Below are 57,671 nucleotides of genomic sequence, written 5' to 3' on the forward strand. Positions count from 1 at the left end.
GACAATACTCGGGTAAGCCGGTGCTCGGGCGCCATTGCGGGTAAATTCATAAATCAGTTCTGCCTCTAGTGCATACTCCATCATACCGGGCACACAAGCTTGCATGGCTCGACAATGCCCCGCCGCCGATATCTCACAAGCGGTTTTTAGCAATCGAATTTCGGCTGCACTTTTATATAGACGCATGTCGTGCAGCAGGTGATCTAAGTCTAAAAATTCGCCCGGCGGCACAGCGCCGCTACCGACGTTTTCGCGAATGACATTGATCCAGTTCATCACCCGGCGATCAAATAATGGGTCGCGACCCATGGCGTAATAAACCCTATCCCGGCCTTCAATTAAGCCCGGTAAAATATCGTCGATGTCATCGATGGGAAAGGCATCGTCGGCACTGTGGCTGGCCAATACACCCTCTGGACCGGCGCGAAGGCCATCCCAAATTTCTCGCTCGGGATTGCGCTCCCGGCAAAACAAAACAAACTGGCCATGGCTGCGACCGGGGAGTAAAACCAAAACGGCTTCCGGCTCAACAAAGCCCGTGAGGTACAAAAAATTGCTGTCCGGTCGAAACGGGTACTCGATATCTCGGCTGCGAGTTTTCACGCTAGCGGTGGGCACAATAGCGATGCTATTGGGCTCCATCATCGCCATCAGCTTATCGCGACGCCGAGCAAATTCCGTTTTATTGATAGCCATACTCGACCAAGGCAACCTCAATGAAGTTTGTGCTTGGCAGCGAACTCGATATACAAGGTCAACACCGCCACGCGCAGGTATTCTACAACTTCCAGGTAATTAGCTTCCGCCTCCTCTGGGCTAGATTCGGCATCGACCTCGATTTGCGCCAGCGCCGCAATATCGCGCAAGGCCTCTGCCGCCTCGGCAGAAAACGTCTGATTGCCCTTGATGCCAGCGCCGCCGAAGCCATGCAGAAAGCTGCTGCACCAGCCGGCCAGAGATTGCACGCGCATGTCCAGATCAATGTGATCGCTCGGCAGGAGTAGATCTAAACTAAAACCGTCGCCTTTCAACTCGTCTTTGCTGGCACTTAATAAGGCATCCAGCGCCTCGGTGGTTAAAGGGTCGAGATTTTCCACATCCATTAATTGCTTTGCCAGCTCATACCATTGCGGCTGCTCCAAGGGCGCGCCGGCACTTAGGCGCCCGCACACCACACCTTGCAAATCCGTGGGACTAGCGAGGGAGTTACACTGCAACAAAAGATCGGCAAAGTCGTCGAAATCGGGCAGGGCGGAGCTGTTTTGGGACGGGTCTTGAGGGTTCATGAAAGCTTCCTAATTCTAACTGGCGCCAATGCTATCACGATTGCTCGCAAGGCTTTATTCACTGCCCACAAAGAACCGCCCCAATCTGCAACTTTTTAACTAAAAACTTGTTTGTTTACCGCAACCTAGCTCACATCAACTAGAATTTACTTCAACAATGATTGACCCTCGCCCATCCCGTGCATATAGTGGTCGATTATTACACTGCCCAAACTGCAAGAGTTACCCATGGCCGCATCACAGTTAGCCCAATTGGAAGCCAAGCTGAACCAGCTCATCGAGCTGTGTCAGCGCTTAGATCGGGAAAATACAGGGCTGAAAGCCCGTGAAGCCACTTGGCAACAAGAAAAGCTACGCCTAGTCGAGAAAAACGAACTGGCGCGCACGCGGGTCGAGGCCATGATCAAGCGCTTGAAAAGTTTGGAAGCTGAGGGCTAAGCCATGAGTAAACCATCCGGCAACGCCGTGCTTGTACGTATCTTAGACCGCGAGTATCAGGTGGCCTGCCCACCCGAAGAGCGCGCGGCGCTGCAGGATGCCGCCAAGCAGCTCGATGAGCGCATGCGCGACATTCGCTCGTCTGGGCATGTGATTGGGCTGGAGCGTATCGCGGTGATGGCGGCACTCAACCTCAGCCACGAACTTATCCAATCTAGCAAGTCAGGCGCCGCTAATGCCGCTCCCGATTTGACCCCGCTATTGAGCCGACTCGATAAAACCTTGGCGCAATTCGAATAAATCCTATTTCTAACCGTTGGTTTTACGTTAAACTTCACATCTCCCTGAGATGTTCGTTTGTTCGGTAAGTCCTCGAGCCGATAAATTTGCAACCGGCGGAGTCTTGCTGGTGTTGGTGTGCATGTCCGCGCGTCGGAAAGCCTAATGCGCCACAGATTCCGCCACCTTGAACCGTCGGGTTCAAGGCCGAACCGGCTACGGCATTCTCGGGGTCCTTTTTATTGCATTAGTTATAAGCCTCGCATTGGTTGCAGCCAGTTTATAACCATTTCATTGACAGCGATTTCATTTGCAGCGATTTCATAGAAGGTTGGCCAATTTAGCCTGGACCTCTTTCCCATGACTATCAACCCAGCCACCGGCACCGATCAAAAAAAACAGTTGCGCCTAAGGTTGCGCCAATTGAGGCGTTCGCTTACGCCGGCTCAACAACAACGCGCCGCTGCCTCACTCGCTCAACACCTAAGCCAACACCTCTGGTTCCGGCAAGCAAAACACATTGCTTTCTACCTGCCCAACGATGGTGAAATAGACCCAACTCCCTTGTTAGAACTGGCGCTAGCCCAGGGTAAACACTGCTATTTACCCGTGGTCATGAGCGGGGGAAAACTGCAATTTCGGGCTCTTGAGGTGGGCACGCGCCTGACGATAAATAAATACAATATTATCGAGCCTGACCTCGGTGCGCGGGTAAGACCCGTCTGGCTACTGAACCTAATTCTATTACCCCTCGTGGGCTTTGATCTGCACGGCAATAGGCTCGGCATGGGCGGCGGCTACTATGACCGCACGCTTGCCGCGGTAAAGGGCCGGCCAACACCGAGCCGGCGCCGCGTTGGCCTAGCCCATCAGTGCCAGCGGCTGGCATCGCTCGACGGCGACTGCTGGGATATTCCACTCGCCGCTATCGCCACCGACAAAGCCTTTCGTTTAATCGGCAACTGAGCTAGGCCCTGCCTATACTCACATTCGGCGTATTAAGTTATCGCCGGTGCAGCCGATATAACTTAAACCCGCTATTTACCCCACATTGCGAGAGGGAGCCCCATGAGCTGGTTTCAAAACCTGTCATTTCGCTGGAAAATTAGTCTACCGGTCATTCTATTGCTTAGCTTGTTGGTACTGGTGAGCATCAACGGCGTGGTAATTCAAAATACCCTCGCGGACGATACCAAACAACTCAGTCAGAACTATATTTCTGCTCTTGATTTGTTGCTCCAGTCCGATCGAGACATGTATCAGGCCCAAGCCGCCGAACGCGGGCTGATTTTCTTGGATGCCAGCCACAGTGGCTACAGCGATTTGCGCGATGCCTTCGACGAAAATCAACAACAAGCGCTAGAGCGGGCACTGCGGGCGGCAAGCCTATCGCCGGCCATCGCCAACATTGCTCCGCCAGAAAAGCTCAAAGCCTTGCACGAAGACTGGGTTGAGTCCGCCAGCGCGAATTTGAGGCAGCGCTCCCTTACCGAAGCCGGCGACACAACCATTCTACGCGCCAGCTTCGGCGATACAGCTAACAAATTTAGCGAATTGAGATCGCTGCTGGATAGAGCCGGCGAAGCCCACCAAAACGCCATAGACGCTTTTGTGAAGCAAGCCGATACCGACGTAGCCAACGCGCAATTTCGCACCAGTATTTTAGTGGTCGGTGGCGGCCTCGTTGGCCTGGCCATACTGATCATTCTGCCGCCCCTATTAACTCAGGCGCTGGTGCAGATTAACGCCACCATGGCCGATATAGCCGATGGCGACGGCGACCTCACCAGTCGAACACGCCTTACCAGCCACGATGAGCTAGGCAGCCTTTCACGTAGTTTTAACCGCTTTATGGATAAGCTGCAGCACACCATTGGCACCGCCAAAACGGATTCCGCCAAAGTGTTTACCGCGGCCAATGAAATGAGCGAGTTAGGCGAGGCCAATCGCATTGCCATGTCGGCTCAAAATAACGCCATTCGCGCGGTGGTGAGTGCCGTGGGCGAACTGTCCAAAACCGTGGCCGAGATTGCAGAAAATACCAATATGACCGCCGATCAAGCCAGAACAGCCAACGAACTTACGGTTAAGGGCTCCAGTATCGTCAACACCACTAAAGAGCAGATTGCCACCCTAGCCAAACAAGTTGACGCCACCTCAGCCCTGATCACCACCGTACAACAGCAGGCCAGCGATGCGAACTCCGTATTAGATGTGATCAGAGGCATTGCCGAACAAACCAACCTACTCGCACTTAACGCCGCTATTGAGGCTGCTCGCGCGGGCGAGCAAGGTCGAGGCTTCGCCGTGGTGGCCGATGAAGTACGCACCCTGGCCAGCAAGACCCAAGACTCCACTCAGCACATTCAACAAATGCTGGGTGCGCTGCAAAATGGTGTGACCAGTGCTGTGAATGCCATGCAAACGGCATCTAAAGATGCTCTTTCAACCGTCGATTCGGCGCGCGATGCCAATCAGGCTCTAGACGCGATCAACAACGCGGTGGAGAAAATCACCCAAATGTCGATTCAAATCGCCACTGCAGCGGAAGAGCAAAGCGCCGTGATCAATGAGGTGAACGACAATATGGGCAGCATCGACACCCAGTCGATGGAGACGACGGGCCGCATCGGGCAAGCCGCCAATGCCAGCAGGGGCCTAAACGAGCTAACCACCAACTTACAAAAACTCTTAGCCGGCTTTAAATGCTAGCGCAGCACTAGCGAACCTAAAGTAAGCGCACACACGAAAAAGGCGAGCCAAATTTTGGCTCGCCTTTTTCGTACATCTATTTTTCTACACCTTTACCACACCAGCGTATGGGGCTGGGGTGCTATCCTTAGCGAGTCGCGACACCTTGCATCAGCGCGGTGGGCGTCTCTGGCTCTTGCTCAAACAAACTGCTGTTGGTGAGACCCGTAACCAATACCCCGAGGGCAAACACTAATGCGGTGATTGTCAGCACGTCGGCTTTCATGACATCACCTTTCTTTTTAATAGTTAACACTGTTAGCACAAAACAAACTGACCATAAAACAGTCAGAGGTCGTCTTTATACCGTAAACATCTAAAAACCCCAAGACCTTACTGCAAGATCTGTGAATTTTTATACTACACCGAGTGTTTCTCACACTAAAGTGGCAATACACCTAAGTGTGAATGCGGTCACAGGTGAGTTAGCACTTACTTAAAGACCATTTGAGCCAAGAAAAAACGTATAAGCGGGATTTTGGGTTTCATCCCAGTAGGGATAGCCCAGCTCATCTAAAAACCCCCTCATGGCCGAGAACTCGGCCGGCGGTATCTCCATGCCAACCAGCACCCGCCCGTAGGCAGCGCCGTGATTGCGATAGTGAAACAGTGTGATATTCCAGCGCCCCGCCACCTTGGTCAGGAAGTTATACAGCGCCCCAGGCCGCTCCGGGAACTCGAAGCGCAGCACCCGCTCGTGCTCCACGTGCGGCGCCTTGCCCCCCACCATATGGCGAATATGCAGCTTAGCCATCTCGTTATCGGTCATATCGGCCACGGGATAACCCAGCTTGCTAAGATCCTCCACCAAATCTATGCGGTCCTGCGGGTCGGTACTCACGGCCACGCCAACAAAAATACGCGCCGCGCTTTTGTCGCCATAGCGATAGTTAAATTCAGTGATATTGCGCTTGCCGATGGCTTTGCAAAACTGCTTGTAGGCGCCGGGCTTTTCGGGAATGGTCACCGCTAAAATCGCCTCGCGCTTTTCACCAATTTCGGTGCGCTCGGAGATATAGCGCAGGCGATCGAAATTGGTGTTGGCGCCACTCACGATGGCCACCAGCGTATTGTCCTTCAACCCTTGCTCGGCCACGTATTTTTTCATGCCCGCCAGCGCTAAGGCGCCGGCCGGCTCGGCAATAGAGCGGGTATCTTCAAAGATATCCTTGATCGCGGCACAGATTTCATCGGTGCTAACAGTCATGCAGCTGTCTACGGTTTTGCGCAATATCCGAAACGGCTCTTTGCCTATTTGCGCCACCGCCACGCCATCGGCAAACAGCCCCACTTGCGGTAGCACCACGCGCTTGCCCTTCTCCATAGCGGCTTTAAGGCAGGCGGCATCCTCGGGCTCCACGGCGATGATCTTAATATCTGGGCGCACATATTTAATGTAAGCCGCCACCCCGGCACACAAACCGCCTCCGCCTACGGGCAGGAAAATGGCGTCTATCGGCCCCGTGCACTGGCGTAAAATTTCTAAGCCAATGGTGCCCTGCCCGGCGATAACATCTGGGTCGTCGTAGGGCGGCACATAGGTCATGCCCTTTTCTTGCACCAATTTCTGCGCGAAAGCCGATGCCTCGTCGAAGGCGTCGCCATGCAAAACCACTTTCGCACCGCGCGCGCGCACCGCATCCACTTTAATCGCCGGCGTGGTGCGCGGCATCACAATAGTGGCCTTAATCCCCATTTTTTGGGCACCCAAGGCGAGGCCCTGTGCATGATTACCGGCCGAGGCAGCCACCACACCCGCATCTCTTTCCGCTTGTGAAAGCTGTAGCAGCTTGTTGTAGGCGCCACGAATTTTAAAAGAGAAAACCGGCTGAAGATCTTCGCGCTTGAATAACACACGATTTCCCAGCCGCGTGCTCATACCACGCGCATCATCCAAGGGCGTTTCAACAGCCACATCGTAGATGCGAGCATTCAATATGCGTTTTATATAGGTTTCGGGCATGGTAAAAAGTCGTTCTCGGAAATATTTGGCGTATTTTGAGGAAGCCACGCAATAAAATCTGGCAATGCGCCATGGTAAACAATTTCGGAGGCGCCATCACCCCTTAACCACGTTATAATCCACCCATTCGACATGGGAAGCCCGTATGAACCAAGATCAACTCAAACAAGCCGTAGCGCGTGCTGCGGTGGATTACATCAAACCCAAGCTGGAAAGCAACAGTATCGTCGGCGTAGGCACTGGCTCTACCGCTAACTTTTTCATCGATTATTTGGCCGAAATCAAAGGCCTGTTCGATGGCGCGGTTGCCAGTTCAGAGGCTTCAGCCGAGCGGTTGCGGCAAAAGGGTGTTGTGGTTTACGACCTCAACGCGGTCGATCATATCTGCGTTTACGTCGACGGCGCCGATGAAACCAACCCGCAACTGCACTTAATCAAAGGCGGCGGCGCCGCTTTAACCCGGGAAAAAATCGTCGCCGCGGTGGCCGATGAGTTTGTCTGTATCGCCGATGGCTCCAAGTGGGTGGAAACCCTCGGCGCCTTCCCGCTACCGGTAGAAGTAATTCCCATGTCGCGCTCGCACGTTGCCCGCGAACTGGTAAAGCTCGGCGGCGATCCGGTCTATCGCAAAGGCGTGATTACCGACAATGGCAATGAAATTTTGGATGTGCACAACCTGCACATTGCCGATGCCCTAAGCGTCGAGCTGGCTATCAACCAAATTGTCGGGGTTGTCACCAATGGCTTGTTTGCGCATCGCCCAGCGGATCTATTATTGCTCGGTACCGAGTCCGGCGTTAAAACGCTTCGCGCCCATGTTGAATCCGGTATCTAACCAAAGGTTAAACGCCGGATAATATAGGCGATAGAGCGGTGAGGACATGCAAAACACGACCCGCTTCTCATCGCCCCAGTTTAAAATCCAGCAAACTGACATCGGCAAACGATATAAACACAGTTAGATCTTCACACAGCCACTAGGTATTCACACAGCTAAAAGGTTCACTATGAAAAAAGTTGCGCGCCTCATTGCCCTCGCTCTCGCCATAAACCTCAGCGCTTGCGGGTATTTTTTATACCCAGAGCGAGTCGGCCAAAACAGCGGTGACGTAGACCCAACCGTTGTTATTCTCGATGCCGCTGGCTTGCTGTTCGGTATCTTACCCGGTGTTGTGGCCTTTGCGGTTGACATCACCACCGGCGCCATTTATTTGCCGCCAGGCGGTACTTCTGCGGTTGAAAAGCACACGAAAAAATTAACCCAGCTCGACCTGGAAACAACAGATAAGCAAGTGTCCGCCAAACAACGCGCACGCATTGCAAAGGAGCTCAGTGCGCTTACCCATCAACCCATCGCGCCGGAAGACTTGGTGTTTTACCAAAGCCAACCCGCCAAGGTGGTACTCGCACAAGCAAATTTAAGCGCGCAATTGTAGGCGTCAACACCCTCACACTCAAAAGCCCAACAGCCTGGGCTTTTGAGTGATTTTTATTAAACCCCCGCCTGCTGCGCTTGCCATAACCGCGCATACTGCCCGCCCAAGGCAAGCAGCGTTAAATGGTCGCCCTGCTCAACCACCGCGCCCTTATCCAGCACGATGATTTTATCGGCGTTGACCACTGTCGATAAGCGATGCGCAATCACCAGCGCCGTATGATCGGTGGATACCCTATCGATTGCGGATAATATGGACTTTTCCGCGTGGCTATCTAAGGAAGAAGTCGCTTCATCAAAAATCCAAATAGGCGGCCGCTTTAATAACGTGCGCGCAATGGCCACACGCTGCTTTTCGCCACCCGAGAGCTTTAAGCCTCGCTCGCCAACAAGCGTATCCCAGCCCTGGGGCAACTGTTCGATGAAGGGTTGCAGATGGGATAACGCTATCGCCTCTTGTATGTCCTGGTCTGACGCACCGATGCGCCCATAGCGAATATTGTCCACGATGGAGCCATTGAATAGCACCGTATCCTGCGGCACCACACCCAATGCCGCACGCAGGGAGGCTTGGGTCACCGTTGCAATATCTTGACCGTCGATGCTGATCAAGCCCGAGTTGCGTTCGTAGAAACGGAATAATAATTTAAACAGCGTCGATTTACCGGCACCGCTGGCGCCGACAATGGCGACCTTTTGTTTCGGCTCCACCACGAAACTTAAATCTCGCAGAATGGGTCTTTCGGGGCTGTAAGAAAAGCACACCTTGTCAAAGACAAGGCGGCCGGCAGCCACTGTCAAGGGCTGCGCATCCTCCGCATCAATCACTTTTGGTTTCAGCTTCAAAAGTTCAAACATATGCTCGATGCTGGCAAAAGCACCCTTCATCTCGCGATAGACGAAACCCAAAAAATTGAGCGGCATAAATATTTGCATCATGAAGGCATTCACCAAGACAAAATCACCAATGGTCATCGCCCCCGCTCTCACATTAACCGCGGCTAACACCATCATCGCCGTCATGGCGCCAGCCACAATAAACGCCTGACCACCATTGAGTGCAAACAAACTTAATCGATTACTGCGTCGCGCCTGCTCCCACGCGGCTAGCTCTGTGTCGTAGCACTTAGCTTCATAGCGCTCATTGCCAAAGTACTTAACGGTTTCAAAATTCAACAAGCTATCCACGGCCCGCGCACTGCTTGCAGACTCCGCCTTGTTCGCCTGGCGGATAAAACCGGTTCGCCACTCGGTGGCCCAAATGGAGTAGGCGACATAAGCGACAATAGAAACCAAGGTGATCAAGGCGAAGCCGACATCGTAGTTGATCAAGAGAATGACAATAACCATGCCCACTTCCAATAGGGTAGGCACAATGTTGAACACCATAAAACGAAGCAGAAAGCTAATGCCCGCATTGCCGCGCTCGATATCGCGCGACAAACCACCGGTGCGCCTATCGAGGTGAAACGCCAAATCTAAATGATGTAAGTGCTCGAACACTTGCAAACCAATGCGGCGCATCGCTCGCTCGGTGACCCGGCCAAACAAGGTGTCGCGCAGTTCGCCGAATAACACATTTGCCAAACGCACAGCGCCATAGGCCAACAATAGGCCTAAGGGCAAAGCTAAAACCGAGGCGGCATCGCCGGCCGCGGATAAATCATCAACCAGATATTTTAAGATAAAGGGCAAGCCCACACTGGCTAATTTGGCGCCGATGAGAAATGCCAAGGCCAAGCCAATACGCAATCGATGCTCCAACAAATAAGGCACCAGCGTCTTTAAGGTTGTCCAACTGATCTGGCCCGGTTCGACATCGTGCTTAGAGTGACGCATATTCATTTCTCATTGGTTGACGCCGTAAATGGCATCGCTGAAGGCGAACATAGTTAAAGGCGCTCATTATAAATGCCCGGTTTTAACCCAAATCACGGTGTCTAGATCCACAAAAGGTGTGTGACTGCTGAGGTGGGGGCTGCGTATCCAGGTGCCGGTAGGATAACTGCCGTGCTCATCGCGAAAAATGCCCGAAAGCACCAATATTTCTTCGCCACCGAAATGCGTATGAGGTTGAAACACTTCACCGGCGGGCCATTTAACCAGGGCTACATTTTCTGTTCCACATTGGTGTAAGGGCATGACTTCCAAATTACCGTAACCTTGGCGCCAGCTTTGTTGATGGGTATTCAGCACCAAAGGGGTTAGATCATCCGGTTGAAACTGGTGTAGCTTTACAAACAACAGGCAGCCGTCTTTGCTAAACGGTGCGTGTCGTGTGTTAGGTGGATTGCGTAAATAAGTGCCGGCAGGATAGTCACCGTTTTCATCGGAAAAGGTGCCTTCGAGCACAAAAATTTCTTCACCGCCCGGATGATTGTGGGCCGGAAAGCTCGCGCCGGCCCGATACTGCACAATACTCGTGGCATGACCGCCCTCTCGCCCCTGCCGCGCTAAGGGCTTGCGCCGCACCTCTGGTTGGGCGCTGGCAATCCAAGGCTGTGCTTGGCTATCTATAACAACCTTAACCGACAAATCCATATGGAGATTGGTCGGTGTAAGGGCGTTAGAAGGCATAATTCAAGCCGGTTGCAAACACCGAACCGGTTTCATCAAAAAAGCCAATGTTACTATCGCGCTGGTGACGGCTGGCAATCACGCTAAATGCGGTATCCTGCCAACCAAAGGGTGTGGCAAAGAAATAGCCAACGAATAATTTCACCCGATCATCGGCTTGCGCCTGACCAAAAATAGGGTTGGCTGTTTGATGATCATATTGCTCAAAACCAATATTGCCGACAAAAGTATGCCGCCCCCTGCGATGGGTCGCATTGACTTCAAAACCAATAGCACCGTAACTGTTGGCGTCGCCATCGGCGTCGCGATCAAAATAATAAAGCGACGGCGTGATAAACGTCGCTCGAGATAAGGGCAAGAAAAATTCCAGTGCTGAATAAGTATAAGTGGCGTTGCGGCGCAATAACGCTTGTTGCTCGGCTGAAACACTCGAGCCGCTGCGCTCATCATCCACGTCCAGCTGGCCATAGCCTAGCTCTATACCAAAACCGGTGCCGCCAATGCGTTCCAATTTGCCGCGCACAGCGTTTAACGTCTGCTTGGTCTTGCGCCTATCTGCACCCACAAGGTAGGGGTCGCGCCAAATATCTTCGGGGATAAGGCTGGGAATATAAGCGAGTATCAATGTCGATTGATTGTCAAAAAAATGTTTGTAGCCAAGCTCACCGCTGAACCGGCCTTGGGCGGCGTTGGAGCGGCTGACACCGGCGTAAACTTGATCGCTCAATCCATCAAAGGTGTAGGTAACATTGCCCATAAGCGCGGGCATGACACGTTGGGTCGACTCTGCCTTGTCGTTTAAGCTGGTGAGTTTCGCCTCACTATTGTCATTGGCCGACACCAAAGACTGCTGCCCCAACACCGCCACCCCTAACAGCATGTCGCCCGCCAAACCCGACGCTTTCGGCGCAAAAGATTGAGCCAAGGCAAAACACGGTAATGCCAATAAACAAACGATAGAAAAGTATTTCACAACTGCATCCCAATAAAAAAACGATAGTTAAAGTTCAATTTGATCGTGAAACGCAAAAAACGCATCCAGCACACGTTGCGGCGCTTCCAGCTGCGGGTAGTGGCCAACGTCCGCTAATTCCGATAAAAAGTCTAATCGACAGGCCAAATATTTATAGCGCTGTACTAAATGCGCACCTGACACGGGATCGACCGAGCCATTAATAAGTGCCAAGGGTATCGGCGAGTGCTGCAAGGGCGCCAACCAGCGCTGGCGATTCACTCTGCGGTCGGTAATATAACGCATCAACCGGTACAGCTGGGATTGCCCACCGCCATAGCACAGGTTGTTCCAAAATTGATCCAATACCTCATCACTTGGTCTTGTGGCATGGGCAAATACTTTGACGAAACTGCGCTTAAACTGGCCTCTCCCGCTGCAGCGATTTACTAACCAGCCGAACGGGCCGAGCAATAGTTTTTGAATCAATAAGGTACGATGAGTCTCGGGAAATAGACCACCGTTGAGAAAACAAGCCGAGCGATAAACAACCTTTGCCTGTTGAAGTTGCTGACGGGCTAAAAGCTCCTGAACCACCGAATCGCCATAATCGTGGGCGAGTAAGTGGCACTCGTTAATATCCAAGTGCTTTAACAATGCCTCGACAATGCTGGCTTGCTCGAGCAAGGCGTATTGATGCTGGCGCGGCTTATCGCTGTGGCCAAAGCCCAATAGATCCAAGGCAATTAGATGATAGCGCTGTTCCAATGCCGGCCATAAGCTCGCCCAATCCCAACTAGAGGTTGGAAAACCATGAATAAGCACTAAACTCGGTGTCCTACTATTGCCGCTCTGGCGATAGAAAATCTGATGGCCAAGCAACTGTACTTGCTCACCACTGGCATACCACTGATCGCTGTCCATCGTATTGTCTATTGGCAAATGAGCGCCTAGGATGCACTTATCATCCAAGCAACTCAACAATAAGACTCGCCATGACGCAGCACTGGGATTTACTCATACGTAACGCCAAATTCTTCGACGGCTCGGGCCAGGCCGGCTACATCACCGACCTCGCCATTGAAGCGGGCAGGGTTGCTGCCATAGGCTCAAACCTAGACAGACAATCGGCAAGCAGCGTGATAGACGCCGACGGTCAATGGCTCATGCCCGGCCTACTCGATATCCACACCCACTATGATTTGGAAGTCGAGCTAGCGCCGGGCTTACCTGAATCTGTCCGCCACGGCACCACCACCGTGGTGGTGGCCAATTGCAGCCTAGGCCTCGCCTTCGGTGCTCAGCGACGCGATGGCAAAGACCCTATCGTCGATTGCTTTGCCCGGGTTGAAAACATTCCCAAACCTGTACTGTCCGCTTGCGCCGATAAAGCCACTTGGCAAACACCGCGCGAGTATTTAGCGCACTTAGACACCCTCGCTCTAGGGCCAAACATCGTAGCGCTGCTACCCCACTCTATGTTGCGCATTGAAGTGATGGGCTTCGACGCCAGTGTCGAACGCGACGCCAGCGCCGAAGAATTGGCGCAGATGCAATCGATACTGACCGATGCCCTCGACGCCGGTTTTGTCGGCCTATCTACTGACGGCCTTCCGTTTCACTACCTCGCCAATCAACCCAACACCCACAAAACCATTCCGACCCAATTTGCCCCCTACAGCGAATTAAAAGCGCTCACTCAAGTGGTGCGAGAAAAAAATGGCGTCTGGCAAGCCACGCCGCCGAAAGACAGCCCAATCGATACCATAAAAAATTTTCTACTCACCAGCGCCAAGCTGCACGGTAAAGCACTGACCACCACAGTGGTTGCCGCTCTGGATGTACAGGCGAATCGCAACATTGTAAAACTAGCCAAAACCCTAGCCTGGGCTTTTAACTCAAGATTATTAGCGGGCGACTTTCACCTGCAGGCGCTCGCAGCGCCCTTTAAAGTGTGGGCCGACGGCCCTATCACACCCTTAGCCGAAGAAATTCCCGAACTGCGCCGGCTCAATGAGCCCGATCTGGAGGCACGCGCGGAGCGCCTCGCGCTACTCAATGACGAAGCGTTCATCAGCCAATTTAAAACCATGTGGTTAAAAGGGAAATCCGGGTTCAACATCGCGCGGGTAAAAAGATTGCTGCGCCTAGAGGATTACGCCTTTAACCGCTGTTTGGCCGATATGACCATAGATCGCTGCCCACTAACCCAGTGGCAGGGAAAAAATTTGCAGCAAATATTCGAATTGGTGCTGCTCGTGAACAACGGCACCTTAGATTACCTTAGCGAAGACGCGAGTTTGGCTTTAATTCGCAAAGACTTCGCACAGGTGCGCGACGAAGCCGATTTTATCTTGCAAATACTGCGCAGTTTTGACACGGACCTTAGTTGGTATACGGTATCGGCCAATCGCGATATCGACACAGTGCGGGCGCTCATCATGCACCCAAAACTGTTACCCGGTTTTAACGACTGCGGCGCACACCTAAACAACATGGCTTTCTACGACGGCAACTTGCGCGCCCTACAACTGGCGGCATTAGGCGGTGAGCAAGATCTGGCCTACATGGTTAAGCGCTTAACCCGCGATCCGGCCAAGGTATTTAAAGTCAATGCCGGCACGCTCAACATCGGCGACAGGGCTGATTGTATTTTAATCGACCCTGAGCAACTCTTAAGTTACAACAGCGATGCCAATACCCAGCGTATCTATCGAGATGCCTTTCAACATGAGCAGCTGGTGAACCGGTCCGATGGCGTTGTCAGCCACGTTATCATTGCCGGAAAAGTCATCAGGCAAAACAATACATTCTGTCAAAGTTTCCAACGCGAGCGGTTTGGCTCGACGCTGTTAAAAAATAATTAGAGCAATCATGAAAACATACACAAGGAAGCATATTGTATGAACAATCAGCTAAGAAAAATTGCCTTGGTCGGCTTAAGCCTTACACTAAGCGCTTGCGGCAACTTCATCGGACTTAAGCAAAACATCGAGACCATAGACCGAGACTATATCAGTATCAAGGGTGTGGTTAGCAGTAAAGATTGCCCAGATTGCGCCATCATGATCGCCGTGCTGTCAAACGCGGATAGCGCGGCATTGAGTCGCTATAGCATTGCTAAAATAGGTGAGGTGTTTGATTTTAAAGTACCGCGTCAAGACAATCGCGCCTTCCTCTTTGCCGACCGCAATCAAAACTTCACCTATGACAAAGGTGAAAGCTACGCTTGGCTAGCACTCGACGCTATCGAGCAGGATGCTAGCTCTCGCCCTCTGCAGATAGACCTAAAAAATGTGCAGCAACAAGCGCCTACCTATGCCCTAGGCAACCTTCTTTCCACACAACAACAATCCATCCCGTTACAAAAAGCCAAGGTGACAAAGCTCAGCAATCCAATTTTTAACCAAGAAAGCGCCTCGCAGGGTATGTGGCGACCCGCTGAATTTATCTTAGCCGGCAAGGCAGGCATTTACTTTTTAGGCGAATATTCCGCAGCCAAAGAACCGGTGCTTTTTGTCCATGGTATCGCTGGCAACCCGTCGGAGTTTTCCTCCTTCATCAACCAGCTCGATCATTCAAAGTACCAAGCATGGGTTTTCTTCTATCCTTCAGGGCTAGCGCTGAAAAATGTTGCGCAAGGGCTTGAAAGCTTGATGACAGAAATTTTTATTCGCTATAAGCCCAAACGCGCGCATCTTGTTGCGCACAGTATGGGCGGCCTAGTGACGCGCGAATACCTCGGTTTATGTGGCGCGGCCGCGAGCTGTTCGCCATGGGCAAGCTACACCACTATCGCCTCGCCCTTTGGTGGTCATGCCAGCGCCCAGGGCGGCGTAGACTACTCGCCAGTGGTTATGCCGGTGTGGAATGACATGGCGCCTAGCAGTCAATTTCTACAGCAGCTGCCAATATCTCCGCTGCCAAAAGATCTTAAACATCACCTCGTCATCGCCTATCTTGCCGGCGAGAGTAGCGATAGTGTGATAGAAATTGCGAGCCAACTGCACCAACCTATTCAAGAAAAGGCTGGCGCAGTGCGGGGCTTTGAGGGCTCCCACACCGGCGTACTAAAAGACCAAGCGCTGATCGATTATGTCATGGCTATTTGGCAAGAAAACTAACGAGCCAAACGTAAACTCATCACCGTTACGAGCGCCCAAACCCAGTTGAAGAATAGTACTAACACCGGCGTTAAATACCCCAAACTCATGCCGGCAATACCCTTGCCGGCAAAGTAGGGAAATACCACAAACAACTGAAAAGCCGTGGGAAAGAGGCTGAGTAAAAGCGCCTTGGTCATTGGCTGGCTATTCAACAGGGGCAAGGCAAATAGAAAGCCCCATAAACCGCCCCAAACGACACGAGGATAGATCCAATGCGCCGTTAACGCCGGTGCAATGGATACGCCCATATTTTGGCTAATACCAAAATGACCAAACGCCCAAACGGTCAAACTATTCGCTAATGCGCCTATGGCACCAGCGGCAAAACACAGCATTAATGTTTTCATTTTTCTTTCTCGAGTCTCGTTAAAGCAATTGGTAATGCCAACCTTGCTTACCGTCGGGGCAGGCAGAGAACAGAATCCTATTGCCATTTTTATTTTTCCGCTCGCCGAAGACACTCAGCTTCGCGCACTGCTGGTTATTTTCTTGGAACCACGACTCCAGCGTGACAGTGCCGGACAGGCCAGTTTTTACTTGGTAACTTTCTGCCAACCCAAGCTGACGCCGGGCCAACACGCTATCCGCCGTCTGAGTGATCGCCGCGATATCGGCGTCGGTTAACTTCTCACCACCAATCAACAATTCACTGGCGCCAAGTAATAAATCAAAGGGCATTTTGAGCACGCCGCTAAACATGCCTTTGATCGCGCCCTCAGAGGCCTTTTTACCGGCAACACCGGCTTTATCTACTAAATTTTCAGCTTGTGTCAACATCAGCGGCACTTCTTGCCGCAAGGCTTGGCTTTCTGCTAGTACCGGCGGAATCGAATCGAGCACAGCGGGAATAGCGGCCCGCACGGCGGCAACTTCGGCGAGCACCTTGGGCAATTGCGCGTCCAGCGCTTGAACCTGCGCCAACACCAAGGGCAATTGTTTATCCAAGCTTTGCCGCATTGCCGCCACCTCTTCTAGGGTGGCGGGGGTAGACTCATTCAAATAAGTTTGCGTCGATTGCCATGACGCCAGCACCTTGGGCACTTCTGTCTCGGCTAGCGTAACGCTCTTGTTAACCTCACCCCGCCAGCGCTCTGACTCCTCTAGCAAAGCCGGCAAATAAGGTTCCAATAGCTGCACGGCGGTAACCACTTGTCGCACCTGCCAAGCAAAATAAGCTAGGGCAAAGGCCAAACAAAATAGACTCGCCGCTAAAACCAAGCGCAAGCTATTAGTCAGTTGCTGTGGCGCCATAGTGCTCACCGGCCTTAAGATTTAGCTTGCTGCGCGGCAAAACGCTCTACAGACTCCATCACCCGCAACACATTGCCACCCAAAATTTTAGCGATGTCGGCCTCCTTATAACCTCGCCTTAAGAGCTCTGCGACCAACACGGGGAAAGTCGATACATCTTTTAACCCGTTGGGTAGTGAATCGCCAACGCCATCGTAGTCCGAGCCCAAACCGACATGATCAACACCGACAAGCTTGACGGCATAGTCTATGTGATCAGCAACATCGCTGGTACTTGCGAAGGGGTAGGGAAAACGTGCTTTATACGTGTCTTCAAATTGCTTCGCCGCCGCTGCGGTTAGGTTTCCACCCTGGAGTGCCTCAAAGGCCTTCTTCGCTTCGTCTTCTTTATGACTCCACTGCACGGCCTTATCCGTTAAAAAATAACTGCCGAAGTTAATCATAATAACGCCGCCGTTTTTCGCCAGCGCCTTCAGCATCTTGTCATCCACATTGCGCTCAAGGCCTGGGGTGAAATGACGCAAAGATGAGTGCGAGGCAATAACGGGCACTTGCGACACTTTAATAGCTTGATAAAAAGCGGCGTCGGAGACATGGGAAACATCCACCATAATACCCACGCGATTCATCTCTTTAACCAATTGCACACCAAAGGGGCTCAGGCCTTCCCATATTTTCGTCTTGTCGTAGGATGAGTCGGAAATATGGTTAGCTTTAGAATGGGTCAAGGTAATGTAGCGAATGCCGCGGTTGTAAAAGTGCTGAACATTTTTCAAATCGCCTTCGATGGCGGCACCATTTTCGATACCCATGGGCAGCGAGATCTTGCCCGCCTTATGGTTATTGCGAATATCGGCGGCTGTGCGCGCGATGGCAAACTTATCGGGGGCGCGATAAACGATGGCCTCAACTTGATCAATCAATACATCTGCTAGCGCTTTGGCTCCCTTGCCCTCTTTAGCGGCGGGAATATAGATCGACATAAAGGGCGCATCTAAACCACCAGCACGGGCGCGCGGATAATCAAAATCTCCTCCGGCCGTGGCTTGGGTGACATCCTGCCATTCTTCCTGTAAGCGGTAAGGCACATCGATGTGACCATCGACAATAGGATATTTTTGCACAAGTTTTTTTGCTTCCGCGCTAAAATCCTTGGCCATAACCAAAGCCGGTAATGCCATTAAGCATAACGCTAATAATTTACCCATAAACTGATTCATCATTTTCTCTTAGCCTTATTGATGTTTATGTAAAGTTGCGACTTAAGACATACCGTTGGTGAAATCACCCATAGTCGCTAGCGCTAACTTGCGCACTGGCTTCATGGCCTCCGCATAGGCCTTCAACAAATTGACCGCGTATTCGGTGCGTGCCGCTAAATAACTATCGCTCTTGGTGGGCTCCTCGCTCTGCCACAGATCCCCGGCGTTGCGGTAAATCAGATGCTCGGGCAAATACAGGAGCCGGGAATTTTTATAGCTACTCGTGCGCATTTCGTTGATCACATAGGCGCCCCCGGCACTGGCGGAAACCGCGATCAACAGCGCCGGCTTGTGTGCCAGCTCGGTTAAGCCATTCCACAAAAAGAAATTTTTGATCGCAGACGGCGCCATGCCATTCCACTCGGGCACCACTATCACTAAGGCATCGGCGGCCTCGACGCGGGCTTTAACCGACTTTACGTCGTCGCGCTCGAAGCCGGTGCCATCCCACTCGGGCAAAGGCTTATCCGCCATGTGCAGCAGGTCAGCGGCACCCTCAAAATAACGGCTATTGACGATACCGGCGAGACGAGAGGATTGAGAGTCTTGGCGCTGGCTGGCAGCAACAATTAGGGTTTTCATAGCGATGAGCCTTCCGATGACAAAGGTGCAAATTATAGGAACTTTGAGCCTAAGTAAAATTGCAATTTATCCGGCGATAGCCGGATTTCGCACAAGAAAGCACCAACGCCGGCTCGGCAACCGGCCAAGTATTTCAGCCCTACTGGCCGATGGGCAAGGAGGGTGACGCCTGCGACTAGCAAGCCGTTTCATGAACTGGCCACAATTCATCACAATTGATCAGCTAATTACCTTATCGCCAGCCCGCTGAGCCGCTATGATTCGCCTGTTAATCTTTAACCTTAGGAAAACCGTCATGAAATGGATGTTGCCGCTTTTAACCCTGCTGTTACTAGGCTGTAGCCAAGACAAGTCTACCGAGGCCAACATTGAATCGACGCAGCCTGAAGCCGCCTTCAACTTGGCCCAGGTAAAGCAAGACTACCCAGACACAGCCCTGTCGGTTTTAGACGTGTCCGAGCGCGATCTAGACGGCCGCAACGCCATTGCCGTTACCCTGTCGGTACCGATTAACCCTGAGGACAATATTCAACGCTATTTTAGTATTAGCAGCAAAGGCGGCGCCTTGGTCGATGGCGCTTGGGCCGTTTCAAAAAGCGGCAAAACCGTTTGGTTCCCCTATACCGAACCCAACACCGAATACGAAATCACCACCTATCAAGGCCTAGTCGCCGCCAACGGCCAACGGCTCGCCAGCAATCACTTTACCGCGTTGCGCACGCGCCACTTAAACCCAAGTTTTAACTTCGACACCCGAGGTCATTTCCTGAGTGCAGGCATTGGTAACGGCCTGCCCATTTCCAGCGTTAACGTGAATGACATTAACATCGATTTTTTTCGCATTGACAGCGATAACATCAGCCGCTTTTTGCAAGAGATGCACCAACGCGGCAACTACTATTGGGGCGTCGATGAGCTAACCCAACTGGGCGAACTAGTATACAGCGGCCGCTACCAGCTCGACGGCGAGAAAAATACCCGCACCCAGCGCAGCATCGACGTCGGCAACAACCCGGCCTTGAAAAACGCTGGCGTCTATCTCGCAGTGATGAGCGCGGCAGGCAAGTACGATGACAAACAGCTGGTCTGGTTCGCCGTCACCGACCTCGGCCTGCACGCGCGCCAATATCAAAACCAACTCGACGTTTACGTCTCCTCGTTAAATTCAGGCACAGCGTTGGAATCGGTCACGGTTCGGCTCTTGAATGCGCAATCAACCTTATTGAGCGAGCGAACCACCACACCCGACGGCTTGGCGAGCTTCACCCCCATAGACAACAGCGCGGAATTGATCGTAGCTCAGCAAGGCGATCACTACTCGGTGGTTGAAGTTCGGAAACCGGCGCTGGATTTATCTGAATTTGATTTAGGAAAACGGCCGCAACTGCCAGTGGAATTATTCGTTTACACGCCGCGCGATTTATTTCGCCCCGGTGAAGTTATCGATTTCAATGGCCTCATTCGCGACGGCGATGGCCGTCACGCGGCCGCCACTGTACTCAACGCAGAATTGCGCAGCCCCGACGGCAGCAGCGTAAAAAGCTTTAAGTGGCAAGCGCAGGCAGCCGGCTACTATCACTACCCCTGGCAAGTACCCAGCAATGCCATGCTCGGCAACTGGCAGCTCATTGTCACCGGCAGCTTGAGGCAACCGGTGAGTTATAGCTTTAAGGTGGAGGAATTTTTACCCGAGCGGATGAAGTTGAACTTTAATCTAAACGCAGAGGCCACAGAAGGCGCGCGCATTGTCAGCCAAGCGCAAGAGACTATTACCGTACCGGTATTAGGCGAATATCTCTATGGCGCGCCGGCGGCGGGTAATCGCTTAAGCACACAAGTATTTGTTAAACCTTGGCGCAACCCGGTTGAGGCCTTAAAACATTACAGCTTCGGCAATGTTAACGAAGCAAACCTAAAACAGGAGTTTGATCTCGAGGATATCAACCTCGACGAGCAAGGCCAGGCGCTACTCAAAATCGACTCACAATGGCGCTCGGCACAATCGCCGCTGCAAGTAAAATTAATTAGCAGCTTGTATGAGTCAGGTGGCCGGCCCGTCTCGCGCGCTTACTCCACCTTGGTTTGGCCGCATGAATACTTGATCGGCATCCAAGCGGAATTTGGCGATAAAAATCCCGAGGCCAATAGTCGAGTTAATTTTGACCTAATAAAAGCATCGCTATCCGGCGCACTCGCCAATGCCACTAATATCGACATAAAACTGATTCAAGAAGACCGACAATACTTCTGGGTTTACGACAACAACCAAGGCTGGCACTACGAATGGACCGACAAAGAATTTGTCGAACAAAGCCGGACTATTGATTTATCCGGTGACCAACCGACGCGCTTGCAGCTGCCCGTCAATTACGGCAGCTACCGGCTCGAAGCCCGCGATCCAGATTCAGGCCAAATAACCAGTATTCGCTTTTATGCCGGCTACGATTGGTATAGCCGCTGGCAGGATAGCCAATCCGGCGATGCCACCGCGCGGCCAGACAAAGTTATTATCGCACTGGATAAGGCACACTACCGCGCCGGCGATATTGCCCAAGTTAACATCCTACCGCCCAGCGCCGGCGAAGCGCTGATTATGGTGGAGGGCGATGGCCCGCTGTGGATGAAGCGCATCAGCATTGAAAAAGAGGGCACAACCCTCGGCATTCCCATCGACAAAAACTGGCGTCAACACAATCTCTACGTCACCGCCTTGGTGTTGCAGCCAGGTGAGCAGAAAAATCTTATCACCCCCACGCGCAGTTTTGGTCTGGCACACTTAGCGCTCGATCGAAGTAAACGCAAACTTGCCATTTCTCTCGATGTGGCGGAAAAAATTCTGCCCGAGCAAACCTATCACGTTAACCTTGAGGTGACATCGAACGGCGGTAACGCGCCGAGTGGCGATGTCTTTGTCACCCTTGCCGCCGTCGATGTCGGCGTATTGAGCATCAGTAACTTTCAAACACCTGATCCTTTCGCACACTTTTTTGGCCAGCGACGCTATAGCGTCGATAGCCGGGATATCTATGGCAACCTGATTGAAGTGAACAATGCCGCAAAAGCAACACTGCGTTTCGGCGGCGATAGCGACATCAGTCGCGGCGGTAAAGAGCCCCAGTCGGAAGTGCAAATTGTGTCGCTGTTTAGCGGCCCCATTAAACTCGACAATGGCAAGGCCAATATTGCCCTGCAAATTCCAGATTTTAACGGCCGCCTGCGGCTCATGGCCGTGGCATTTTCCGACCAAGCCTTTGGCAGCACCGAGGCCGAAGTCACCGTCGCCGCCCCCATAGTCACACAGTTATCACTGCCGCGTTTCCTGGCCTTAGGCGATAGCGCCTCGCTCGCCCTCGATGTGCACAACCTAAGTGATGCCGAGCAAAAGCTTGAGGTAAAACTCAGCGCCGATGGCCCGATAAAAATGTCGGCGGGCTCAAAAACCCTAAGCTTGGCCGACAAAGAAAAAGCCACACTACTCTTTCCCATCGAGGCTACAGGCTATAGCGGCGCAGCCACTGTTTCGCTAACAGTTTCCGGCAATACAACCGACACCTTTAGCCGACACTGGCAGCTCGGCGTGCGGCCGGCCTACCCAGCCGTGATCAAGCAAGAAACAAAAACGCTAAATAATAAAGAGGTATTTCAACTCAGTGGCGAGCAGATAAAAGATTTATTGCCAGACTCAGTGCAAGCTTCGGTAAGTGCGTCGTCGCAAGTTAATTTAAATATCGACAGCCAGCTGAAAAATCTACTCGCCTACCCCTACGGCTGCCTGGAGCAGACCAGCAGCCGCGCCTATCCCTTAACCTTTGCCAGCCAAGAAAATCAACGGCGCTTTCACCTGCCGGTTATCGAAGACGCAAAGCGCTTTGATATGATCGAGAAAGGCATAGATCATATAGCCACCCTGCAACTCAGCAACGGCGGCTTTGGCCTGTGGAGCAACAGCTCCAGCGAAGAGCATTGGCTGACCGCCTATGTGGCCGACTTTTTACTCAATGCGCGAGCGGCGGGTATTGCCGTGGCACCAGAGCTGATCGATAAAACCCTGCGCCGGTTAACCCAGTACATTAGCCGCTCTGGCAGTTTCGTCGATCAGCGCTGGAGTGAAGATAGCAGGCACTACACTTTCGCCTATAAAGCTTACGCAGCCTACGTGCTGGCGCAGGTAAACCAAGCGCCACTCGGCGCCCTGCGCTCACTGCACGACAACCAACTCAAGCACGCCAAAACCGGCTTGGCCAAGGTGCAGCTAGGGCTTGCCTTAGTGCGTATGGGCGACGCCACGCGCGGTAATGCAGCAATCAAAGAGGGGCTAGCAACAAAATCAGATGGCCGGCAATACTACGGTGACTACGGCAGCGAGATTCGCGACAGTGCGATGATCATTCACCTACTGCTAGAAAATAATCTGTACACCTCAGAAGCCGCAACGCTGAGTTTTAGCTTGGCACAGCAACTCAGAAGCCAGCAATGGTTCAGCACCCAGGAGCGCAACGCGTTATTTTTAGCGGGGATATCGCTACAGAGCCACCTTGCCAACAGCTGGCAAGCCAAGGTCATACTTGGTGCCGCTGAAACTGCCATCGACCAAGATAGCGGCTATCAAAAAAATCTAAGCAGCGCAGACTTAACCGCCGGTTTTAGTATTACCTCGTTAAACGACAAGCCGATTTTTGTGTCCAGCATGATCAGCGGCTACAGCAAGACCAAACCCGCCGCACACAGCGAAGGCTTGCAGATAGAGCGAACTTGGTACGACAAATCGGGTCAGCCGGTGCAACCCAGTCAAGTTTCCGTGGGTGAGCTCTTTATTGTGCACCTTCGGGTTAGCGCCGATAAGCGAACGCCCGATGCACTAGTGGTTGATTTGCTGCCAGCAGGTTTCGAATTGGAAAATCAAAATTTAGACAGCGCCATCAAACTGGATAACTTCAGTGTCGATCAGCAACCGCTAGCGCAACTCCTCAACAATACCCAACTTAAACACCAAGAGTACCGCGATGATCGCTATGTTGCGGCGCTCGACGTTAACCACTACCAAGCCGCACATTTGTTTTATTTAATGCGCGCGGTCACGCCAGGTACTTACCAAGTACCCTCGCCCTTGGTGGAAGATATGTATCGGCCCGAGCGCCGGGGACTGGGCGAAACCATGGATCGCATTACCATTAATAACGTCGCTAAATAATGCAGCTCAACCATGCTCAAGCATAAAGTCTGGCGGCGGCTTTTTAGCCGCCCCATGTTTTTACCCTTACGCGCCCGTCGGCTGTGGCGATTATTTTTGCGAGCTATCTTCTTAAGCGCGAGTCTTGCGCTTTCGCTACTCATTGCCGACGTGTGCCTGCCTCTACAACTTCCCGCCGACAACCAATTCTTTGCCCGCACCTTGGTCGATGAATCGGGCCGGCCACTGCGCGCCTTTGCCGATCAGAAGGGTATCTGGCGCTACCCCATCACACTCGAACAGGTATCGCCACGCTATGTCGAAGCCCTATTGGCCTATGAAGATCGCTGGTTTTGGCATCACCCAGGTATCAACCCAGTGGCTCTAGCACGGGCCTTGGTATTGAATATTCAGCACGATCGCATTGTCTCGGGCGGCTCCACCCTATCCATGCAAGTGGCGCGCTTACTGCACCCGCACTCGCGCACGGTCATGGGGAAATTGCAGCAAATCTTGCGCACCCTGCAACTCGAGTGGCATCTGAGTAAAACTGAAATATTAACGCTGTATTTAAATATCGCGCCCTTCGGCGGCACCATCGAAGGTGTACAAGCGGCAAGCTATACCTACCTCAATAAATCGGCCGATAATCTCACCGATGCCGAGGCCGCCTTACTCGCCGTGCTTCCGCAGTCACCCACCCGCTTAAGGCCCGACTTACACCCTCAAGCCGCCGAGCTGGCGCGCAATAAAGTGCTAGATAGATTGAGCGAGTTTGCGCTTTGGTCGAGCGCGAGAGTTGCCGACGCCAAACTCGAAACGGTATACGCTGCGCGCGCGCAGCAAGAGCAAATCGCACCCTTATTAGCACGTCGCTTATTGCACCAGGGCGACGGCCAGCGCGCCATTGAAACCACCCTAGACGGCGAGCTTCAACGCGGCCTCGAAGATTACCTCGCCAACACCATCAATAACTTTCCCGCGCAAACTTCCGCCGCTATTTTGGTGGTAGACAATCGCAACGGCGCGGTCAAAGCGTACTTAGGCTCTGCAAACTTTGCCGATTCAACGCGCTTTGGCCATGTGGATATGATCACCGCTATTCGCTCGCCCGGCTCCACCTTGAAACCCTTTCTATTTGCCAAGGCCATAGACGCCGGCATGATACATTCGGAATCCCTATTAGCCGATGTTCCGCGCAGCTGGGGTAATTACCGCCCCTCAAACTTCAACAGCGGCTTCATCGGGCCGGTGTCGGCCAGCAGCGCCCTGCAGCGTTCACTCAACATGCCCTTCGTCGAACTACTCGACAGATACGGGCCAAAGCGATTTAGCACCGAGCTAGAAAATGCTGGCCTACAACTCCACACCCCGGGTGGCGAGCCCAATTTGGCATTGATTCTGGGTGGCACTGGCGCGAGCCTTGAACAATTGGTGCAAAGCTATACGGCGCTCGCCAATAACGGTTTAGTGCGGCCGCTGGTCTTTTTAAAGCAGCAATTAAACGAACCCAAACAGGCGCGCTATTTACTCTCGCCGCAAAGCGCCTGGATAACCCAAAAAGTATTGGCCGATATCGCGCGGCCGGGTTCGCTCAACACCCTTGCACACACGCAACAGCAACAAACTCTGGCCTGGAAAACCGGCACCAGTTACGGCTTTCGCGATAGCTGGGCCATCGGCGTGAGCGCCAACTACAGCATCGGTGTTTGGGTGGGCAGGCCCGATGGCACGGCACTGCCTGGGCACAGCGGGCGGGAATCTGCCGCGCCGATATTGTTTTCAGTGGCAGACTATTTGCGCATCGGTCGCGCCCATACACCGCAACCATCGGGCATCACGCAACAAGAAATTTGTTGGCCACTCGGCTCTGCGTCTACAGCACTGGCCAAATACAGCAGTGAAGAAACACAGAGTTTTTGCCATCAACGACGCAAGGCTTGGGTAGCCAACAACGTCATTCCGCCCACCTGGCATAAAGCCGACAGCGATAGCTGGCAAACCAATCCGCTGGTTTATTGGCAGCCTAAATCAGGCAACAGCGAAAAACACACGAACTGCCAACAAAGGGCGCAACACACTCACGCCGAAAAAGTGTCGGTCGCGCTCTGGCCAAAGGTATTAGAGCCCTGGATAAAATATGAATACACTCGTGCGGCACAAATTCCTTCCGCGGTGAGCCTTTGTAATGGTTGGTACAACCCCGCCAGCAGGCTAAAAATTATCGGTATTGCCGAGGGTAACAGTTACCGAGCGGCAAACAATTCCCACACCAAGCCAAGTATTAGCCTGAGCAGCGTTGGCGGTTCGGGCCAACGGCATTGGTATTTCAATGGCATTCGCAAATACAGCTTAGATGCCGGTCAAACGGTGACCCACGCGCTCGAACAAAAAGGTGCCATCCAAATTCTTGTAGTCGACGACGGCGGCGACGTGGATCAGGTAACTATCAACCTGCTCTAGTCATTACGCTTAACACAGGCAAAAAAATCCCCGCATAAGGCGGCAATGCTGTTCACTTAAGAGGAGCGGCATTGCGATTTACTGGGTATCGGGTCTTTGATATTTTAACGGTCCGAGGGGTTGTTGGCCTCGGACGCCTCTCTAAAAACAGGCTGCCAATACCTGACCTCAGCTCTGACAGTCGTCGACCCGTTCCAGATATAGGATTAGAAGCCGCCATCACAATCAACTGAACCGCTATATAATCACATACCGGTTTGAAGCGGATTTCAGACGGGGCGCGATCAAAACTTACCGCCGCCATCGAGGCTTCCCGCCTAATTATGTTGTAGCTCAGTAACAACCCCCAGAGCTCTTGGTACACCAGATCAACTTTCTTACTTCGCAACGTAATCGCATTGTTTTGCATAGCGCTTTTGATGTCTCGGAATCCAAGCTCTATTTCCCATCGCTCTTTGTAAAGCTCTGAGATGTGAGCCGCGCTGAATCTCTCAACAGGTAAAGAGGTCATCACCGATTTAACACCAGACTTGACCTTGTAAGTAACTCTTCGAGCCTGCCATGTTTCTGGCAGCTCGGGATTCTTCTTTCTAGCCTGTGGGGAAACCTTCATTTGAATAAGCTCATCACCATCGCCATAGGTTTCAATGACTTCATGTACGAGCCCTTTTCTCTCTGGTATTAGCCAGTGGCGGTCAGAGCCTTGCTGGCTGAGTGTTAGCATGAAGTTTGCACTCCAAAAACCTTTATCAAACAAGGTCACAGAGCTTTCCGGAATGCTTGATAAGAAGGTCTCAGCAAGTGGGATTTCGCCTCGACGATAAGGACTAATTTGAGCGTCAACCATGATATGAGAGCGCACGTTCATCAAGGCGACAAGTCTCAACATGGGAAACGGCGTTTGCCGCGTAGATGACGTATTACCCGAACCAAAGTGCTCTCGAAGCTCTGGTGTATCCTGGGTGCGAAATAGCGCCCCATCTACCGCCATCACCCTCAAACCGTTCCATTCATCTTCCGAATAGCGTTCGCGCCCCCAGTGCGTACCTGTTTGTCGAAACAACCACTCTACGGGCTCGGAGCCCAGTCGTTTCCGGGCATTAGTGACACCACTTCGAGCTAACAGACTGTCAGAGGCCAGGCCTTGTGCGCATATATTTAAACGTCTAGCCACTTCATGCACAGGTTCATTGCGAAACATCGCCATACCCAAGACAAGCCAGAGCACTTGGTCTGATGGTAGTCGGCGTCGTCTAATCGTCGCGGAGGCACTCAAGCGCAGTGCAGACTCAATCCACTCGATAGGTATGTTTTGCGTGAATGAGCTAACGTCAGAGAAGTTAAAGAGGTCACTTAGGTCGAGCAGATCTCTCTGAAAGTCCATAAAAAAATCCGATGATGTTCCCATCACCGGATTTTCTACAAAGCCCTGCTCTAATTCAATTGCTTAAGTGAACAGCATTGCGCATAAGGCGGGGATTTTTCAGTTAAGTATTAACGCAGGCTTAGGCATTTTCTTCCGTCTTTAACACACCACGACGAATTTGATCTCGCTCCATAGATTCGAACAAGGCCTTAAAGTTGCCCTCGCCGAAGCCTTCATCTTTTTTGCGCTGAATAAATTCGAAAAAGATAGGGCCCACCAAATTTTCAGAGAAAATTTGCAGCAATAGGCGTGGGTCACCCTCTTCCACCGAGCCATCCATCAGAATGCCGCGCTTTTTAAGTTCATCTACCGGTTCGCCATGACCTGGTAGCCGCTCTTCCAGCATCTCGTAGTAGGTCTCTGGTGGTGGCGTCATAAAACGCATACCTCCAGCCTTCAGGCGATCCCAGCAACCTAGCAAGTCATCACAGGAAAAGGCGATATGTTGGATACCTTCACCATTGTAGGCCATCAAAAATTCTTCAATCTGACCGTTGCTGCCGGCTTCTTCGTTCAACGGAATCCGGATCTTGCCATCGGGTGCGGTCATAGCTTTCGAGGTTAGACCTGTGTATTCACCTTTGATATCAAAGTAGCGAATTTCGCGGAAATTAAACAGCTTCTCGTAATACTCGGCCCAGTAAGCCATACGACCGCGATAGACATTGTGAGTTAGGTGATCGACAATTTTGAAGCCACAGCCCTCGGGATGGCGATCCACGCCTTCGATAAACTCAAAATCGATATCGTAAATCGAGGCGCCTTCTTCGTAGCGATCGATCAAATACAAGATAGCACCACCGATGCCGCGAATAGCCGGTAAGCGCAATTGCATAGGACCCGTGGGCACATCGACAGGCTGAGCACCCAACTCTAGCGCGCGGGCATAGGCCTTAGGCGCGTCTTTCACACGAAAGCCCATACCGCAGGCCGAAGGGCCGTGCTCTTCTGCGTAATAGGCTGAGGGGTGTTTCTTTTCGTAGTTGACGACGAAGTTAATCCCACCCTGACGCCATAGGGTCACGTCCTTGGAGCGATGGTTGGCAACGTGAGTAAAGCCCAAGATTTCCAGCACTGGCTCGAGGACACCTTTTTCCTTAGCGGCAAACTCGATGAACTCAAAGCCATCAAGGCCCATAGGGTTTTCAAATAAATCAGCCATGTATCTCTCCTCATTAGTCAGCCGTGCGCAAATAACGCGTAGATTGACTCTAGTATAGCCATAGCTAAAGACGCTTTTTGCCTAAAACACCCTTCAATCAGAGTTTTTTCGAACAAAATAACCTTTATGAAATGAAAAACAGAACAATACTCCTGACTTATTGCAAAATACGAGTAGTTCCCCCCTAAATACAGGATAAATTGACGGCCGAAAGCGCCAAACATGAGCCATAGGCGCAGATCTGTTCAGCCCTTTTACCTACTGCCACAGCTTATTCACACTGGTTTTAGCCTAGAGGTTTAGTGGATACTTGGCCTGTTAAGCAGCGCTTTATTACTAGCCTTTTAATCAGCGAAATGGAATTTAATTATGACGACCAAGACAGCACGGGCTTTATTACTCACTCTAGCCCTTTTTGCCCTAGCTTCGCCGCTACAGGCCGCGCCTGAGTTAAAGGGTAGCCCAGAGGAACTCAAAGGCTTTCTGCACCCCAGCAGCCAAACCTTGTTTATTAGCGATAGCGCCGAAGCAACGGCCTATTCTGACCAGGCTATTGTTAACCTTGTCATTACCACAGAAGAAAAAAATCTTAGTAGTGCGCTAGAAAAAAATGCAACATTGCGCAGCAGCATAAAGTCGCAACTCACCGCGCAAGGCATCGCGGCCGAAGACATTAAGAATTCCAAATTTTCTTCGTCGCCAGAGTTTGGCTGGTTCGGCAAAGAGCCGACTAGCTATAAAGTGGTCAACCGCATGTCGATTAAAATTCAGGAGGAGGAGGCGCTACAAAGCATCGCCACTATTTCCGACCAGCATAAAGAAGTACTGTTATCGGGCACGCAATTTGTGCATTCGAAAAAGGCAGCCTTTAGTCAAAACGTGAAAGCCTTGGCGCTGAAGAAGGTGATGGATAAGAAGGCCTTTTACGAATCGACATTGGGCATAAAACTCACGCCCGTTTCCTTTGAAGAATCGATTTTTGACAATCTACCCACCCAGGGTGCCAGCCAGCTCGAAGAAATTGTCGTGACCGGCACTAGAACAAAAAGTGATAGCTACTCTTCGAGGCGCCAATACGAACCCGATATGTCAAACAGCTCTTTTGATGAAATCAAATATAGCGCGCGCATCAAAGTAGAGTTCAAGGTGAACTAAGTATCTATTCACCAACCCACCAATCCACCCCCCAACCCAAGAACTCACCAATCCATTGATGAGCGAAACCTACTGGCTGGTGTCGCTCATCGCCAAGCTCAACTTCAGGCGCCAAGTCTTGGCATCATTTGGCGCCACCATCACGGTTTCATCTCCGGCCTTCATCTGCTCAGCCAAACTGCCGGTACTGGCATTGGTGGGCTCGAAACCTACATTAAAATAAGGGGTTTTACCGGCGCCGTGCCAAGCGTTGTAATTGAGCCACAGTGCTAGATGAGGCACTTCATCGGGTAAAAAAGAAAAGGTTAATTTTTCACCAGAATCGGGCCGCTCTAACCCAACCTGAAGCGGCTCGCCCGCGCCTTCGGCTTGCAACTTTTCATCGGTAAAAATTTTCGCGGCAAACGCGGGAATACCTTCACCAGGCACCTTCGACATATCGTATCCGAACTTGGTTACCGGCCACTCAAAACGCTCGTGGCTAAGGGTCGGTGCAACGTCGCTAGACCAAGCCGTGCGCATTTTTTGCCCAACTGGCAAGTGCAACCTCATGCCCGGCAATACGTTAAAGATGGGGTGCATACACCAAAAGAACGGCATAGGGTGAGACGATTTATTATCGACCCGATACTCTAACTCTAGCTCGGCATCGCCAGCCGGCAAGCGCATCATGCGTTGAAAGCGGTAGGGTAAGGCCTCGCCTTGCACCTCTAAATGCAATATGGCGGTGCCCTGCTTATCGACTACCGCGCTAATTAATTGCCAGGGCTGAGAAAATATTTCACCGTGATCGGGCAATAGCGATCCCCCCCAAATCCCAGCTGCTGCGGGCAGCCGACAGGTATCAACCGTGGGAACACACTCGTCAATGCCACCGGTGTCGTGGGCGCGCACATAGTTGTCGCCATAGCAGGCTGGTTTATAGGGAAGCGCTTCATTGCGCCACAACCACTCGGCGCCCGTAACCTTAGAGAGCAGGCTAATAATCTTGCCACCTAGCGACGGAATCACCGTCACCGAAAGCCGCTCATTGGATAAGGTAAAGGCCGAGTAACCATCAACATGAGTCAGCTCTAGAGCCTGTTGTTTTTTATTTTTCATATCGCCATTAACTCTGAAGTATCTTCAGCGGCAAGCTCAAAAGCTCGTCACCCGTTCCTGCAAAGAACCAAATAATCGACACAAAACTCGCCACTGTAATGAGATACCAAAACGCCGCAAAGGTTTGGCCGTATCTATCCAGCGGCAGCAGATGACTTTGATGCCGGCCGCGCCACTCGGCGAAAATCTCTAAACTGCCAACGATCAATAAAAAGCCCAATAGCGCAAGACCCAAGGTGTAACTCAACCAAACGCCGAAAGCCGCAGCTAGGGCGCATAACACCAAGCCTACTTTACTGTTCATTGAAAAGGTAACGCTTTTTAAAATATGGCCGCCGTCGAGCGGCAAAATTGGCAATAAGTTAAACAAATTTAATAGTGCATTAAACACCGCAAGACCGGCAAAAAAAATGTTGTCGGTTAACGCAAACAGCAATAGGCAAAGTAGCGACATCCCTAAACCAAATATCGGCCCCATTATGGATATAACCACATCCTGCCAGCGGGTGTTTATTTTGCCATCGGTAACCGCCAAGCCGCCTAAAAAAGGAATTAAATAAATGCCCTTGGTGGGCATGTTGAAATAGCGCATGGCGCGAATATGGCCGTATTCATGTACAACCAGGCAGGCAATCAAGGCGAGGGCAAATTGGAAGGAAAAAAACCAAGAGTAAGCGGCTAGGCTGGCGCCGGCCAGTACCACCTTAATTATCTTAGCGCTTTTCAATAGCTTAAAGGCCAACAAGCCCAAGCCGATCACGCTGAATTTTGGCTTTTGCTCCACCGCGCGCTCGGGAACTTGCCGCTCAATATCTTTGCTATTGCGCTGACCCGAGACATATTCATCGCCATCAACCAAAATCCGATAACTAAGCTCGAAAGGCTGCCAGCTAAGTTGCACGTCTAATTGAACATCAACCACCCGGGGTACTTCGGGCTGTGGCGCTGAGCCAGCGGCTGAGCGGGCCTCTGTTAAGCTGAATCGATGACTGCGCTGACTTGTATCATCTGCCGATGCGACCAGCTCGGAAACCAAGGTGCCGCCGAAAAATAGCTGCTGCCAACCCGCCATTGAGCCCTCTAGCCGCAACGCTTGACCCATTAACTCTAATTTTAGTAATTCCACAGATGTCTCTATCCCGCAAACCAAGCAAAGAGAGCAATTATGCCCGCACCCAGATAGATTACCAAGACGTGCCGTCAGCCAAAGAAATACCGGTGGCGGCTGTACCACAAGCAACGGCTTCAAAGCCAATGAACATGGCGCGAGAAAATATTTTCTTGCTTTCAACTTCGCGTCAAAACAGGCGCTGCAAATAAGCGATCTCTAGGCCTAGTGGCTAAAGCTCAATGGCCATCGGAAAGATAAAGCGCCAGAACTACTTGGCGCCAAAGCTCGACCACACCTGTTTAACACCTAACAGATATAAAATACCAATAGCAAAACAGATCGCAGAACTCACCCACCAAAACAGTAGACTGTTATCGGGAATAAGCCACATCATGGGTACAACGGCCAAGCCTCGTACTAGGTAGATAGCGGCGATCAAACACAGCCCAGTACGTAAAAAAGGTAACCTACCGAGTAGGCCAGCACCCGATAGCGCATAGCAAGACCAAATCGCTAACACGCAAGCAATAAAGGTAGTGACCAGTGTAGGGTACAACAAGCCTTGCTCCGCCATTTGCGCCATGTCTTCGCCAGCGCCGAAAAAGCGGTACCAACTTGCACCAAATACAATGCAGCCCAGATGAGCCAGAGCGGCCATACCGCTTGCAATAGCTGCCAATAAGAGAAACCTAGATTTAATCATCGCCGCAATATCCTTATACCTGTCAGAGTGATCGATTCTCAGGGTGCTATTTAAACCGACATGGCCGAGTAAATTCAATGACGCCCTTCGTTCATGCTTAGTTAGACAGCACTGCGGAGGAACCCAAGAGCGCGCCTCCTCATCAGTGGCAAACGCGGCGAGATGCGGAAATAGATATTGATTAAAAAGCTGTAGCGTTACCCATTAACCAGCAAGGGGGCCTTGAGTAATTGGAGAAAGTCTTCATCAGGTACTGGCCTAGACCACAAGAAGCCTTGGCCATACTGACAACCGAGGCGTTGCAAGGTGACCATTTCATCGTAGGTCTCCACGCCTTCGGCAATAACTTGCATTTCTAAACCCTGCGCCAAATTTACTATCGCTTTAACAATGTGAAGATCTTGATCGGAGGTCGACATGGCACTAACGAAAGTTTTGTCAATTTTTAGGTAGGAGGTATTGAACTTGCTAACGTATCCCAGATTAGAGTAACCGGTGCCAAAATCATCGATCGAAAATTTCACACCAAACTTAGATATCTTCTGAATTTGCTCTTGAATACTCAGCATATCTTCGCCCAGCATACTCTCGGTAATTTCTAACTCCAGCGCTGCTGGGTCCAGCCCGACGCCTTCCAAACAGTCAAAGATATAGTAGGGCAGGCTGCCCTTCCTAAATTGGTAAATCGAGATATTGACCGCCACCGTCAGATGCTTGAAGCCCAGTGTATGCCAATGCTTACATGCCACGCAGGCTTGTCGAATTACCCATTCACCTATCTCAACAATTTCCCCGCTCTCCTCGGCTAGGGGAATAAAAATATCTGGCGCTATTCTCCCCATATCGGGTTTGTACCAGCGCAACAACGCTTCGGCACCGGCAATGGCTCCCGTACTGAGATCGACTTTCGGTTGATAGTGTATCGTCAGCTCATCTCTCGCTATCGCTCCTTTTAACGATAGCAAGAGCGACCTACGTTGATCCATCTCCATTCCCATGTGTGGCGCATAGAACACGGGCGCCAACTCACCGTTTCGCTTGGCCTTTAAAAGTGCCAACACGGCCTGCCGAACCATCTCCTCCGCCGCCATTATTTTTTTTGCACTGCATGTACTAACACCACAAAAAGCTTTCAATTCCAAATGGTAGCCCGCAACTTTCAATGGCACAGAGAATGCAAACAATATCCGCTCCAACAAGCGATCGACCTCGCGATAAATATCAGCCTGATAGAGAATCAGAAATTTTCCGCCGCGAAAGAAATATAGCGCTAAATCATCCGAGGCGAACTCCAGCAGCCGGCTGGCCAGCTGCTGATACAGACCTTCCGACACTTGGTCCTCCATAGACAGAGGAGATAGTTGATTTTCCGCCAGCTGAAACACGGAAACAGACACAATTCTATCTTGACCTCCCGACTTAGCTGCCAGATCCATAAAGTCGCGGTAGAATATTTGTTCATTTTTCAACTGCGTTAGATGATCCGTTGTCGCCAGTCTAATCACCTCTCGGCTCACCTTTTTAGCCTTATCACCTTCGCCCACCAACCGACTCAATAGCGCCCGAAAGTCGGCATATATTACCTGCAAGCATAATGAAAAAATCAACATCAGTATGGCGCAGTTCGTTGCCCTCATATAAGCCATGTCTGGGCTAACCCTCTCGGCACCGAGTATTCCAGTTGCGTGCATTTCGGCAAAAAAGAAAAGGGACAGGAGATTAAAAAACAGAATAAGTACAAAAATAATTTGCATATTGAAAATAATAGCCATCGTCAAAATGCAAGGGTAGGCAAATAACGCCTCATCCCAAAGCCCACCATTAGCCCACGCAAAATAGGTAATTGCAATGGATGCACCCCAGAGAAACATACCAGCAGATATGATGTATGTGTCTTCGTTGGCGTAAATAACCAACGCCAAGGTGAAGACTAAGGCGATAGAAATAGCGCCAAGTATTCCGCCACTGGAGCCCATCAAGGAACCGCCAATGACAAGTAAAAACCAGGTTGCGCATGCGATATAGAGCATAAATCGGACCTGACCTAAGCGCTTGTTTGGCCCGAAGTATCGCAGTAGAATTTCGTCATCGAAGAAGTTAAATAACATATCCTTCAAAGACGGCAGCATTACCGAATGCCCTTCGCTATCTCAGCGTTTATGCAGATTCCAACCATCACCGAATCGTCTCGCCTTTCTTTCACCGCATACATTTCAGCATCCGCCAACTTTATCAAGGCCGGCAAACTCTTGGCACTCCCAGGGAAAAACGCCACACCAGCTGCAGCGCTAACCGAAACCGCTTTCGCGGGGCCCGTAAGGCGGCGCGGCTCACTTAACCGAGCCACAACGTTGCCGACAATTTCCTGAGCATTCTGTTCAGACAAATCGCGAATACCTAGCAGAAACTCATCCCCACCCCAGCGCGCGCACACATCATCCACCCGCAACGATTGCTTTATTTGTTTTGCCACATGCACCAACATTTCATCGCCGCTAGCGTGACCATAGACGTCATTTACTGGTTTGAAATTATTGAGATCCAACAATACCAATGCAAAGCTTAAATTCTCTTCAATGAATTGGTTGAGCCTAACTTCTGCGCCCTGACGATTGAGCAGTCCGGTTAAATGATCGGTACTAGCTCTATTGCCGAGCTGGTCTATATATTCCTTTGTTTTAGAAATGTCATTAATTGTAAATTGAACCAGTTCTTCATAATCATCGACTATTAAGGTCACGAGGACATGCACCCATATTTTGTCGGTGGCTCGCTTACCAGCAAGCCGAAAATCACCTGATGCCGACTTACTACTCATCAGGTTAGGCTCTATATTTTGAATCATTAACTCGCCATCGGCGAATATAGACGATAGAAAAGGGCCATAGTTATGGGTTTCTGACAAACCTATTTTTCTAATCATTTTCTTAAATGATTGATTGGCCAGAATAATATTGCCGCGCTTATCGGCCAGAACGATGCTTGAAATGGATTTTTCAAATAGCATTCTGAACTTTTTTTCGAGCGACTCAACCTGCTTTCTCAAGTCTCGCTCGAGGCTAAATTGCTCCTCGTATTTCTGTAGCAAGTTATTGATACCCACAGACAAGTGCCCTATTTCACTCAACCGATGCAAATGCGGAACTCTTAATCTGTCGCTGCCACCGGGCGTCAAGTGAACGAGATCCCTATCCATTCGAATGATTGGGTAGGTAATCAGAAAATAGGCAATAAAAGAAACCGCCACGGTCACTGCCACCGACAGCGAGGCTATGGCGATGAGATTGTGGGTGACGACCTGCCCAGCTATCGCTTGAATGTGGGGTTTATTTGACTCGATAATCAAGCTCCCCACTTTTACCGTTTTATCGAAGGGCGAGTTGATATCGAAATGGTTATCCGCATCCTCGACAGTCGCTCCCGCTAGCAGACGATTTTCTTTCACCAACACGATTGCGGCCGATTTAATATAATCATTTAACACCAAGCCACTGACAACCTCCTTGGCGAGCTCTTCATCCTCTAAATAAGCGGCTATTGACGCGGTGGCAGAGACAGTTTGATTAAGTTGGTGGATTTGATACTCACCCTGATTGATCGCATCCACGTAAGATATTTTTGAGAATACTTGCGAGGCAACAAAACCGACGGTAGCGGCAGCAAAAACAGTCGTTATCGCAAGCCGCGCAACTAGCCCATTTCTATTCATTGAGTTCCAACACGATTTTCAGATCATCAGTGACTCGAGATTTATAGAGATACCCAATTGCTGCAGAATTTTCTGCAAGATACTGGGTGATTTCGGCTTCGCTGGACTTTTCCAAGGTGGGCCGCTGGCGACCTGAGAATTTTAACCTTGCCCAATAGGCATTAATTTTTGACGTTGACATACCAACCAACTGGCGATAGAAGTCTTGCCTTAGTCCGTCTGCACCTGCCACTTCCAATGGCACTGCTGGCCGACCATCGGGATAGGCGACATAGCGACCCATAAAAATATCCACAACCGTCGATTTTTCTAAGGCATTAATGGGGCTAGTAGCGCTAACCACCACGACCACGCTTTCAGCCGCCAATGCGCCGGGCATGCCCCCTAAGAGAACCAACAACAGCGCCTTCGCCACCCCCTTCATTAGAAAATAAAACTCAACGAGAATATAACGGTGTCCACTTTATCGGCGCTGTATTCACCAGTGGTTCTGGACCACAACACCCCGCCTCGCTCATCAATATCGGTCTTGGTCCACTGCAACTTTAATGCAACGGAGTCTGTCACATCATAGCGAGCACCAATTGAAACGGAATTCTGGTTCGGGGAAAATGCATGCATGGCCGCGGTAAGTGCGTCGACAAATTCATCATAGTTAGGGAAGAATTCGGGCGGCACGGTTATCGTCTCATCGTAGCTATAGGTGTTGGAATCTGTGTAACCAAGCAACAGATAGGCAGCCCAATCGTCGATGCGATAAGTAAGGCTCGCATAGCCCCCTTCAATTCGCTCCACCGCCGCCGCATCCGATTTGATCAGCGCGTACTCACCAGACAATAGCCAGCGATTTAAGGCGTACTGTGCGCTTGCCGACGTGTAATGTATTCGTTTATTTTCAAAGGAATATGCCTCAATAAAGTCACTACCCTTGGGCCAAATCGCTGCGGGAATAGTTTCCAATTGGGCTAAAAAAGCTTGAACGTTTTCCGAATTGTTTTCAAACACACCTTGGGTATGTCTGAGTTTTAGGTACCAATCCAGGGTGCTCCAATCGACGGACAGACCAACGATATCTTTAAGCTTGGTGACATCCACGCTACCGGGCGAGGCAACAATGGTTTCGCTGAGCCCAGCAAAAAGTTTCACCGTGATGGCACTGTCGTTCAGAGGCTTGATATAACTCACATCAAGGCCATCGAGATAGCGATTAGGCACTACGCCATACACTTCAGTTGGCGCCAGCGCCCAAGGATAGGCGTAAGTAATGTCGCGGTATTCGGTAAGGGCGAACAGATCCAAGGGAAGCCTGCCCGCTCGCACATGTAGGCCAGGGTTGGCACTGTACTTAACGAAAAACTGGGAGACTATCTCATTGAAAGCGTTTTCAGCCCTATCTCGAAGCATACCCTGTGCCGTAAAGCTCAGCGCATGGGTCGCTTTATAGTCCATTTGACCGCCCAAAAGTGAGGCGGACCGAAATTCCAGCTCACCCTGAGTTGAGCCGCCATCATAGCTCAGGTCTGGCCGGAAGCCGTAGATATCGGAGCTAGAGGATATCGCAGTTAAGGTGCCAAAACCGCTCAGCTCTATATTTGGCTGATCATCCGCGACCACGACTCCTACTGCGCAGGACAAGGTAAGTAGAGCTAAGGCTTTAAAGGACATAGGCTGAGCGCTTTCCCACATCGATGTAGATGTACTGATTGATCCTAGCTGGAAGTGTAGCAGCCCATGAATTGCCTACCACTTAGTCTCGCTATCAGGTCGTGCGTACACCCCTCCAGAAGAGCAAGGTCAGCATTGGATATAGCCATAAAATCTATGGGTAAATAATCATAGAAACAAATCATATGTACCTGATGGGCCAGCGCTTAAGACAGCGGCGCCCTGTTATAGACTGGCTAAGCCGCTAACCACTATGGCAGAATCGGATAAAATATTATGTGCACGGAGCACGCCAGATGAATACCTGTTTGCCGAGATTCATTTTCTCAGTTTTGGCTGTTTTTGGCCTTCATCACAGCGACGCAAGCGCCGCCATTTACACCTGGGTTGATGCCAACGGTAAAACCCACTACAGCGACCAGCCACTCGATAAGAAAGCAGCACGCGAAGTTGATGTTGCGCCAATAAATATTATGGAGGGCGGCAAAGTAATGACAGAAAATGCCGCACGCGCCAAAGCGCAAGCCGCCGACGAAGCAGAAAGTAAATCCCAAGCAGCAGGAAAGAAGTACGACCCTTGCAAAAATGACCTAGCCAAATACCAGGCTTTCACCGAGCAACAGTTCTACAGTAACGGTCGCCCCAGACGCTATTATTTAAATAATCCTGACGGCAGTTCTATGACCGAAAAACAGCAAACCGAATTTATCCTTCAACTCGGCGAAGACCTTAGAGACAGAGGTTGCATCTAACCATCGATGCAATGTTGGAATTTTGGAAAGCCCTTGGGGGCAGTAAGACATGTTAGATCTCTGACATCATGCGACATATAAAAACGACACAATATACGCTTAAAACAGCAAAGACGAAGCTTATCCGACTGCAACAAGCGCTAGGTGTGCTGCAACCGGATAAGCTCAGGCTCTGCATTCGCTCAAGCGATGTGTCTTCATCGGCAAAGAGCGAATTCCAATGTTAACTCTCAGCCTCGATAGGTGTTGATTTTTCTACCTTTCCAGTTTCCAAGCGCCGCAGCAATACATAGAACAACGGCGTAAAGAACAAACCGAAAATGGTCACCCCGAGCATACCGGAGAACACGGCAATACCCATGACGCTGCGCATTTCTGCTCCAGCTCCCGAAGAAAACACCATCGGTACTACACCCATTATAAAGGCGAAAGACGTCATCAAAATAGGTCGCAATCGCATGCGACTAGCCGTAATTGCCGCCTCTAAGGTTGCCATACCGCGCTGCTCGAGCTCGCGCGCGAACTCAACAATCAAAATGGCATTTTTACTTGCCAGCCCTGCTAACACAAACAAACTCACCTGCGTGAATATGTTGTTGTCACCGCCGGTTAACCAAACACCAAACAACGCCGACAATATGGACAAGGGCACAATGCTAATTACCACTAGGGGCAAGGCCAAGCTTTCATACTGCGCCGCGAGCACCAGAAAAACCAACAGCAAACACAAAGGTAAAATATAGGCGGTGGTATTGCCCGCCAGCACCTCTTGATAGGTCAACTCGGTCCACTCAAAGGCGATTCCCGGCGGCAGCGTTTGCTCTAGCACACGAGTAATTGCGTCCTGCGCCTGGCCACTGGAATAGCCCGGTGCCGCATTGCCATTTAAATCTGCCGACAAGTAGCCATTGTAGTGCGCCGCACTCTCCGGGCCGTAACTTTCAAGCAACTGCAGCACTGCGCCCAAAGGCACCATATCGCCCTGCTGATTGCGCACTTTTAACCGCAGCGCATCGTCCGGTGCATCGCGGAAAGGCGCGTCGGCCTGCACTATCACCTGATAAGTTCGACCAAACTGATTAAAATCATTAACGTACAGAGAGCCCAAATAAATTTGCAAACTGTCGAAAATTTCTTTGATATTCAAACCCAGTTGCTTCGCTTTAGTGCGATCCACATCGGCATACAATTGGGGCACATTAATCTTGTAATTTGAGTAAACCGCCGCCAATTCAGGCTGCTGCCACGCCAACTGCTGGGCATTTTGCACCGCCTCGGCAAGGGCTTCATAGCCGAGACCGGCGCGATCTTCAATTTGCAACTTGAAACCGCCGGTGGTGCCTAAACCCATCACCGGTGGCGGCGGGAAGACGGCAATAAACGCCTCCTCGATACCCGCGTATTTCATTTGCAATTTGTGCGCAATAGCCCCGGCGGAAAACTCGTCGCTATCGCGCTCGCCAAAAGGCGCCAAGGGTAAAAACACAATACCGGCACTGGCACTGCTGGTAAACCCGTTGATACTTAAACCCGGAAACTGCACCGCATGATCGACGCCCGGTTCAGCCAAAGCAATGCGCCCCATTTCCTCCACCACGGCCTGGGTGCGCGATAGCGTCGCGCCATCGGGCAACTGGGCAAACCCAATAAGGTATTGCTTATCCTGCGCCGGCACAAAGCCCTTGGGAATAACCATAAACTCGCCGGCGGTTATCGCCAACAGTACAACATAAAACCCTAGCGCTAGAGTTTTGCGGCCTAGAATACCGCTAACGCCACGGGCATAGCGATCAGAGCTACGGCTGAAGCTCTGATTAAACCACGCGAAAAACTTGCCGAATACTTTCTCCATACCAAGCGTCAACTTGTCTTTCGGTGCATCATGCGATTTCAGCAAAAGCGCGGCCAAGGCAGGGCTGAGGGTCAGCGAATTAATCGCAGAGATAACGGTGGAAATAGCAATGGTTAAAGCGAACTGCTTATAGAACTGCCCGGTAAGGCCGCTGACAAAGGCGATGGGCACAAACACAGCGACCAGCGTAAGCGATATAGCGATAATAGGTCCGCTCACCTCCTGCATTGCCTTATAGGTTGCCTGCAGCGGGGCTAATCCCTCTTCAATATTGCGCTCGACGTTTTCCACCACCACGATGGCATCATCCACCACAATGCCAATGGCCAACACCAATCCAAATAGAGACAAGGTATTAATGGAAAAGCCAAACATCCACATCAGCGAGAAGGTACCGACAATGGAAACCGGCACGGCCAATAAGGGAATAATCGAAGCCCGCCAGGTCTGCAGAAATAAAATCACCACAAGCACCACTAAGGCCAACGCTTCGAGCAAAGTTTTTACCACCGCCTCAATGGATGATTGCACAAATACCGTAGGATCGTAGACGATGCGAAACTCCACGTCCTGTGGAAAGTTTTCACTCAGCTCGGCCATGGTTTCGCGCACACCGTTAGAAATTTCAATGGCATTTGCCCCGGGCGCCTGAAAAATAGGGATGGCCACGGCAGGCTGATTATCTAACATGGAATTCAAACTGAACTCAGCGGCACTCAGCTCGATGCGCGCCACATCATCCAAGCGAGTAACTTCACCCGTGCTACCGGTGCGAATAATAATTTCGCCAAACTCTTCCGGGCTACTCAGGCGACCTTTGGCACTGATAGGTAATTGCACATCGACGGGGCTAGCGAAAGGCGCCGCGCCAATAACACCGGCCGCCACTTGTAAATTTTGCTCTTGTATTGCGCCAACCACATCGCCCGCGGTTAAACCCCGCTCGGCAATTTTTTCAGGGTTTAGCCAAATACGCATGGCGTAATCGCCCGAGCCGAATAAACGCACCATGCCCACACCCGGTACTTTCGCCAATGCATCTTTGATATTAACCAGGGCATAGTTGCGCAAGTACAAAGCGTCGTAGGTTTTTTCCGGCGACACCAAATGTACCACCATGGTCAAGTCGGGTGAACTTTTGGTCACTACCACACCGGCTTGACGGGTAACATCGGGTAGCCGTGGCAAAGCCTGTGACACGCGGTTTTGCACCATCTGCTGGGCCAAATCCGGGTCGGTACCAATTTTAAAGGTCACCGTTAAATTCAATCGGCCATCTGTGGTTGCCTGAGAAAACATGTACAACATATTTTCCACACCACTTAACTGCTCCTCTAGGGGCGTAGCCAAGGTCTCGGCAATAACCTTCGGGTTTGCGCCCGGGTAAGCTGCAGTCACCACCACCGAGGGCGGTGCAACTTCTGGGTACTCGGATACCGGCAATTGAAACATGGCAATTAAACCGCCAATAAAAATTAGCAGCGAAATCACACCCGCGAATATGGGCCTATCGACAAAAAATCGAGAAATATTCATAAACTATTAACCATGACGAAACACAGTAACGCCCCGAAAATGGCACATTTAAGGGGCACTGGTGTGATTTAGCGGTAAATTACTTGGTGTGTGCGAGCGCAGCTTCAGCGCCAACCATTTGCGGCTGCACCGGCATACCAGGGCGCACATGAGATAGACCATTGACGATTACTTTTTCACCAGCCTCGAGACCGGTCGTCACCACCCGCTGGCCGCCAACATAATCTCCTAAAACGACTTCGCGATACTGGGCGATATTTTGTGCATCCACTACCATCACAAACTTTTTGCTTTGGTTAGTACCCACGGCGCGCTCTGGCACCAACAGCGCCGACACTTCTTGTGCAGCACCTAAACGCAAGGTGGCAAACATGCCCGAAGTTAACGCGCCATCGGCATTATCGAACAAGGCGCGCGCACGAATAGTACCGGTGCGTACATCCAACTGATTATCGAAGGATGCAATGTGGCCGTGATAAACCACACTGTCATCGGCCGCCAAGGTCATCTCTACCGGCATCTCCGATGCTGTCTTTACGTTGCGTACAAAACGAAGATAGCTCGACTCATCCACATTGAACTCGGCAAACAATTTGTCGTTCGCCACAATGGTGGCTAAAACCGGCGCGCTAGCACCGGCATCCACTAGATTGCCTTGAGTTAATTCTGCGCGACTGATGCGCCCCGAAATAGGCGCCTTAATTTGCGCATACTCGAGATTGAGTGCGGCCTGATCCAACTCCGCTTGCGCCTGCAATACGGCGGCATCGGAAACCTGCTGATTAGAGAGCGCCGTGTCGTACACGCTTTGCGCGACCAACTTTTTCGCGATCAACTGGCTTACGCGCGCCAACTCATCTTGCGCTAGGCGAGCTCGGCTTTGTGCCGTGGTTAACTGCGCCTTGGCTTGCTGAACCTGCGCCTGATGCGGTCGTAAATCAATCACGAACAATGGCTGCCCCTGCTTAACTACATCACCTTCGGCAAACAACACTTTCTCAATGCGGCCACTCACCTGCGGCTTAATGTTGACACTTTGCACAGGCGCCAAACGACCAGAATAACTGACCCAAGCGCGCACAGCCTCCGGCTGCAGCTCCAACAATTCCACTTGAGGTGGCGGTGGCGCCATATTTTGCTCGGCAACACTTGGCCCGCTCAAATAGGTTAAGCCCAGCCCTACGGCCAACAGGCCTAGCACTAGTCCCCTAGGGGCGACTCTTCTCCACAATGCGCTTGCGCTCATAACCTCTCCATGCACCACACGGGTGGATTCTACTAACAGATGGCGGCAAGCATACATACCGGTTGGTATGGCTGTCAACGAGAGTTGAGATAATTTATTACATTGAGCACCGTACAAACTGTGGCTGCGGGGCTTAAAGCTTGATTTAAAGCCCTCCAAGAGGTAATTTAGGCCTGTCCGGAACTATAACCATACCAACCGGTCTATTCAAGAAGATTGAATATTCGTAAAGCATTGAAGAGCCCTACGCCATGACAGCCGCACAAACCCGTACCCACCTGCTAGATACCGCCCTCGATTTGATTTGGCAGAGCAATTACAACGCCGTAGGCGTCAATGAAATTTGCAAGAAAGCAGGCGTCACCAAAGGCAGCTTCTATCACCACTTCGAATCTAAAGCCGAGCTTTTTTGTGAAGCGAGCGATTACTACTGGGAGAAAATGCGCGGCGATTTAGATGGCTTGCTGTCGCCAGTACACACACCACTCGAGCAACTACAAAAGTGGATCAATTATTTATTTGAAAAGAAAATTGGCGACGATCCGGACCACATGCCTGGCTGCCCGTTTTTTACTGCCAGCCAACAATCTGGCTGCGGCGAAACAAAAATTATGGCATCCATGCAATCCATGATGAACCGCGCCGATAAATACAACTTAGCGCTGATTAATAATTTAAGAAATGGCGGCTATTTAGAGGACAATCTAGACCCAGAACAGGTTTCCCGGCTGCTACAGCATTACATCCACGGCGCGCTCAATCACGCGCGTTTGATTCAAGACCTGGCCAATATTCGCCGCGACCTGCCCTTAGGCGTGTACCGTATTATTGGTCTCAAAGCTGAGTTTTGGCCAGCCAATACCAGCTTATAAACGACCACCCGGGCAAGCCCTGCCGCTGTTAAAACGCCCCACATACAAAAGACTTTTTTCGCGGTCGCATCACTTGGTTATTTCGGGCGCCAATTCCGGCGCCACACCGAGGGCGGCAAACAAATTCACACTGGCGGCCAGCTGTTGATTTTTCGCCTGCAACAAACTGTCTCTAGCACTAAACCAACTGCGCTGCGCCGTAAGCAGGTTGATAAAATCCGTATCGCCCGAGTCGTAGCGCAACCTTGCCAAGTCATACAATTGCCGATTGTTTTCTAGTTCTTGTGCTCGAACTTGATACAAGGCTTTTTGGTAAGCCAGCTCGCTCAGGGTTTCCACCGCATCCTGCATGGCCTGCAACACCACGGCGCGGTAATTGAGTTGTGCGATAGTCACATCGCTGGTGGCGGCGTTTATTTGTTCGCGAATTTTGCCGGCATTAAAGATAGGCGCCGCCGCTGAACCAATGAGTGACGCCGTCCATTCACCGCCACTATTAAACAATTCATCCAAACCCAAACCTGCACTCAGTTGCAAGCTCGGCCAGCGCTTTTGCTGTTCTTGATAAAGTAGCGACTCCGTTAGCCGCAGCTGCGATTCCGCTAATTTTATATCGGGCCGATACTCCAACAGTGCCGCCGATTGCACACTGCGTATGTCCGGCAGCGCAACGGCCGCTAACCTCATACTTGAGGCCGGCAGCTGCAAACTTTCTCGCCCCACCAACACGGCTATTATGCCTTCAGCCTTTTGCACGGCTCGCTGCAAGCCCAATACCGTGGCACTGGTTGCCAACCAAGTATTGCGTTGCTGGCTAAGCTCGATGCCCGACGCGCTGCCAGCCTCAAAGCGCAGCTGAATTAAATCCAGCAGCTCTTTACTCGCCTGCTGATTTTGTAAGGCAATGGTGTAGCGATCCTGCAAGGCAATAAGTTCAAAATAACTTTTTGCCAGATTAGCCTGAAGCTGCAGCTGTAAACTTTGGTATTCCTGCTGTTGGGCTAATTCACTTATTCGGGCACCGTAATTTGCCGCGCTGCGGCTGCCCCAAAGATCGATCTCGTAAGCCGCAGTAAAATTTAGGCCACTACTGGTTTCGCGCTCATCGGCGCCCAACTGCTGCGCCGTGCGCTGACTAGCCTGAACATTTAGGCTCGGCCAATTGTCGGCAGTTTGTTGCTTACGCAGCGCCTTGGCTTGGTCTAACCGCTCGCGACCGACGGCCAAATCTAAACTGTTGAGTTCAAGCTCTCGAAACAATTGCGCCAACTCAGCTGAACCATAGGTTTGCCACCACTGCGTTTGTGGCCGCGACTGAGTAGAAGCAACGGTCGTACCCGCAAGTGCTGCCACATCCGGTAAAGTCAGCTCCGGCAAGGTTGTTGCGGGTTGGTAGGCGCAAGCCGCAAGGCCAAAAGCCAAAGCCAAGCAGCGCCAATTTTTCCAGGCGACAAACATAATTACTCCTCCGCCAGGGCGCTAATCGGATTCAATGAGGCCGCTTTGTGTGCCGGCGCGTAGCCAAACACCCAACCCACCAACAGTGAGGTAGAAAAAGCCAGCAGTGGCGGAAACAGCGAAAACATCACGGCGATATTAAAGGACTGCAACAACAGAGAAACAGATAAACCTAAGGCAACACCGATGGCGCCACCCAACAAACACACCAGCAGGGCTTCAATATTGAATTGACGCAAAATATCGCTCGGCTTTGCGCCCGTGGCGATGCGCAAACCAATTTCGCGCCGGCGTTCGGACACATTCACCAACATAATATTCATCACCCCTATACCACCCACCAGCAGGGAAATGGCCGCCACAGAACCAAGCAACCAAGTGAGAGTATCCTGCGTTTCGGTCACGGCCTCGACCAATGAGGCGGTATTGCGCACACCAAAATCCTCTCGTCCATGGCGCAACTTTAATAACTGGGTTACCGCTGACTCCACACTCGCAAGCAAACCCGTTTGCGTTACTTTTATGGTGATACTGGACAAGTATTCGCTACCAAAAAACTTCAGCTGCGCCGTGCTCATGGGCACAAATACCTCATCGTCCATATCGCGACCACCGGCACTAGCGCCCTTGGCCTTAAGCACGCCGATCACTTGGTAGGGCGTACTTTTCATTAACACTTGTTTGCCAATAGGATTCGGTTGGTCGGGAAACAGTTCCGCCGCTACAGTCGCACCCAGCACCATCACCGAGGCAAAGGTTTGCACATCGCTGTCATCGAGAAAAACCCCAAGGGAAAGCTGCCAGTCTTTAACGGCAAAATATTCCGGTGTTACGCCGCGCACTCGGCCGCTGTAATCGAAGGCGCCCTGTCGAAAAGTCGAGCGCGACTCGCGCTCTGGCGCCACGGCTTCGACGCCAGGCAGCAGGGCAATTTCGCGCGCATCTTCCATATTTAAGGTAGCTATCTCGCCACTGGAGCGAATATTTCTACCGCCCGTTTGCACCTGTAATAAATTGGTGCCCATGGCTGCAATGCGATCGAGCACCTGTTGCTTGCCGCCATCGCCGATGGCCATCATGGTCACCACGGAAGCCACGCCAATGATGATGCCCAACAGGGTAAGCAAGGTGCGGAATAAATTTGCCCGCAAAGCGCTAAACGCCAAGCGCGCCGAGGTGAGCAATCCAATACGCGGAAAAACCTGTAGGGGCGTCGCAGTAACACCTATCTCTTTTGCTGCGATAGGCTCTGTACGGGCGCCCGAATCGGAGCACAGTTCGCCATCTTTCATCACGATAACGCGCTCGGCGTGACTGGCAACCTCAGCGTCATGGGTAATGAGAATAATGGTTGCACCCGTGTCGGCATGTAACTGCTTAAGCAAACTCAACACCTGCTCACCACTGGCGGAATCCAAGGCGCCGGTGGGTTCGTCGGCCAAAATAATTTCGGCACCATTAATTAACGCGCGCGCAATGGAAACTCGCTGTTGCTGACCGCCAGACAATTCCGACGGCTTATGATGGGCTCTACCCTCAATACCTAACTGTTGCAACAAGGCGCTGGCTTTCTGGTTGCGTTCATCGTCGGCCATACCGCTATAAACTGCCGGCATAACAACATTGTTGTGCGCCGATTGATTAGCGAGTAATTGATAGCGTTGAAACACAAAGCCAAAAGTTTTCAAGCGCAGGGCCGAAAGTTGATCGACACTGAGCTGGCTCACATCGTGCCCGGCAACACGATACAAACCCGCACTGGGCTTATCGAGGCAACCCAAAATATTCATCAGAGTAGATTTGCCCGAACCAGACTGCCCCATAATGGCAACGAATTCGCCCCGTGCAATAGTCATGGAAACATTATGCAAGGCACGCACTTCATTGGCGCCACTGTAAAAATATCGGCACACCTGATTGAGTTCCAGCAGTAGCTTACCCGACACTGAGTGCGGGGCAGAGGCTGGTTCAAGGGAACTAAATGGATTCATTGATTAAGCTCGAATTGGAAGCATCTTGCGCGCATCGAGGCGCCGGGCAATGGCTGAAGTTGTGCCGGTAATTAACTCGACTCAGGCTAGATTAAGGCCGGCGCGAACCACCGCCGAGCATCGACGAACTTTTATCGCGCGCTGAACTGTTTCGATCGCCCACGACAATATCGACGCCCTCGTCGAGGCCAGAAATTATTTCGGCGTGGGTGCGATTCCTAACCCCAACGGCCACCTTAACCGGGGTAATTTGAGCGCCTTTCTTAACAGAAACCTCACCTCGTGCACCCCTGCCACGCACGGCACCTAGCGGTACAAGCAATGCGTCTTTGGCACTTTCCAGTACGAAGAATACCTGCGTAGTCATGGCGTCCATCAGCAAGCCGTCAGTGTTGTCGATATCTATCAAGGCCTGGTAGAGCACCACATCGTTGATGATCGAGGGCGTTGGCAAAATTTGTCGAACCGTCGAGTACCAGCGCCGCTCGCCACCCCCAAAGGTTTTGAAATACACCGGCATAGTTTTTTCCAACCGGGTAACATCGGCCTCGGAGATGTCTGCGCGCAGAGTGAGCACACTCAAATCAGCAATTTTTAGCAAAAGCGGGGCGTTTTGATTGGCGTTTAAGGTTTGCCCTTCGCGCACGGAAATCGTCACAACGGTGCCGGCGATGGGGGCGAATATTTTTGCGTAACCTAGGGTGGCGCGATCGCCCGCCAAAGAGGCTGTGTCGGCCTTAATCTGCGCTTCCATGGCGCGAATTTTAGCTCTCAGTATTTTTTCATTGGCCTGACTTTCGAACAACGTATCTTCGCTCACTGCCCTTTTTTCATGCAGGCTTTTATTGCGTTTCGCGCGCAACTCCGCCAATTCAAGTTCCGCCTGTAGCTGCTGCAATTGAGCGCGGTTGCCCTCCAAACTTGCCTCGGCATTCTGCACCTGCGTTTCAAATACCGTGGCATCTATTTCGGCTAGGAGCTGACCGGCCTGCACCAGATCACCTTCTTCGATATAGATTTTTTTGATTTGCCCCGACACCTGAGCGCCCACTTCCACATACTGCTTGGGTTCCAGAGCACCAGTTGCACCTATGTAGTTTTCGATATCGCCGCGCGTCACTTTTTCAACCAGTAGCGTCGTGCTTTCGGCGCTACTGGTTAGCCAATAGGCCATTAAGCTGATGGTTAGGGCTAGCAAGCCTAAGCTCAAACCTATAACGCGCTTTGCGCTCAGCAACGCCTTAATCTTATTCACTTACTCTGCAGCCTTATTAATGTTCACTTGGTCACGATATGCGCGGTAGGGCTCAGGCTCGCGCAGCGATTAGCGCGTCTTTAATCTGCCTAGGTTTGGCTTTCCGGCGCTGCTTCGCAATAAAGCTCAGCACCCCAGAGGCCACCATCAGCGTGCCACACAAACTGAAGAAAAGTTGTAACACTAGATACGACATTGGCAAGCCCTTACCCGTGTGCAATGGCATCAACAGTAAATACAACTTTTCCCTAAGCGGAAAATCTGCAAATTGCCTCGCGCCTACCATGGTCGCGCTCAGCGGATCGATGCTTACCTCGCTGCGAGCTAAGTTAAACCAATCGTCCGCGGTGGAAAACCGAAATAGCAAAACTTTACTTTCCGGCGCCGAATCTTGCTGCCTTTTCGCACCGGTATGTCGCTCCGGCGAGGACCGCTCGCCTGCGGCGCGCGGCTTGGGCTGTCTCGGGTAGCGTACCTCGGTCAGGCGGGCGCCCTCGGGCATTTCCGCATAGGCGGCAAGCAACCAAGCCGGCCAACTCTTACCCACGCTTTTAACGGCAAAATTTCCTTGGTTTGCATCCTGCTCTACAGAAAATAGCGACTGGGCGATGCTGCGGTAAGTTATCGCGGCACCGGTGAGCGAAAAAATTACGATGGCAAGCAACACAATCACCCCGCTGGTCATGTGGCTGAAATAGAAGTGCTTGCGCTTAAGTCCGCGCGGCACCACGTCTTTTAGCGCGAATGATTTTCGCAGCGGCCACCAAATCCACAGCCCCAACAAACTCAACGCCAGGGCAATGAGGCCAACCCATGCCGCTAGGTACTTACCCTCTATGCCCCACAGCCCCTCTCGACCCAACAGGAAATTTCGGTGCAGCTGTAACACAGTGGCAAAAAAAACATTTTCTTCGCGCGTGTCATGAACCGGCTGGGTGAGGTTGCCGATGGGGTAAGTCCAAGTTTCACCGCGCGATGCGGCCTGATAATAAGGCGCCTCGGGTGTGGGCAATTGCATGCGGCTAATACCTTGATGGGCCTGCGCTAGGGCTTCGAGCGCGGCGGCATCTTCCTGTATGGATGTCGCTCGATAATTATAAGCTCGATCGAATTGCGCCTGAGTTTGACGCTTAACAAGCTCATCTATGGCCGTGATAAACCCCGTGCCAAAGGTGACAACAAACAATAGACCCAGCGGCAAGCCGAGCCAGCGGTGCAGCGTTATTAAAAATGACTTCACGAATAATCCTTCGTCGTACGGCTGAAAATATTTTTTGCGGTCCGCTCAATCTGCCATCGAATAAAGTTAATTAGGACAGATCGAACCTTATGTAGATGAGTTAGCCCTTATTGCGCAGCAAATGCTCCAGCGATTGGATATTGCTCATCACATCGCCACGGCTGGGATTTACCTGTGCCACTTGACGCAGCAAACGCAGCGCTTCGGCATAATTTTGTCGGTCAATTTCTAGTTGCGCACGCCCTAGCCGCGCTCTTTCTTGGTAGGCCGTTAACGCCTCGGCGCGCGCGTAGTACAGTACTGCGCGCTCCTCGCGTTTCTCGCTGCGCATTAACGTCGCCAGCGCCAGAAGCGCCTCGCCATTGCTCGGATTTGCTGCAATCGCCTGTTGTAGCTGCTTGCCAGCATGGCGCTGCTCGCCATTATGTAAGGCCCATTGCGCGCCATAAACCGCGAACTGGGATTGGTAGTAACGCGGCAACTTTTGACGGTTTTTTTCCACCGCTCGCAACAGCGGTGCCAGCGCCCCCCAAGCCTGCCGATAGGCTAACCATGCACTCACCTGCTCCACCACAGCGAGCTTTACCTCGCCCTGTTTTGCAATGGCGGTGATGTTATCGGCTAATAATTGCGCGGCGCGGCGCGGGCTACCCGCTTGAATATGCAACTGCGCCGTGGTGCAAATATTGTCAATGCTGGCATCGCCCAACTGCAGCGCCATCTCCATACTGCTGAGTGCTTGCTGAGGCCGCGCCTGCTTAAGCGCCAACTGACCGCGCTGCAGCCACAACTCCGCATGGCTTGGATTTTTTTCCAGCATCTGCTCGAGTAGCGCCTGCGCTTGATCGAAGCCGTGCGATTGAATCAGCGCGTAGAGCAAACCCTGTTGCCACTGCTCGTTGTCGGCCTCCATGTAGAGCGCTTGCTGGTAACCGGCAACGGCGCTGGCGGCGTTGCCTAGCCGTAAATTCACGAAGGCAAGCTGACCGTAAACTTGGGCATCCGCCACGCCCAGCGCAATACTGCGCTGCAGATGTTTTTGCGCTTGCGGCAATTGTTTTTGCAGCAAGTGCACCATGCTCAAGGAGCGGTGTGCCAGTGCCAAGTTGGGCATCAAAGCCAATGCTGCATCCAGTGCCGCCTCGGCATCTTTATAGCGCCCCATGCTCAACAACACTTGCCCGCGCAGTTGCCGCAGAGCGGCGCTGTCATTGGCGATAGGCCTGGCCTTGAAGGCTTGTGCAATCTCGGCATATTTTTGTGCTGCCAACAGTGGCTGCAAATCGCGCGCAAAACGGCTTTCGCTGGCCGCTAGTTGCGCCTCAGTGGGCGCGACGGGTTCATTGGCAAGCAGAAACGCCCATCTAGGTTCCTTTAACTTCACCACGATTGAGGCGAAATTAAAGTTATCATTATCGCTAGCGGTTAATTCACTAGCGCCCACAGCGCCGTGACTGTGCAGCGCAAGCAGACAAAAGCTCAGCGCAACACAGCCTGCAGACAATCGTTTTACAAAATTAACATCCATCATCAATTACTCACATGTCGGCCAGCTTAGGGCGTAATTTCCAGCGGCCAAACGAAGCGTGCACGCACCGGTTGACCGTCTTTTTGCGGTGCGCTGAATCGCGTCTGGCGCACTAGGCGTTGAATTTCACTGGCCAGTTCTGGGTAGGCATTTTCGACCACATCAATGAGTGTTACCTGCCCGGCCTCATCAATCATCACATCCAATTTGATCAATACTTGTCTAACACCGCGCCGGCTTAAGCTCTTCGGAAAATTAACCCGCAAGGGCGTTAGCAGCGATGGAAAACTATCCAAGTCATTTAACGCAAAGGCATCCCAATCGATGTCTAGGGACTGCCATTGGCTCGGTTGAGATTCAATCACCGGCTCAGCGGGCTTGGCAAAATCGAGACGCGGTTTAATTTCAATCATCGTTAGGCTGGGCCCGGCGCCCGGCACTTGCACCGACACACTGGCTTGCTGCACCGGCTGAACCACCGAGGGCGGTGGCGGCGGTGGTGGCGGTGGTGGCGGAGGCGAGATCAACGCAATCTCGCGCACGCTAAGTTGTTCAGGTTGCGAAACCGACGCCCACTGGCCCAGCCAAAGCGTCAACAACCCCATGGCTAATAATGCGAGACTCAACAGCATGGCCTGACACTGCTGCGCCGACGGCCGCGCCCATTTGGTAAAATGGCGACTCGCGTTTGTGACTGCAGCGCTATTGATCATTGCACTCGCGCCGCCAAGTTAACGGTCTTGGCACCGGCGAGTTTAGCTTCGTCGATAACCTCGAGTAATAATTGCGTGGGAACGGTTTTGTCTGCCTGAATGACCACCGGGCTTGGCCTTCGACGCTGCAACTGTTCGATAGTGCCGCGCACGCCGGCAACGCCAATTTGACTACCGTCGTAAAAAACCTCGCCGGCATCAGTGATCGCCAACAAGATAACGGTTTGGTCCAGTTGCTGAGCAGAAATCGCTTGCGGTTTATCCACTTCCACACCTGTCTCTTTTACAAACACCGTGGTGACGATAAAAAAGATCAGGAGAATAAACACCACATCCAACAGCGGCGACATATCAATGCCTTGGGTCTGCTGATGTTCGAGCCGGCGCTGTAATCGACTAGGCAATTTATAGGGCCTCGGCTAGTTGACGTCGCTCGTCGTAAGATGCCCGCACATAGGCTAACAGCAACCAACCGGGCACAGCGCAGACTAAACCCAGCTGGGTTGTCAGTAGCGCCTCGGCAATGCCCCCACTCACCATTTCACTGCTGGCACCGTCGCTGGCAATACCGGCAAAACAACTTAATAAACCCATAATGGTGCCCAGCAAACCCAGCAAGGGCAGCGCGTTAACCAAGACCGCAGAAAACTCGTGCTCTAGCGTTTGAATCGACGGCTGATCGGATTCACGAGATAACGCGGCAGTACCACGGCGCTGTAAGAACGCCAACCACAATTGGTAGTAACACACCAACGCCAATAAAACGATGACCCAACACAATCGACTTTGCAGCAGTTGATCGATCATAACGCCACCTCTTCTGAAACTTTTTTACGCGCAGGGGCCTTGACCTGCGGCGACGGCTCGCTCGCAATCATTTCCACATAGGGCTCGTCGCTCTTGCTCAATAAAATGGCAAAACTTTCAAGCTCGTTGTAGTAAGCCTTGGCGCGGCGGGATAGCAGCGCGTGCAACACCAGCGCCGGAATGGCAACAATCAAACCCAGCTCGGTGGTGATTAGCGCCTGCGCGATACCACCAGACACCACCTCCGGATCACCGGAGCCAAACAGGGTCATCATTTTAAAGGTTTCAATCATGCCGCTGACAGTGCCCAATAGACCCAGCAGCGGCGACACGGCAGCGGTGACGGCAATGGCGCCAATCCAACGCTCGAGCGCGTGTTTATCATCTTGCAATTGCATGAACAATTCGTCGTCGCGCTGGCGTGGCGAGGTCGATTGCTGAGCAATAGCTAGTAGCGTTTTTTGCATGCCCGCCACTGTTGCGCTGCGCTCGGACACCACGCCGGCTAACAGCCCCGCTAAAGCGCCAGGGGTAAAACGCAACACCGGCGACAAGCGCCACAACTGCAACACTTTAATCAAGGCGATCGACAGTGCCAGCAAGCCAAACAACAAAATCGGCGCCGCCCACAATCCGCCCTTGCCAATGTGTTGCCACACACTTTCCGATTGCTGCTGTCGCACCAGCGCGCGATTGAGCGTTGGGTCAAACACCAAATCACCGCTCGCCGCACTGCGCAGACTTGCCATGCGCTCGCTATCGGCAGACGCCAGCAACATATCGCTTTGCAATTTCCCGCTCGCGCCCTGCGCCTTGCTGGCCAAGCCAATGCGCTGTACAGACTCGTCCCAATACCAGGTGATTGGCCCCACCGCCAAGCTGGATTTAGTCACTATTTTTCCGTCGCCCAGCACCAGCTGTGCGCTAGCCCAAGCTGGGGAAAAGCGCTGCCCTAGGTGTTGACTGCTCGCCACCACGGCGGCAATTTGATCGGCTATATCGGCATTGATTTTGTTGGCCGAGGCGTCGCCGTGATTTTGCAAAAATCGGCGCAGCAAACTTTGTTGATAATTGCGCTGCTGTTGCCAACTGTCTAAGCGCTGTTGCAGCTGGCCAATACTTAAGGTTTTTTCATCGGCGAGGCGACGGGCAACTGCGGTTTTTTCGCGCAGCGCCAGAACCTCGCGCTCGAGCAGAAATAATTGCTTGGCCAACTGCTCGCGCTCTTGGGTAACGCGGCGTTCGGTTGCCGTTAGATTTTTTTGCGCCTCGGTAATACGCTTTAACAGCACCTGCTCTATGTCCGCGCTCGCCGCATACAGCGATGGCGCCGCAAGCATAAATACAGCGGCCAACAATCCGGCTCGAATAGCTAACAAACAACGCGGCCCATGGCCAAGTTTTAAACCGATCATGGCTGAACTTCCCGCGTGGATTCTTGCCCGCCAGTGGGTATATCCACACTCACCAGGCGCATGGGCAAGCGCACAAATTCCGCCTGTTCGCGCCGCTCAAACATGGCAATGGCGCGGCTGATTTCGCGGCTACTGACTTGCTCATCTGGCCGCCAAACCCAGGCCTCATCCAGCGCCTGCCCCCAACCCCGGTACTGGCCGTCGGCGCTAACAAACCAGGCCGCGCCAACGCCTAAATACAACTGTTTCACCAGCAGCTCGCCAACATCCGGCAAGCTGACTAGGCCCTCTTGAACGGTGATTCGAGCGTCGAATTCCGCAAGCCGCGACAACTGCGCTAGTGCGCTTTGCAATTGTTGCGACGCCTCGGGCTGTTCGCTTGGCGCGCTCTGCTCGGTCAACCATTGCTCGGCCAAGGGCGGCGGCAAGAGCGGCGCCAAGGCTGCCGTTCGCGCCAGCAACAATTCCAGATGTTGGTTCAATACCTGCTGCTGTTGTTCCAGCTCGGCCTGTTCGGCCAAGAGTTGCGCTCGCTTCGCCTCCACGCCTTGCTGGCTATCGCTGCTCGATTGCAGCATGGCTTGCAGCTGCAGCTTTTCCGCCGCGAGCAAGCCCAGGCGCTGTTCGAGCAGGGGCTTTTGCGCTTGCCAATCGGTATTCAGGCGCACCCTTTGCGCCTCGCTATCCAACCAGCGCTGGGTCAACCGATCGACCATTTCTGGGGTCTGCGCCTGTACTGACGCCACACCCAAAATTAGGTTGGAAAGCAAGGCAAGTGGCAAAGCCGCAGCGCCAAGCTGCGCACTTATGCCGCGTAATGGGTTTATCAAAGGAGACCACCTCGTTGCTTTGGAGCATTTGCACTATGGCCTAGCCGAGTTCAACCCCGAACCCAGCTAGGCCCACATTTTCTAGCCGGCGATTATGGCAAAGCCAAAACTGAATGTAAATGATAATAATTTGCATTAGCGTTGATCTTTGGTAAGATGCCCGCCCTCGGTCACTAGCTACCCAGAAAAACAGAGCCAGCGGATTCATTGAAGCGAGCCGAACCTACATCACTCGATTAAATAAGGATTTACACTATGCAAACCGAAGCAAACACGTTAAGGGGATTCGGCCGCAGCGCACTGACGCTGGCAATTGCAACCACATTACCCATGACCAGCGCGTTGGCGGCAGAGGTAAAAGAATTGCCCACCGCTCAAGTCAGCGCCCAAACCGAAGACAGTTATAAAGTCGACGAGTCCAGCTCAGATAAATACACCCAACCATTACTCGACACCGCCAAAACCATTTCGGTAATTCCCCAATCGGTGATGAAAGATCGCAATGTGGATAGCCTGCGCGATGCCCTGCGCAACGTGCCCGGCATCTCGCTGGCGGCCGGTGAAGGCGGCACTCCCACCGGCGACCAAATGTCGATTCGCGGCTTTAGCGCCAATAACAACATCACTATTGACGGCGTGCGCGACATTGCCGGCTACACCCGCGACACCTATAACGTCGAAGCCGTTGAAGTGGCGAAGGGCCCAGGCTCGGCCGTCTATGGCCGCGGCTCGGCCGGTGGCAGCATTAACCTGCAAACCAAAACTGCGAAACTGGAAGACTTTACCGACATTAATTTACGGCTCGGCAATGCCAGCGATTACCGCGCCCAAGTGGATAGCAACATCGCATTGGGCGAAACCACTGCCTTGCGCGTCAACGCACTCACCAGCGACGGCGAAGTGGCCGGCCGCGATTACGTCGAAAATGCCAGCGATGCCGTGGCTTTATCCTTCGCCACCGGTATTGGTACCGACTCGCGTTTTAGCGTTAATGCCGATTACATGCAGCAAGACAACATTCCCGACTACGGCATACCCTGGATTAGCAACAGCGCCACTTCAGATCCAGTAGCCGAACTCGCACCCTACGAGGGCGAGGCACCGCCAGTAAATTTCAGCAATTTCTATGGCAATCTTTACCGCGACTTTGAAGACATCAACACCCAGTCGCTGACGGTAAAATACGAAAAAGATTTATCCGACAACACCAGCCTGCGCGCCGTCGCCCGCACCGGCTCGGTAGAGCGGCAGTCCGTCGTCTCGGCGCCGCGCTTTATCGACCTAACAACCAGCACCGACGTGCGTCTCAGCGATGAAAAAACCCGCGACACAAAAGATTCACTCAATGTAGTGCAGCTCGATTTATTAGGCAGCTATCAAACCGGGTCGCTAAAACACGACATAGTCGCCGGCGTTGAAATAGCCAACGAAAAGTTTCAGCGCTGGAATTATGCCGATGTGGTCGACGATAATTTAGATAGCACACCAGAACTGGTGGACCTCTATAATCCAGATGCACGCGTCGCCTACACCGGCCGCTACGCGCGCACCACAAAAGATCAGCAGGCC

The 57,671-nt window shown here is 52.0% G+C and carries 47 protein-coding genes and 1 other RNA gene (2 of these 48 running past the window's edge); 15 read left to right on the forward strand and 33 right to left on the reverse strand.

The features are described 5' to 3' along the window. Positions 1-696: the 5' portion of a Xaa-Pro aminopeptidase gene (pepP, locus tag QWY82_RS01315; RefSeq protein WP_290259318.1), read on the reverse strand. Its footprint begins 651 nt before the window's first position; only the first 696 of its 1,347 coding nucleotides appear in the window; it begins with the start codon at positions 694-696; the stop codon falls past the left edge of the window. 17 nt (positions 697-713) lie between these two features. Further along, entirely contained in the window at positions 714-1,286 is a 573-nt protein-coding gene (locus QWY82_RS01320) for a UPF0149 family protein (protein ID WP_290259319.1), read from the reverse strand. A gap of 228 nt (positions 1,287-1,514) precedes the next feature. On the opposite strand from QWY82_RS01320, the gene QWY82_RS01325 reads away from it, so the two are divergent. From QWY82_RS01325 to QWY82_RS01345, 5 genes are all read left to right on the forward strand, one after another. Continuing rightward, complete coding sequence (locus QWY82_RS01325; RefSeq protein WP_290259320.1) at positions 1,515-1,724, forward strand: TIGR02449 family protein; 210 nt, start codon at positions 1,515-1,517, stop codon at positions 1,722-1,724. A 3-nt stretch (positions 1,725-1,727) separates the two neighbouring features. Then, positions 1,728-2,024, forward strand: a complete 297-nt coding sequence (locus QWY82_RS01330) for a cell division protein ZapA (protein WP_290259321.1) — start codon at positions 1,728-1,730, stop codon at positions 2,022-2,024. Positions 2,025-2,062: 38 nt separating this feature from the next. Further along, positions 2,063-2,241: non-coding RNA, 6S RNA (ssrS, locus tag QWY82_RS01335), on the forward strand. Between the two features lie 122 nt (positions 2,242-2,363). After that, positions 2,364-2,969, forward strand: a complete 606-nt coding sequence (locus QWY82_RS01340; RefSeq protein WP_290259323.1) for a 5-formyltetrahydrofolate cyclo-ligase — start codon at positions 2,364-2,366, stop codon at positions 2,967-2,969. 102 nt (positions 2,970-3,071) lie between these two features. Next, entirely contained in the window at positions 3,072-4,715 is a 1,644-nt protein-coding gene (locus QWY82_RS01345) for a methyl-accepting chemotaxis protein (RefSeq protein ID WP_290259325.1), read from the forward strand. 127 nt (positions 4,716-4,842) lie between these two features. On the opposite strand, the gene QWY82_RS01350 is transcribed toward QWY82_RS01345, so the two are convergent. Together QWY82_RS01350 and ilvA are read right to left on the reverse strand one after the other, a co-directional pair. After that, positions 4,843-4,980 (reverse strand): hypothetical protein, encoded by a 138-nt coding sequence (locus QWY82_RS01350; RefSeq protein WP_290259326.1) that lies wholly within the window; start codon positions 4,978-4,980, stop codon positions 4,843-4,845. A gap of 210 nt (positions 4,981-5,190) precedes the next feature. Beyond that, positions 5,191-6,717, reverse strand: coding sequence for a threonine ammonia-lyase, biosynthetic (gene ilvA / locus QWY82_RS01355; protein ID WP_290259327.1), 1,527 nt, complete (start codon positions 6,715-6,717; stop codon positions 5,191-5,193). A gap of 145 nt (positions 6,718-6,862) precedes the next feature. Here ilvA and rpiA point away from each other — a divergent pair, with 145 nt between their 5' ends. Beyond that, entirely contained in the window at positions 6,863-7,552 is a 690-nt protein-coding gene (gene rpiA / locus QWY82_RS01360; protein ID WP_290259329.1) for a ribose-5-phosphate isomerase RpiA, read from the forward strand. Between the two features lie 172 nt (positions 7,553-7,724). Further along, the gene (locus tag QWY82_RS01365) at positions 7,725-8,153 is read left to right on the forward strand and encodes a hypothetical protein (protein WP_290259330.1); all 429 of its coding nucleotides are present in this window, start codon (positions 7,725-7,727) and stop codon (positions 8,151-8,153) included. 56 nt (positions 8,154-8,209) lie between these two features. Here the strand turns inward: QWY82_RS01365 and QWY82_RS01370 are convergent, their stop codons facing one another. The 4 genes from QWY82_RS01370 to QWY82_RS01385 form a co-directional block, all read right to left on the reverse strand. Then, positions 8,210-9,991 (reverse strand): ABCB family ABC transporter ATP-binding protein/permease, encoded by a 1,782-nt coding sequence (locus QWY82_RS01370; RefSeq protein WP_290259332.1) that lies wholly within the window; start codon positions 9,989-9,991, stop codon positions 8,210-8,212. 66 nt (positions 9,992-10,057) lie between these two features. After that, a complete protein-coding gene (locus QWY82_RS01375) occupies positions 10,058-10,729 on the reverse strand; it encodes a cupin domain-containing protein (protein WP_290259333.1) in 672 nt (223 codons plus the stop codon). Then, positions 10,719-11,702 (reverse strand): DUF2860 family protein, encoded by a 984-nt coding sequence (locus tag QWY82_RS01380; protein ID WP_290259335.1) that lies wholly within the window; start codon positions 11,700-11,702, stop codon positions 10,719-10,721. The genes QWY82_RS01375 and QWY82_RS01380 overlap by 11 nt, the downstream gene beginning before the upstream one ends. A gap of 27 nt (positions 11,703-11,729) precedes the next feature. Further along, complete coding sequence (locus tag QWY82_RS01385; protein ID WP_290259337.1) at positions 11,730-12,605, reverse strand: alpha/beta fold hydrolase; 876 nt, start codon at positions 12,603-12,605, stop codon at positions 11,730-11,732. Positions 12,606-12,676: 71 nt separating this feature from the next. Between QWY82_RS01385 and QWY82_RS01390 the strand changes: the two genes are divergently transcribed. Continuing rightward, positions 12,677-14,548, forward strand: coding sequence for an N-acyl-D-amino-acid deacylase family protein (locus QWY82_RS01390; RefSeq protein ID WP_290259338.1), 1,872 nt, complete (start codon positions 12,677-12,679; stop codon positions 14,546-14,548). Between the two features lie 36 nt (positions 14,549-14,584). Next, the gene (locus QWY82_RS01395; protein WP_290259339.1) at positions 14,585-15,805 is read left to right on the forward strand and encodes a lipase family alpha/beta hydrolase; all 1,221 of its coding nucleotides are present in this window, start codon (positions 14,585-14,587) and stop codon (positions 15,803-15,805) included. Here the strand turns inward: QWY82_RS01395 and QWY82_RS01400 are convergent. The 4 genes from QWY82_RS01400 to QWY82_RS01415 are packed head-to-tail and all read right to left on the reverse strand — an operon-like array spanning position 15,802 to position 18,942. Next, positions 15,802-16,194: a hypothetical protein gene (locus tag QWY82_RS01400; RefSeq protein ID WP_290259340.1), complete on the reverse strand. Its 393-nt coding sequence runs from the start codon at positions 16,192-16,194 to the stop codon at positions 15,802-15,804. The genes QWY82_RS01395 and QWY82_RS01400 overlap by 4 nt on opposite strands. Before the next feature lie 19 nt (positions 16,195-16,213). Then, entirely contained in the window at positions 16,214-17,098 is an 885-nt protein-coding gene (locus tag QWY82_RS01405) for a hypothetical protein (RefSeq protein WP_290259341.1), read from the reverse strand. A gap of 14 nt (positions 17,099-17,112) precedes the next feature. After that, positions 17,113-18,321 (reverse strand): dipeptidase, encoded by a 1,209-nt coding sequence (locus tag QWY82_RS01410; protein WP_290259342.1) that lies wholly within the window; start codon positions 18,319-18,321, stop codon positions 17,113-17,115. Positions 18,322-18,360: 39 nt separating this feature from the next. Then, positions 18,361-18,942 (reverse strand): NADPH-dependent FMN reductase, encoded by a 582-nt coding sequence (locus QWY82_RS01415; protein ID WP_290259343.1) that lies wholly within the window; start codon positions 18,940-18,942, stop codon positions 18,361-18,363. Between the two features lie 295 nt (positions 18,943-19,237). Here QWY82_RS01415 and QWY82_RS01420 point away from each other — a divergent pair, with 295 nt between their 5' ends. Then, positions 19,238-24,133, forward strand: a complete 4,896-nt coding sequence (locus QWY82_RS01420) for an alpha-2-macroglobulin family protein (RefSeq protein ID WP_290259345.1) — start codon at positions 19,238-19,240, stop codon at positions 24,131-24,133. A gap of 12 nt (positions 24,134-24,145) precedes the next feature. Next, entirely contained in the window at positions 24,146-26,575 is a 2,430-nt protein-coding gene (pbpC, locus tag QWY82_RS01425; protein ID WP_290259346.1) for a penicillin-binding protein 1C, read from the forward strand. A 52-nt stretch (positions 26,576-26,627) separates the two neighbouring features. Here the strand turns inward: pbpC and QWY82_RS01430 are convergent, their stop codons facing one another. Together QWY82_RS01430 and hppD are read right to left on the reverse strand one after the other, a co-directional pair. Next, positions 26,628-27,959, reverse strand: coding sequence for an IS4 family transposase (locus QWY82_RS01430; RefSeq protein WP_290259347.1), 1,332 nt, complete (start codon positions 27,957-27,959; stop codon positions 26,628-26,630). Positions 27,960-28,080: 121 nt separating this feature from the next. Beyond that, positions 28,081-29,163: a 4-hydroxyphenylpyruvate dioxygenase gene (hppD, locus tag QWY82_RS01435; protein ID WP_290259348.1), complete on the reverse strand. Its 1,083-nt coding sequence runs from the start codon at positions 29,161-29,163 to the stop codon at positions 28,081-28,083. A 369-nt stretch (positions 29,164-29,532) separates the two neighbouring features. Between hppD and QWY82_RS01440 the strand changes: the two genes are divergently transcribed. Continuing rightward, complete coding sequence (locus QWY82_RS01440; RefSeq protein WP_290259349.1) at positions 29,533-30,318, forward strand: SIMPL domain-containing protein; 786 nt, start codon at positions 29,533-29,535, stop codon at positions 30,316-30,318. A 69-nt stretch (positions 30,319-30,387) separates the two neighbouring features. Here the strand turns inward: QWY82_RS01440 and QWY82_RS01445 are convergent, their stop codons facing one another. The 7 genes from QWY82_RS01445 to QWY82_RS01475 form a co-directional block, all read right to left on the reverse strand. Next, complete coding sequence (locus QWY82_RS01445; RefSeq protein WP_290259350.1) at positions 30,388-31,419, reverse strand: aldose epimerase family protein; 1,032 nt, start codon at positions 31,417-31,419, stop codon at positions 30,388-30,390. 7 nt (positions 31,420-31,426) lie between these two features. After that, positions 31,427-32,545 carry a site-2 protease family protein gene (locus tag QWY82_RS01450; protein WP_290259351.1) on the reverse strand — a complete coding sequence of 373 codons (1,119 nt, stop codon included), beginning with the start codon at positions 32,543-32,545 and terminating at the stop codon, positions 31,427-31,429. A 253-nt stretch (positions 32,546-32,798) separates the two neighbouring features. Further along, a complete protein-coding gene (locus QWY82_RS01455; RefSeq protein ID WP_290259352.1) occupies positions 32,799-33,233 on the reverse strand; it encodes a hypothetical protein in 435 nt (144 codons plus the stop codon). Between the two features lie 197 nt (positions 33,234-33,430). Then, positions 33,431-35,362 (reverse strand): putative bifunctional diguanylate cyclase/phosphodiesterase, encoded by a 1,932-nt coding sequence (locus tag QWY82_RS01460; RefSeq protein ID WP_290259353.1) that lies wholly within the window; start codon positions 35,360-35,362, stop codon positions 33,431-33,433. Continuing rightward, entirely contained in the window at positions 35,362-36,942 is a 1,581-nt protein-coding gene (locus QWY82_RS01465) for a sensor domain-containing diguanylate cyclase (RefSeq protein ID WP_290259354.1), read from the reverse strand. The genes QWY82_RS01460 and QWY82_RS01465 overlap by 1 nt, the downstream gene beginning before the upstream one ends. Further along, positions 36,935-37,339, reverse strand: a complete 405-nt coding sequence (locus tag QWY82_RS01470) for a hypothetical protein (protein WP_290259355.1) — start codon at positions 37,337-37,339, stop codon at positions 36,935-36,937. Before QWY82_RS01470 ends, QWY82_RS01465 begins: the two co-directional genes overlap by 8 nt. 26 nt (positions 37,340-37,365) lie before the next feature. Beyond that, positions 37,366-38,607, reverse strand: a complete 1,242-nt coding sequence (locus tag QWY82_RS01475) for a porin (RefSeq protein WP_290259357.1) — start codon at positions 38,605-38,607, stop codon at positions 37,366-37,368. Between the two features lie 296 nt (positions 38,608-38,903). Between QWY82_RS01475 and QWY82_RS01480 the strand changes: the two genes are divergently transcribed. Further along, on the forward strand, positions 38,904-39,359 hold the full coding sequence (locus tag QWY82_RS01480; protein ID WP_290259358.1) for a DUF4124 domain-containing protein: 456 nt from the start codon (positions 38,904-38,906) through the stop codon (positions 39,357-39,359). 223 nt (positions 39,360-39,582) lie between these two features. On the opposite strand, the gene QWY82_RS01485 is transcribed toward QWY82_RS01480, so the two are convergent. Further along, complete coding sequence (locus tag QWY82_RS01485; RefSeq protein ID WP_290259359.1) at positions 39,583-42,747, reverse strand: efflux RND transporter permease subunit; 3,165 nt, start codon at positions 42,745-42,747, stop codon at positions 39,583-39,585. A 79-nt stretch (positions 42,748-42,826) separates the two neighbouring features. Then, complete coding sequence (locus tag QWY82_RS01490; protein WP_290259360.1) at positions 42,827-43,993, reverse strand: efflux RND transporter periplasmic adaptor subunit; 1,167 nt, start codon at positions 43,991-43,993, stop codon at positions 42,827-42,829. Positions 43,994-44,244: 251 nt separating this feature from the next. Between QWY82_RS01490 and QWY82_RS01495 the strand changes: the two genes are divergently transcribed. Next, positions 44,245-44,865 carry a TetR/AcrR family transcriptional regulator gene (locus QWY82_RS01495; protein WP_290259361.1) on the forward strand — a complete coding sequence of 207 codons (621 nt, stop codon included), beginning with the start codon at positions 44,245-44,247 and terminating at the stop codon, positions 44,863-44,865. 69 nt (positions 44,866-44,934) lie between these two features. Here the strand turns inward: QWY82_RS01495 and QWY82_RS01500 are convergent, their stop codons facing one another. From QWY82_RS01500 to QWY82_RS01545, 10 genes are all read right to left on the reverse strand, one after another. Continuing rightward, entirely contained in the window at positions 44,935-46,323 is a 1,389-nt protein-coding gene (locus QWY82_RS01500; RefSeq protein ID WP_290259362.1) for an efflux transporter outer membrane subunit, read from the reverse strand. A gap of 2 nt (positions 46,324-46,325) precedes the next feature. Then, on the reverse strand, positions 46,326-48,314 hold the full coding sequence (locus tag QWY82_RS01505) for a MacB family efflux pump subunit (RefSeq protein WP_290259363.1): 1,989 nt from the start codon (positions 48,312-48,314) through the stop codon (positions 46,326-46,328). Between the two features lie 91 nt (positions 48,315-48,405). Then, a complete protein-coding gene (locus QWY82_RS01510; RefSeq protein ID WP_290259364.1) occupies positions 48,406-49,569 on the reverse strand; it encodes an efflux RND transporter periplasmic adaptor subunit in 1,164 nt (387 codons plus the stop codon). Between the two features lie 52 nt (positions 49,570-49,621). After that, entirely contained in the window at positions 49,622-50,809 is a 1,188-nt protein-coding gene (locus tag QWY82_RS01515) for a PepSY-associated TM helix domain-containing protein (RefSeq protein ID WP_290259365.1), read from the reverse strand. A gap of 100 nt (positions 50,810-50,909) precedes the next feature. After that, the gene (locus QWY82_RS01520; RefSeq protein WP_290259366.1) at positions 50,910-52,340 is read right to left on the reverse strand and encodes a tetratricopeptide repeat protein; all 1,431 of its coding nucleotides are present in this window, start codon (positions 52,338-52,340) and stop codon (positions 50,910-50,912) included. A gap of 23 nt (positions 52,341-52,363) precedes the next feature. Then, positions 52,364-53,050, reverse strand: a complete 687-nt coding sequence (locus QWY82_RS01525) for an energy transducer TonB (protein ID WP_290259368.1) — start codon at positions 53,048-53,050, stop codon at positions 52,364-52,366. Continuing rightward, complete coding sequence (locus tag QWY82_RS01530) at positions 53,047-53,454, reverse strand: ExbD/TolR family protein (RefSeq protein WP_290259369.1); 408 nt, start codon at positions 53,452-53,454, stop codon at positions 53,047-53,049. The genes QWY82_RS01525 and QWY82_RS01530 overlap by 4 nt, the downstream gene beginning before the upstream one ends. A gap of 1 nt (position 53,455) precedes the next feature. After that, positions 53,456-53,857, reverse strand: a complete 402-nt coding sequence (locus tag QWY82_RS01535; RefSeq protein WP_290259370.1) for a MotA/TolQ/ExbB proton channel family protein — start codon at positions 53,855-53,857, stop codon at positions 53,456-53,458. Beyond that, positions 53,854-55,272: a MotA/TolQ/ExbB proton channel family protein gene (locus tag QWY82_RS01540; RefSeq protein ID WP_290259371.1), complete on the reverse strand. Its 1,419-nt coding sequence runs from the start codon at positions 55,270-55,272 to the stop codon at positions 53,854-53,856. Before QWY82_RS01540 ends, QWY82_RS01535 begins: the two co-directional genes overlap by 4 nt. Beyond that, positions 55,269-56,102, reverse strand: a complete 834-nt coding sequence (locus tag QWY82_RS01545) for a DUF3450 family protein (protein WP_290259372.1) — start codon at positions 56,100-56,102, stop codon at positions 55,269-55,271. Before QWY82_RS01545 ends, QWY82_RS01540 begins: the two co-directional genes overlap by 4 nt. Positions 56,103-56,357: 255 nt before the next feature. Between QWY82_RS01545 and QWY82_RS01550 the strand changes: the two genes are divergently transcribed. Next, positions 56,358-57,671, forward strand: partial view of a TonB-dependent receptor gene (locus QWY82_RS01550; protein ID WP_290259373.1) — the 5' portion only. Its footprint extends 906 nt past the window's final position; the window shows 1,314 of its 2,220 coding nt (coding positions 1-1,314); its start codon is at positions 56,358-56,360; the stop codon falls past the right edge of the window.

Source organism: Simiduia curdlanivorans (assembly GCF_030409605.1).
GTDB lineage: Bacteria > Pseudomonadota > Gammaproteobacteria > Pseudomonadales > Cellvibrionaceae > Simiduia > Simiduia curdlanivorans.

Coding starts and splice junctions, on each gene's coding strand:
- QWY82_RS01320 (WP_290259319.1), bottom strand. CDS start 1,286: ATGAACCCTCAAGACCCGTCCCAAAACAGCTCCGCCCTGCCCGATTTC.
- QWY82_RS01325 (WP_290259320.1), top strand. CDS start 1,515: ATGGCCGCATCACAGTTAGCCCAATTGGAAGCCAAGCTGAACCAGCTC.
- QWY82_RS01330 (WP_290259321.1), top strand. CDS start 1,728: ATGAGTAAACCATCCGGCAACGCCGTGCTTGTACGTATCTTAGACCGC.
- QWY82_RS01340 (WP_290259323.1), top strand. CDS start 2,364: ATGACTATCAACCCAGCCACCGGCACCGATCAAAAAAAACAGTTGCGC.
- QWY82_RS01345 (WP_290259325.1), top strand. CDS start 3,072: ATGAGCTGGTTTCAAAACCTGTCATTTCGCTGGAAAATTAGTCTACCG.
- QWY82_RS01350 (WP_290259326.1), bottom strand. CDS start 4,980: ATGAAAGCCGACGTGCTGACAATCACCGCATTAGTGTTTGCCCTCGGG.
- ilvA (WP_290259327.1), bottom strand. CDS start 6,717: ATGCCCGAAACCTATATAAAACGCATATTGAATGCTCGCATCTACGAT.
- rpiA (WP_290259329.1), top strand. CDS start 6,863: ATGAACCAAGATCAACTCAAACAAGCCGTAGCGCGTGCTGCGGTGGAT.
- QWY82_RS01365 (WP_290259330.1), top strand. CDS start 7,725: ATGAAAAAAGTTGCGCGCCTCATTGCCCTCGCTCTCGCCATAAACCTC.
- QWY82_RS01370 (WP_290259332.1), bottom strand. CDS start 9,991: ATGCGTCACTCTAAGCACGATGTCGAACCGGGCCAGATCAGTTGGACA.
- QWY82_RS01375 (WP_290259333.1), bottom strand. CDS start 10,729: ATGCCTTCTAACGCCCTTACACCGACCAATCTCCATATGGATTTGTCG.
- QWY82_RS01385 (WP_290259337.1), bottom strand. CDS start 12,605: ATGGACAGCGATCAGTGGTATGCCAGTGGTGAGCAAGTACAGTTGCTT.
- QWY82_RS01390 (WP_290259338.1), top strand. CDS start 12,677: ATGACGCAGCACTGGGATTTACTCATACGTAACGCCAAATTCTTCGAC.
- QWY82_RS01395 (WP_290259339.1), top strand. CDS start 14,585: ATGAACAATCAGCTAAGAAAAATTGCCTTGGTCGGCTTAAGCCTTACA.
- QWY82_RS01400 (WP_290259340.1), bottom strand. CDS start 16,194: ATGAAAACATTAATGCTGTGTTTTGCCGCTGGTGCCATAGGCGCATTA.
- QWY82_RS01405 (WP_290259341.1), bottom strand. CDS start 17,098: ATGGCGCCACAGCAACTGACTAATAGCTTGCGCTTGGTTTTAGCGGCG.
- QWY82_RS01410 (WP_290259342.1), bottom strand. CDS start 18,321: ATGATGAATCAGTTTATGGGTAAATTATTAGCGTTATGCTTAATGGCA.
- QWY82_RS01415 (WP_290259343.1), bottom strand. CDS start 18,942: ATGAAAACCCTAATTGTTGCTGCCAGCCAGCGCCAAGACTCTCAATCC.
- QWY82_RS01420 (WP_290259345.1), top strand. CDS start 19,238: ATGAAATGGATGTTGCCGCTTTTAACCCTGCTGTTACTAGGCTGTAGC.
- pbpC (WP_290259346.1), top strand. CDS start 24,146: ATGCTCAAGCATAAAGTCTGGCGGCGGCTTTTTAGCCGCCCCATGTTT.
- QWY82_RS01430 (WP_290259347.1), bottom strand. CDS start 27,959: ATGGACTTTCAGAGAGATCTGCTCGACCTAAGTGACCTCTTTAACTTC.
- hppD (WP_290259348.1), bottom strand. CDS start 29,163: ATGGCTGATTTATTTGAAAACCCTATGGGCCTTGATGGCTTTGAGTTC.
- QWY82_RS01440 (WP_290259349.1), top strand. CDS start 29,533: ATGACGACCAAGACAGCACGGGCTTTATTACTCACTCTAGCCCTTTTT.
- QWY82_RS01445 (WP_290259350.1), bottom strand. CDS start 31,419: ATGAAAAATAAAAAACAACAGGCTCTAGAGCTGACTCATGTTGATGGT.
- QWY82_RS01455 (WP_290259352.1), bottom strand. CDS start 33,233: ATGATTAAATCTAGGTTTCTCTTATTGGCAGCTATTGCAAGCGGTATG.
- QWY82_RS01460 (WP_290259353.1), bottom strand. CDS start 35,362: ATGCTGCCGTCTTTGAAGGATATGTTATTTAACTTCTTCGATGACGAA.
- QWY82_RS01465 (WP_290259354.1), bottom strand. CDS start 36,942: ATGAATAGAAATGGGCTAGTTGCGCGGCTTGCGATAACGACTGTTTTT.
- QWY82_RS01475 (WP_290259357.1), bottom strand. CDS start 38,607: ATGTCCTTTAAAGCCTTAGCTCTACTTACCTTGTCCTGCGCAGTAGGA.
- QWY82_RS01480 (WP_290259358.1), top strand. CDS start 38,904: ATGAATACCTGTTTGCCGAGATTCATTTTCTCAGTTTTGGCTGTTTTT.
- QWY82_RS01485 (WP_290259359.1), bottom strand. CDS start 42,747: ATGAATATTTCTCGATTTTTTGTCGATAGGCCCATATTCGCGGGTGTG.
- QWY82_RS01490 (WP_290259360.1), bottom strand. CDS start 43,993: ATGAGCGCAAGCGCATTGTGGAGAAGAGTCGCCCCTAGGGGACTAGTG.
- QWY82_RS01495 (WP_290259361.1), top strand. CDS start 44,245: ATGACAGCCGCACAAACCCGTACCCACCTGCTAGATACCGCCCTCGAT.
- QWY82_RS01500 (WP_290259362.1), bottom strand. CDS start 46,323: ATGTTTGTCGCCTGGAAAAATTGGCGCTGCTTGGCTTTGGCTTTTGGC.
- QWY82_RS01505 (WP_290259363.1), bottom strand. CDS start 48,314: ATGAATCCATTTAGTTCCCTTGAACCAGCCTCTGCCCCGCACTCAGTG.
- QWY82_RS01520 (WP_290259366.1), bottom strand. CDS start 52,340: ATGATGGATGTTAATTTTGTAAAACGATTGTCTGCAGGCTGTGTTGCG.
- QWY82_RS01525 (WP_290259368.1), bottom strand. CDS start 53,050: ATGATCAATAGCGCTGCAGTCACAAACGCGAGTCGCCATTTTACCAAA.
- QWY82_RS01535 (WP_290259370.1), bottom strand. CDS start 53,857: ATGATCGATCAACTGCTGCAAAGTCGATTGTGTTGGGTCATCGTTTTA.
- QWY82_RS01540 (WP_290259371.1), bottom strand. CDS start 55,272: ATGATCGGTTTAAAACTTGGCCATGGGCCGCGTTGTTTGTTAGCTATT.